The organism is Bacillus sp. CPT56D-587-MTF, assembly GCF_058792335.1.
Window position 1 is genome coordinate 1,406,974 of sequence record NZ_JBYTEF010000001.1, and the last position, 57,671, is coordinate 1,464,644.

The following is a 57,671-nucleotide window of genomic DNA, read 5'->3' on the forward strand; positions in this document are numbered from 1 at the left end:
TAAAAGTTAAAGAGTTAGTGAAGGGTGGTCAAACTTCTTTAGAAGAAGTAGTGAAAGGAATGATCCATTATAGTTCGAATGCGAATGCATCATATTTATTAGACAAGCTTGGAGCAACGCGGATAAATGAAAGTTTGAAAGAGTTAGGCTTAAATAGTCACGATGAATTTTATCCAACGTATACAGGGGCATTATATATGAGGGGCTATGTTGAAAAAGAACTGCATATTCCTCAAAATAAAGCATTGGACAAGCTACGTAATATGTCTAATGATGAATATGTTAAGCATGTATGGCAAATACATGAATGGATGAAAGACGAGAAAGAATGGACAAAACGCGAGATATCTTTAAAAGCCGATATGGACTTTCAGCGTATTTGGTCAGATCGGTTTATAGGTGCAAATGCGAAGGATTACATGAGTTTACTGGAAAAGATAAATAGCAGAAATTATTTTACACCACAAATGCAAGGTGAGATTGAGAATATATTTAAAGGAACCGTAGGAGAGGGTATGTTCGAATTTGCTGGACAGAAAGGTGGTTCTACTGCATTTGTATTAACAAATAGTTTCTATGGTACTGATAAAAAAGGGAATAAGATTGAGATTGTCTTTATGATGAACAATTTGAGTGAAAAAGCATTTGAAAAGCTTCTAAGTAATATGGATTACTTTATTCGAGATATTGTCATAAGTGAGGAATTCAGAAATAAATTATAATGAAATAATTTTATTATGTAAACAAAGGGGCACTTATGAAAAGTGCTTTTTTGTAATACAGGATTTTCCAATCTTATTATTGAATATAAATTGAAAATAAGAAAGGAGGTTGAAAAATGACAACAATATATTTCGTTCGCCATGCCCATTCTACATATACAAAAGAAGAACGGGAACGACCTTTATCTGAAAAAGGGCACTGTGATGCAGAGAATGTCACACATTTATTAAAAGATAAACATATTGATGTTGTTATTTCTAGTCCGTACAAAAGAGCAATCCAAACTGTACAAGGAATTGCGAATACATATAAATTATCAATACAAACAGAAGAAGATTTGCGTGAAAGATTATTGAGTACAGAGCCAGTATCAAATTTTAATGATGCTATGCAGAATGTGTGGGAAGATTGGAGTTTTGCATACGAAGGCGGAGAATCGAATGATATCGCACAAAGGCGCGCTGTAATATGTATGCAAAATATATTAAAACAATATGAAGGTAAGAATATTGTAATAGGTACGCATGGAAATATTATGGTATTACTCATGAATTATTTTAATTCGAAATATGATTTTGAGTTTTGGAAAACACTTCATATGCCTGATGTGTATAAATTAAATTTTGATAAAAATCGTTTCATTTCTGCTGAAAGAATAGAGAAAACAGGTCATCGGTTAAATATTTTGTAAAAGTTTATCAAAAAAAGAGGAAAGAGAGAAGTTATTGTAGAAGTATGACTTTGTAACATAAAAAATATATGTTAAAGGAGGCTGTTTACATGTTTGAGAAAGAGAAAGAAGGGCTTATTGAAGTTCAAAACGTATATGAAATTGCACCAGAAGATGGAACAATCATTGGTATGGCAACGGAAGAAGAAATGGAAATTGCTGCTGAACTAGAGTTACAGTACTATGCCCATTCTCGTTTGTTAGAAGCAAATATTCAGTTAGACGGTTCCTCCTACAAAGAGTTACTTCAGGAGTTCCAGGAGTACGAAAGAAAATCAATGAGCTTTTGGCGAGCGATACATAAACGTTTAGCTGTACCATGGGCGTGGGTACTACGTATTGATGTTGCGAATGGCCCTATATATGTAAGTAATGGAAGTTCATATTACGAAGAAATCGATGATGAAGAAGATTATGAATAGATAAGTAAGGAAGCAGCTTTAGTTGCTTCCTTTTTTTATTTGTAAGAAATGAATCGCCTCAATAATAATATCTGGTCGATCATTTTCTATACCGTGACTAGCATGTTCGGCAAGAATATATTGGCTGTTAGTTGAGAGGTGTAATTGTTCGTGAATTAGTTCTTGCCACATTGCTTCAAGTTGTGTTGCTTCCTCTTTTGGCATGCCACCATTAGTCAATTGAGTAATAGAATATTGAGGATCTCTACCGATAACGATTAATGGTATTTCTAATGTTTTACATATCTCTTTTAGTGAGAGAGCACAGTTTTTCCACTCCGATAGTTCAGAAGCTGTCGCTTTATATAATGAAGGCGAGGTAGAGAATTCAATTTGCTGTTTTGATTGATCGGTGAGAATAGGTTTTAGTTCGTTATAAAGTGTGTCTACATCCATTTTTGAATACATATTATATTTTTGAAACCAAACATCATCAGAATCAGTTTGATCAGAAATTGGTAAATGAAGTTCATCTAAACGGTGTAAGTTCATCGAAGTAGAATCAACTAAAATAAGTGCTTGCAGCTTATCTTCATGTAACATCGCAAAATGTTGTGCACATAATCCTCCATAGGAATGACCGATTAGAATAAATGGTTCTTGAATAGCTAGTTTGTTTAGTAACATATGTAGCTCTTTTGTAACTTGCCTTATTGTACGCGGCTGATTGCCTAAATCACTTTTTCCGTAACCTGGGCGATGGTATGAAACAACTGTAAAGTGCTCTGAAAGCTTTTCTATAATAGGAAACCAATCATAAAATGAGCAAGTCATTCCGGTTTGAATGACTACAGTTTGTTTACCATCTCCTTTTATATGTACTTCTATATTTTGCCCCATTATTTCTACAAATTTATGAATGTTAATTCCTCCTAAGCTTGAAATAATTTTTGACAAGCAAAAACGATACACCAAACACCTATACCAAGTAGGACAGATGTACTAAGTGTAAATGAATTTTTTAAACCAATATAGACAATAAATAATAGTAGTGCTGATGCGGGGAATCCATATAATACCCCTAAAGCAAATTGACTCAATTCTTGTTTATTTCCGCCTTCGAATGAAATCCAAAATAAACTAAGTAAACTCACGAGAGGAAGGGCAGCAATAAAGCCACCTATCGTACTGTAATGTTTAGCGACTTCAGTGATAACGCCGATAATAAGTGCCGAAACGATTATTTTAACGAGGAAATGCATATTTTGCCTCCTTCGCTAATAAGGAAAATGCTTTTTCAATTAATTGTTGTTCTTCTGTTGATAACTGTGATTCTAATATTTTTATCTTTTCTTTATCTAGTAAAGTATGTTTTTCTAATACTTCAATTCCTTCAATTGTTAATGTAAGGTTTACCACTCTTTCATCTTTTTTATTTCTCTCTTTAACGATGAAACCCTTTTGAATAAGGCGTTTTATATGTTCAGATGCTGTGTTATGAGAAAGACTAAGCTCAGTAGCGACTTTTCCAATTGTTATATCTTTCTCACGAGAAACGATTTGTAAAATACGAATTGCTTGGTGGGAAAGGTTGTCCTCGTATTCGTATCGTAAGTGATAATAAATGCTCTCCCAATGTTGATTAATGTTGTACATAATAATAAATCTCCTTTTTATATCGTATAGTAAGATATATTCGTGATTTCAGAAATAAAACCCTTTTATTTGGATAAAAAATGTTGAAAAAGTTTATTTTTATTGAAATATAAGGTAATCTATGTGTAAAGGTATACATTTAGCAAGAGAGAGGATGATAGCTGTGAATACATTCAAATGGATTAGTCATGAACAGATGTATGTAGATGAAATACATGTTGAAAAATGTGGTCCTCTTTCAGTCGGCGTATATGGGGGAAATCAAGAGAGTGATGCATATGAACGAGGAGATGCGGTGCTGGCTTGGTGGGATCCAGAATTACAATTTGAATTTGTTATGATTTTTGATACACATCACAAAACAAAAAATATAGATTATATAATAGAAGCGATTTCGGAAAGAAAAGAAAAACTAAAAGAGTTATTCTCATATCCAATACATTTAGCTTTCCATCATACACATATGTACTTATTAGCGTTATTTACAGATGAGTTATTTATTAAAAAGTGTGATCAAGATGATGAGGAACTCGCTTGCTTAATTTGTTTACGAAAAGGCGAATTTTTATATTGGTTATCAGTTGGTGATTGTTTCGCGTATTTATTCCATTCTGAGAAAACGAAAAATGGAAAAGGGCGATTAAATAAACGGAAGAATTACGAATATATTGGCAGGAAAAATATTTTTGCAGCAAATACACCTTGCTTTACGTCAGGGGTAAGAGGATTAGAAAAAGGAATGAATCACATTGTAATGGCAACGGACGGTATTTTAGAGTGTGACAAACGAAGGTTTGATGATGATCAATCTTTAGTAGAAATATTACACGACGGAAATAGCTTGCAGATTGAGCCCGTATTAACAAATGTACTGCAGTGGAAAGGTAGAGACTGTGCCACGATTATTGGATGGTCTATTGATACTGATAATAAACAATGTGCTAATTAGTATAAAAGGAGTTCAAGGTTTTTATCCTTGAACTCCTTTTTGTTAAGCAATATGGATGTGATATGTTTTTAACCATTCATTTACTTGTAGCATATACTCCATGGCACTTCTTGCTTCAAAATTGTTAATCTCTTTATTACTTTGATCAGCAATTGAAAGTAAGATGGAATGGTTAATAAGTGAGAAAATAGGATTGTTTTTATTGCTACACATATCAAGTGTTAAATTACGGATTGTTTGTAAGTAGTGTGGATCTTGTGAAGTTGGATAAGCGCTTTTTCTTCTATTACGTACATCGTCAGGTAAAGCTGGTTGTAGTGCTCTACGTAAAATGCCTTTTTCAATATTATCAATACTTTTTATGTTGAAAGGAACATTCCATAAATATTCAACTAATCTATAATCGCAAAACGGTACACGAACTTCAAATCCAACAGCCATACTCATACGATCTTTACGGTCAAGTAAGAAAGGAAGGAATCGTGTTAAAAATAAATAAAACATTTGGCGTTGTTTCGCGGATTTTTTACTTTCCCCTTCAAGAGTAGGTACTTCAAGTATCGCTTCTTGGAATCGTGTATCAATATAGTTTTCTAGATTACATTGGTTACTTACTTCATTTAGTAGAAGAGGAGATGTATTTTTCCAATTTGTTAGCCAAGGAAACTTATCTACATATAGTAATTCTTCTTGATGAAACCAAGGGTATCCACCGAATACTTCATCAGCCGATTCACCGGATAAAGCTACGGTCGCATCTTTTTTCATTTCGCAAAATAGTAAATATAGTGAAGTTTCCATTTCACCAGCACTCGGTAAATCTTTCGCATGAAGGGGAACGAATAAGTGATTTGCTAATTCTTCAGCATTCACAATAATATCATGATGCGCTGTCCCTACATGTTCAGAAACGCGTTTTACCCAAGGAGCGTCTAAACCAGTGCGAGCAAATGTCAGCTCGAAATCTTTTGCACTATTTACAAAGTCAACGGAATACGTATGAAGTGTTTTATTTTCCGCAGCAAATTCTTTACCCGCAAGTGCAGTAATACCGCTAGAGTCTAATCCGCCTGATAACATACAAACGAGAGGAACATCGGCAATTAATTGTCTTTTTACTGTATCTTGTAAAATAGATAAAATATGCGAAGATGTATCTTCTATAGAGTCTGTATGGAACTTACTTTCTAAATTCCAATACTTCGTAACTACTTTTTTATGACGTGTAAATGTTATAGAATGTCCAGCACGTACTTCTTGAATATGTTTAAAGACGCCACATCCTGGAGTGCGAAATAAGCCTAATCCAAATATTTCATTTATTCCACCCGCATCAAGTTCAGCAGGGACAGATGGATGCGCTAATAATGCTTTAATTTCAGAGCCGAAAATAATACTGTCATTTCTTTCTGTGTAAAAGAGTGGTTTTACACCTAAATGATCTCGTGCTAAAAACAATTGTTGCTTCTGATCATCCCATAAGGCAAAAGCGAAAATTCCGTTTAAATATCGCACGCAGTCTTCTTTCCATTCTAAATAAGCATGTAGTAATACTTCTGTATCTGAATGGGTTTCAAATGCATGCCCACATTTTTGAAGCTGCTCTTTAAGTTCACGGAAATTATAAATTTCTCCATTATAGGTAAGAGCATACGTATAATCACCAGCACGGAATGTCTTCGGCTGTGTCCCGCCTTCTGGATCAATTACAATTAAACGCCGGTGTGCAAAGGCCGCATGAGGTGAAAACCAAAATCCTTCAGCATCTGGACCACGATGCTCAATACTATTTGCCATCTTTTTTAAAATAACATGTTGATTTGAAAGGTCTTCCTTCCAATCTACCCAACCTGTAATTCCACACATACACATCTCATCTCCTAAATTAAAATAGTAGATTAACGAAATAAAATGTACACTAAGTTAAAAAGTGACTATATAAATAGTGTACTACATGAATTAAATTACAGACTTGAGAAAATTTTCTTTGAACGCATAGTTATGTGAGACAATGGCTAAGGGAAAGTATTCCATTACATACAAAAAATAAAAAGATGAGAGAAAAAATTTTCTCAGACGTTATATAGGGTGTAAAAGCTTTTACAAAACAATAAGGGGAATCGCTACATGAAATCAAATGAGAAAAATTATATAAAAAGATTACAGCGGCAAAAAGAAGATGCGCTAGAATTTGTTGTCGATACATATTTACCACTCATAAAGGGAATCACGCATAAAGTTCTTTTTCCAGTTCAAAATGATGGATTGATAGAGGAATGTGTAAATGATATTTTCCTATCTATTTGGAATAATGCAAATAAGTTTCATGGAGAGCCGAGTGATTTTAAAAAGTGGATTGCAGCGATTGCAAAGTTTAAAGCAATTGATTATTACCGGAAATCTACTAAAACAGTAGAAATCATTTCAGATGAGCTTCATATCAGTACAGAAAAATCAGCAGAAGACGAATTAATCGTTATGGAAGATAGGGAAGAATTATTGAAGCTCATTAATCAATTAGAACCGCTAGATCAAAAGGTGTTCATTATGAAATATTTACTTGGTATGAAGACAGAGGAAATAGGTGACAAGTTAGGATTAACTCGGGCAGCAATTGATAATCGAGTGTACCGTGGGAAAAAGAAACTACAACAAAATGCTACGAATATTAGTTTTGGAGGTAGTGCAATATGAAAGACATTTATGAACTATTAAATGATATTGATATAGACGAAAAAGAACTAGAAGAAATTGAGGCTTCTGAAATTGAAAAGGAAAAAGTAAAACGAAATGTAAAACAATCGATACGTACGAAGAAAAAGATGAAAAGTTGGAAAAAAGGTGTGGCTGCTGCATCTATTTTAGTAGGATTATCAGTTGCAACACTCGGTATCGGATTTCCTACATATGCGGGGGGATTGCCAATTGTAGGGGACATATTCCGATTTTTAGATAATGGTAGAACAGGGTTATATGAAAATTATAAAGAGTTTTCGACTGAGTTGAATATGACAAGGGAGAGTAATGGGGTTAAGGTTACAATTAATGATGCTGTGTTCGATGGTAGAACAATCACAATCACATACTCTATTGAGAGTGATAAAGATTTAGGTGAGAAGCCAAATATATTTGGATATCCGCAGGTGATGGGGTTTAATGGCGGGGGAGGAAGCTCTCAAGTAACAAAAGTTGGAGAGAAAAAGTACGTAGGTATGACTACGATGAGTGGTAATAGTAGTAAAAGGTTAGATGTTGCAAACGTTTGGTGGAATATGGAAGAGATTGAGTTGGATTATAAAGGTAATTCAATTAAGGGGAATTGGAACTTCGCACTTAGTTTAAAAGCAATGGAGAGTAAAGAAGTAAAGGTTAATAGGGTTTCTGAAAATGAATTAATAAAAGTAAATATAGACAAAATGGAAGTAACTCCGATGTCATTTATCGTTTTTTTCAATCAGGAAGAATCTAAAGTATTAAGAAGTATATGGGATAGCGCTGATGTGGAATTAGAAATAAAAGATGATTTAGGAAATAAATATGCTGGTGAAGGAAATGGCGGAACTAGTACAGTAGCCGAACCGCACAAAAGTAGTTGGAGTTCTACATTCCAAAAGTTAAACGAAAATGCAACAAAGCTTATCGTTACACCTCGTGTACACTTGCGAGTTCATACACCTGAAAATCATGGTGGAGTAGAGTATGTGAATGGAAAAGAGAAGAAAATAGAAGTGCCGAAAAAAGAAGCGAAGAGTAAAGATATTGTGTTAGATGATATCGTCATTGATTTAAAGAAATAAAAAAAAGACTGCCTAAAACATTAGGCAGTCTTTTTTTCGTTAAGGAGTAGTAACAAGTAATGCATGCGGATGCTGCGTTTTATATTCATCTTTCCACGGAATATTTAGTTGTTCCCACGATTCGCCGCTATCATTGGATTGAAAGACGCCATTGTTATTTAACGTGTAGAACGTATGTGGTTCGGCTTCGTTTGTAGCAAACATCGAAATGACTGTACCGATTGCAGATGGTAGTCCTTGTTGTACTTGCTGGAAAGGAGTATCTTTCGTTTTTCGATAAATATAAGATTCATAAGGGATACGGTGATGAGCGAGATCAGCACTTGGTGCGGCAGAAACGAGAATCGTATCACAATCAGCTGGATCAATTGCCATGCTGTATAAATAATGATGTTCAAGTCCTTCACTACATGAGATCCAGCTGTTTCCATTGTTATAACTTTCAAGATATGCACGATCAGGTCCGCCCATAAATCCGTCACCACATGATGCATAAAGACGATTTGGTGCTTCAGGGTGCATAAGTAATTGATGAGCATCGATAGGAGCACCGAATTTTTTATCAATCCATGTATGCCCTTTATCATTACTTTGAATAACAGCACCAGCTTCGATTGAAACGTGTATTGTATTAGGGTTGTTTGGATCAACTGTAATCCAGCGTACGTGATGGGTAAAAGGTCTAGGCGGGAAAGCCCACGTATAAGAAGATAATAATGATTTCATATTTTTAAGTTCAGTCCACGTTTCACCACCATTTTCAGAGCGAAATAAAGCGCTCGGTTCTGTGCCGACATAAACGACCCCATATCCGTTCACTTGTTCATTTGAGCTTATTGTTATGGAAGTGATAGAGGAGTGCAAAATACCATCTTCTTTAGGGAAATCAAAGTAACGATAAGAATCTCCAATGGGTCTCCATGAATCCCCGCTATCGTCGCTTAACCATAGACCTCGTCCAAATGTTCCGCAATATACACGGTTTGGGCGGAACGGATCAACAGCAATACAGGTAGGTTGCATATTTTGTAAGTGGTAAGTCGTTTCATAGTTATCATATTGTTCTTTCACTACAACAAGTTCACGTTCCATACAGAGAAATAAACGTTTCATTTTAGTAACCTCCTTAAAAAGTCTTTCATTAGTAAACAATATGAAAATAAAAAAGAAGTAGTCTTGTTTTTATTTGAGAAAAAGGGATTGTCTAAAAAGTAGCGAAGTGTGTATACAGAGGAAGCGGGCGTTTACAATCAGTCGATTCGGGATAAAGATGGGGAGTTTGTTTCATACTAACATACAGATATTGTACTTAAAGGAGTATAAGTATGGGACATTTGCATGATCATGGTCATTCAAAAAATAAAAAGGCATTACTAATTGCCTTCCTACTAACAACAAGTTTTATGATTGCAGAAGTTGTTGGTGGCTTTGTAACAAATAGCTTAGCACTACTATCTGACGCGGGGCATATGCTAAGTGATGCAGTATCTTTAGCTTTAAGTTTACTTGCGTTTAAGCTCGGAGAAAAAACAGCAACAACTGCGAAAACATACGGGTATAAGCGAGTCGAAATGTTAGCAGCATTATGTAACGGTGTCGTTCTTATTGTCATTTCGGTATACATTTTTATTGAAGCAATCCGTCGTTTTAAAGAACCAGTTGAGATTGCTAGTAATGGGATGCTCATTATTAGTGGATGGCGTGTAACACGTGATACGGTTCATATATTAATGGAAGGTGCACCACAGCACATAAATGTTGAAGAGGTAAAAAGTACGTTATTAAATATTCCGATTGTCAAAGAAGTTCATGATTTGCACATATGGTCTGTCACATCAGATTTTCAAGTATTAACATGTCATCTTATTATTAAAGGGAATGAAACGCAAAGTGTATTAAAAGAGGCTACGTATGTATTAAAGGAGAAATTTCATGTAGAACATGTCACCATTCAAGTAGAAATAGATGGTGAATTTCATCACGATGAGACAACTTGCAAAGTATGAAAGAAAAAGGATAAGAAAAAGTGTCATAACATTTTTCGCACGGCATACATATATATAATGTGGCCACAAATACTTTGCAAGGTAAATATTTCATGAAATTACTTTACTTATAAAGAGTCATCTTTTATAATCAAAAGTGGTAATTGATAAAGATTATCATTTTCAATGATCGTAGAAAGGAGTTTTTTTAAAGATGAGTAGTCAACTCCGTTTTGCTGTTGAAAATCGTAAGAGGCATTTAATTGATGAGTTAATTGGAGCAGGTGTGTTTAAGATTCGCGACCGACAATTATACGAGCTGTCTTTAGAGGAATTGGAAAAAGAGTACGAAGATATGGAAGATTATGCAAATGTTCAGGCATAGCTATATAGATTAGTCAAAGGAGAGCTGGTTACGATTTTGTGTAACCAGCTCTCCTTTTATTTCGTAGAAATTATTTTTTGTATTTCTTTCATGGGACGGAGCCAGTTTTGGGTCATTATTTGTTCCATTTGTTTTTCGTCCTGCTTCTGTAATGCTTGAATGATAGAGTGATGTTCTTCAATAGATTGACTTGCTGGAACAAAATTTTGGAAAAACAAATATTCAAGACGTAAAACGTGAAGTTGCATATTTTCTAGAAAGGGTTCAATATATTGGTTTTTAGCAATAGAAGAAATTGTATTGTGGAATTGTATATCTAATTTTAAAGCTTGTTTTGCGTTTTTTTTCTCTATAGAGTGCTGAAAATGATCATTTATTTCAGAAAGTATTTGAATATCAGCGTCTGTAATGTTTTGAAGAGCTTGCTTTCCTATAATAGAGTGAAGACCAGCCATCGTTTCATAAATGATAGATACGTCGTCTAACTTAATAGGAGCAATTTTTGTTTTTTGCCCTGGTACCATTTCCACTAATCCAGAAAGCTCTAATATTTGAAGTGCTTCTCTTACAGGTGTTCTGCTTACTCCTAGTGCCTCAGCCAATTCCCCATCATTAATTTTTTCATTGGGCTTCAGTACACCTTCAATAATCCAATTTTGTAGTTGATTTAAAACGAGTGATTTTGCTGAAATTCTTCCTGGTTTTTTATAATTTTGAGGGACAGGCATAGTGAATTCAATCCTTTCATTGTATATTTTCCTTTTTTGCATGAACAAGCTTTAATTTTTGTTTCCCTTCATCCGGCTTTTGGCTTAAGATGAGCACCATTACAATGACACAAAAAGCGCCTAATAACTGAAAAGATTGAAATGGCACGTGCAATATAAGTACAGAAGAAATAATAGCTGCGAGTGGTTCTGTGCAACCAAATAATGTTGTTTCTTTCGGAGTCAGGTATCGTATGCTGTCTAAGTATAAATAAAAGGCAATAAGTGTCCCGAAAATGACGACAAATGTGATGAGCGGTAGGGTACTTAGTTTTACATATTTCATAGTTGATAATAAAATGAATTCGTTTGTAGAAATAAAGTGTACAATCGTTACACCAATACCCCCAATAATCATGCCCCATCCAACGATAACGGAGGAAGACCATTTTTCTAACAATTCCTTTGAATATAAACTATAAAAAGCGAGAGATAATCCAGATAAAATACCCCAAATAATAGCTGGTGTAGAAACAGCCAAGTTATGAACAGACCCGTTTGTTAGTAAGAGAAAAGTGCCTGCTAATGAAAGGGTAATTGAAATGAAATCAATTTTTGATGGACGAACGTTCCATTTGAAAAGTAAGTATACAGTGATGAATATAGGAGCTAAATATTGTAATAATGTTGCCACGGCAGCATTTCCCTCTTTAATTGAAGCGAAATACGTATACTGTACAGCAAGCATACCGAATAGACCAAACAAAATCATTTTAATAGCATCAGATTTTTGTTTCCAAATGCCAAATATCTCTTTTTTTCTCGTTCCGAATGAGGAAATAATGAGCAAAATAATTCCAGATATAAGTAAACGGATCGTAACTAACCATTCGGTTGAAACATTGTCATATTGAAAAAGCTGTTGTGCAGCTGTACCAGACAAGCCCCATAAACAAGCACCGATTATGACCATTATAATTCCTTTTAATCGATTTGAATCCATATGATTTAAAATTCTCCTTTCTAAAAATATAAATTGAATACAATATGCAATATATCACAGAATAACTCGTTAATAAACTGAAATTTCTAATTTTATTTTTTATGTATAGTAAAATATTGTAGAGGAGGGGGAGTATATGTTAGCTGGATTTTTAGTTTGTTTATTTGTTGGGTTACTTATCATTTTTTTAGGGTATCAAATACATGTGAAAAAGAGGTTGTTTTTGTTAGCAGGATATCAAGAAGAAACGTTTGTTGGAGATAAAAATAAATTAGCGAAGCTTTCAGGAGCATTTTCTTATATAGTTGGAGTTGCTACTATAATATTACCGCTTGGCTTAGAAAAAATAGGGGATGTAGTTGGTATCGTATATGTTATATTAATTGTTTTAGGTACAATTGTATTTATAATTAAAGCAAACCTACTAAATAAGAGTGCTATAAAGTAAAAAGGCTTCATTCTACTGAAGCCTTTTATTAATTATTATGAAGTATAAGTAAAAGCCGGAATAGGATCAATAAATGTATTCCACTTTTGTCCCATTTCCTTTTCTGTTAATAGACAATCATCTAATGATTGTTCAATCACAGAACGATTCATATCAATACCGATAAATACGAGCTCAGTTATTCGATCTCCATATCGCTCGTCCCAGTTTTTTAATACTTCTGGTTCTTCTGCAATCATTTGATTTCTTTCAGTTTCAGGTAATGCGGCTATCCATTCACCGGCTCCTTGAATTGTAATAGAGGAACCTGCTTGAGATAGAAGCCCTATCATATTATTACGAGATGCCAGCCAGAAGAATCCTTTCGCTCTTACAACATCTAAAGGCCATTTTTCTAGCCAATTCATAAGGCGCTCGGGATGGAAAGGATATTTGCGGCGGTAAACAAAGGAATTGATACCGTATTCTTCCGTTTCCGGTGTATGATAGTCACTATTTAATTCTTGTATCCAGCCGGCCGATTGACCGGCTTCTTCATAATTAAATAGATTTGTGTTTAAAATTTCTTGTAATGGTACTTTGCTAAACGAAGATTCAAGAACTTTTGCATTAGGATTTAATTTTTTTAGTAAATGATGAAGCTCTATCACATCTTCTTTTTCTAGCAAATCTATCTTATTAAGAATAATTACGTTTGCAAATTCAATTTGATCTATTAATAAATCAATAACTTCCCGGGTATCATTCTCATCGATTGCTTGTTTTCGGTCTAATAAACTTTCTCCATCTGCAAAATCATCCCAAAATCTGTTTGCATCTACAACTGTAACCATCGTATCGAGGCGACAATTTTTCGTTAAATCAATGTTAAGAACTTCGTCTGTATAAGTAAACGTTTGAGCAACTGGAATAGGCTCACTTATACCAGAAGATTCAATAATAATATAGTCAATATCACCATTTTCCACAAGACGATTCACTTCTATCATTAAATCTTCTCGTAGTGTACAACAAATACAGCCATTTTGAATTTCTACTAGTTTTTCCTCCGTACGTGAAAAACCACCCTTTTTTATAAGAGATGCATCAATGTTTACTTCGCTCATATCATTAACGATAACAGCTACTTTTAAGTTATTCTTATTAGTCAAAATGTGATGTAGTAAGGTAGTTTTTCCAAATCCTAAAAAACCACTTAATACAGTGATAGGTACTTTTTTCATGAAATGATCTCTCCTTTAAATCGTAATGATTACGTTTTATATTAAACGATAGGAAAAGAAAAAGCAAGAATAAATCATAATGATTACGATTTAAGAATAGAAATAGACTATAAAATTTGTGCTGTAGTATGGAGCATTTGGACAAGCACATGTTTACATATAAATAAAATGGAGGCGAGAAGCTTGGTCTTTAATAGAGTTTCAAAAGAATTAGTAGGCATAGCTCTTATCGCTATGTTTCTCTTTTTATTATTTTTTGTAGATTTTACAAGTCTAGCAAATTTGCACAAAAATATGCCACAGGAATGGTTGAATGTGAATACAGTATTTTTAAGTATCATTTTTGAAGCAATACCCTTTATTTTATTAGGGGTAATTGTTTCTTCATGTATTCAAGTGTTTGTGACGGAAGATATGATTCAAAAAGTACTGCCGAAATCTCCGATTGTTGCAATGATTCCGGCAGTATTTGTGGGAGTTCTTTTTCCAATGTGTGAATGTGTCATTATACCAATTGTAAGAAGGCTCATTCAAAAGGGGTTGCCACTTCATGTAGGCATTGTTATTTTACTGAGTGCACCCATTATGAATCCAGTTGTTCTTTTATCTACTGTATATGCGTTTCCAAAAAATGATTACGTTGTATATGCACGCTTTGGGATAACAATTTTAGTTGCTCTATTCATAGGTCTAATTGTGTATTATTGCTATCGCGAAAGAAATGTTTTAAAAGATGTAGAGGTTTCAGTTCAAACAAGCAATAAAAAGAGTTGGAAAGATGTTATGAATCACATTGTAGATGAGTTTTTTGATACTGGTAAGTATTTATTGATTGGTGCTTTTTTAGCAAGTGTATTTCAAACGTTTTTTGATCGGAATGTACTGGATGCAGTAGCACATAACGAAGTAATTGCCCCCTTTATTATGATGGGATTTGGTTATGTTTTATCAATTTGCTCTGCAGCCGATGCTTTTATAGCGGCATCTTTTGGACATGTTTTCTCGGTAAAGGCACTTCTCGCATTTCTTGTGTTTGGGCCTATGCTTGATATGAAAAATACGTTAATGCTATTTGCATATTTTCAAAAGAGATTTGTATTCTTTTTGATAGGAATTGTCATTATATCTGTGTATACCATCCTGCAAATCATAATGTTATAGGAGGTGAGAAAGAATGGGGAAAGAGGAGCAGAAGGCATATCATTGCTATATTCGTGGCATTATTTTAATTGGTTTAGCAATGCTCTTATTTAAACTACTTGTAACAGGGAATATTTATAATTTTATCGCTCCAAAAATGATCAAATTTACGTATATAGCTTTTGTAGTAATTTTAATTTTTGGTATTGTACAGGTTTGGAGAGATGGAAGAGAAAAACAGCATGATTGTAATTGTTGTAAACATCATACAACATCAAAATCAGGGATAAAAAGTTTCTTTGTATATGTTTTATTTGTCGTTCCGATAGTTAGTGCTTTTCTCTTTGGAAGTGTAACAATTGATGGAAGTTTAGCAGGAAAAAGGGGTATGAATCAAAGTGTACAGTCGAGAAGTCTAGAAAGAAACGAAAAAGAGGGGAAACAGGTTAAGTTTGATGGGCGAGAAGTATCAGTTGATCCAGAAGAAACATCAAATTTAGCAACGACTTATAAAACGGAAGAGCAAGTAGTAAAAAGTATGTTAGGACAGCGTAAACTACAAGTAAAGGATAAGGATTATGTTCAAACAATGAATGTAATTGGTCAAAATGTCAATTGGTTTAAAGGGAAAGAAATTACATTCTTAGGGTTTATATATAAGGATAAAGATGTGACGGGTAATAAAGCAGTAGTGGCTCGATATGGTATAACTTGTTGTATTGCGGATGCATCAGTCTGGGGGATGATTGTTACCGGGAAAAATATTGAAAAAATTCCAGAAGAAACATGGGTGAAAATAACAGGATTATTAGATGAAACGACATATAAAGGAACAGTCTTTCCACTTGTAAAAGTAAACAAAATCGAGAAAATTAATAAGCCAACTGACCCATATGTATATGATGCTTTACCTCAATAGAAAAGAATAAATTCTTCATATTTTCATGAAATAGAATCATAATCATGGCAATAAAAAAATAAAGATAAGAGTAATTTGGTTTGTTAAAAATATGTGCAGAAGGAGTTATGCGATGAACTGGGTTACTCATAAACCATCATTTGAATTTGAAACATTTAGTCCTATTATTCGGTCACAATCTGCGTGGAGTGGACATTTAGATTTTGCATATGACTTAGTACGATTTGAAAAACCGGAAACTTTAGTTGAGTTAGGTACACATCTAGGTGCTTCTTTCTTCAGTTTTTGTCAAGGAGTAAAAGATGGAGGGTTATCGACTAAATGCTTTGCAGTAGATACTTGGGCTGGAGATGGGCATACAGGTCCATATGGAGAAGGGGTTTTTCAAATAGTAGAAAAAGTAGTGAGCGATAACTACCTTAATATAGGAAATTTAATTCGATCTACTTTTGATGATGCTGTAGACCGGTTTCAAGATGAAACGATAAATCTTTTGCATATTGATGGCTATCATACGTATGAAGCTGTTTCTCACGATTATAATACATGGCTACCGAAAGTCGCGAAAAACGGTATTGTATTATTTCATGATATTGAAGTTAGAAGTGGTGATTTCGGCGTGTATAAGTTTTGGGATGAGGTAAAAGCGAAGTGCCCTCATTTTCAATTTGCGCATTCATATGGACTGGGAGTGTTATTTCCGAAGGGTTGTAGTGATAAGTTTGAGGAAATACTTAAAAATAAAGAAGAAATACAAAATATGTATAAATAAAGATAGGGCATACATCATTTTAAGGATGTGTGCCCTATTTTTTGCGTAGAAAATAATGGTGTGAATTAAAAAGTTAAGATAGTTGTAAAAAGTTTTGTTGCAGCAAATATTAAAAAAGTTAGTATGGGATTGTTCCTTGTAAATAAAGTGAAGCTTTAATATGTTCATATCGATTCGGAATTTTACAGTAGTTAATTTCTTACCTAAGTGCTTTGCACTTACTGAATTTTAAGGCGGAGGTCTTATTGGCCGAAAATATCGGGATAAATAAAAATACAACATTTTTTATATTTTTCATTGCGAAAAACGTAATCTACTTTTACAATAGAAAGGGTTGTGAATATATTATACTGGAAAAATAAATCGAAATAATATGAAAATTTTGTTTTGTCTTCGCTAATTGTATATTACATACATGTAAGACGACATACGTCATGTTATCGACTTGTAAGGAGAGAAAAAAATGAAAAGTGTAAGATTACCATCGATGCTAGAAATCATAGTTCTTTTATTACTATTTCTTGCTGTTGTCTTTTCCTTCCAAACGATTTTTGATCTCCCAATTCAATTAGCGCTATTTATTTCATGGTTTTTAGTAATTGCGCTTGGATTAAGATTAGGATTTCGTTATCAAGAATTGCAAGATGCAATTACGAAAGGGATTTCTAACGGATTAGAAGCAATACTGATTTTAGTTGCAGTAGGTGCTTTAATTGGAACGTGGATTGCTGGTGGGGTAGTACCAACATTAATCTATTATGGATTAGAATTTATTCACCCTAGCATATTCCTATTAGCAACATTAATTATTTGTTCTATAACTTCTATCGCAACAGGAACGTCTTGGGGAACAGTGGGAACAGCAGGTATTGCTATGATGGCGATTGGTGAAGGACTTGGTTTACCACTTCCGCTTGTTGCGGGTGCAGTTCTTTCAGGAGCTTATTTCGGCGATAAATTATCACCACTTTCTGATAGCACAGTTCTTGCAGCTTCTATGGCGAAAGTAGATGTTATTGCTCACGTTCGAGCTATGCTCGTATTAGATGTTCCGGCTTATATTATTACTAGTATTATGTTTACTGTAGCTGGTTGGATGTATGGCGGTGATAATGTAGATTTGAATCGAGTAGAATTTTTAAAAGAAGCTTTATTAAAGCAATTTGATATTAAAATATGGATGCTTGTTCCGGCGGTCATTGTTATCGTTCTATTAGCGATGAAGAAACCGTCTATGCCAACAATTGCAATGGGAGCTTTAATTGGTGCAATTTGGGCAACTCTTTTCCAAGGGATGAACTTTGGAGAGGCGATTGGAACAGCTTATAACGGATTCTCAATTCAATCTGGTGTTGAGTTTGTTGACAAGTTATTAAACCGTGGTGGAATTAACGGCATGCTTGGCTCAGTAGCCGTTATTATTTTCGGTTTAGGATTTGGTGGATTACTTGAAAAACTAGGTGTTTTAAAAGTAATCGTATCAAAATTTGAGAAGAAATTAAATTCTGCAGGTAATGTAACATTGTCTACATTAATCGTGGCATTCTTAGCTAATATATTTGGTTGTGCGATGTATGTATCACTAATTTTAACACCAAAAATTATGGAAGATAGCTATGATAAATTAAAAATAGACCGTCGTGTATTAGCGCGTAACTCAGAAGTAGGTGGAACGTTAACTTCAGGTATGGTTCCATGGTCTGATAATGGTATTTTTATGGCTGGTATTTTAGGTGTAGCAACGTTCTCATACGTTCCGTTTATGTGGTTAAGCTTCGTATCGTTAATTTTAGCAGTTATTTACGGATATACAGGCAAATTCATCTGGTATGTAGATGATGCAGATAAAGGAAAGCAAGCATCATAAAATAAAAATCACCTTCTACAATATGTAGAAGGTGATTTTTTTATTTTTTAATAGCATTTGCTGAAGTTATTTCATTCTCATATTTAGCAATTTTTTGTTGTATCTTTTTTAAGTTTTTTTCAGTGTCTTGCATGAGCTGTAAGACATTGGTCTCCTGTTGTTTCATTAATGCTAACCTTTGAAGGATGGTAGATTCTCCTTCCATAGACCAGTCGATAAATTGTTTTATTTTTTGAATTGGCATACTGGTGTTTTTTAAACACAAAATCATTTCTAAATATTTCAGTGCTTCTTCATCAAAAACTCGATCTCCTTTTTCGTTTCTTTGCAGAAAAGGAAACAGTCCTTGTTTATCGTAATAACGTATTTGAGAAATAGTTAAATGTTGCATTTTGGCGACTTGCCCAATTGTATAATACATATCATTCATCCTTTTATTACCAAGGTATAATGCCATCTTTGTTAAGTATTTTACCATTATAGTTTGTTTCACTTAATGCATATTTAATAATAATTTTAGCACTTTCAGTGGTTGTATGGCCACCAGGGGAATTTCCATTAAGATCCGTAGTTGTAAAACCAGGAGTTACCCCAAATACTTCTGGACCGTTAGTGGCAAATTCTTTACTAAAAGCTAATGTTAAAGCATTAATAGCTGTTTTGGAAGAATTATATCCTAGTGTATTAATTGGATGTGTTTCACCATTAGCAAACATTGTTAGTGAGGCCATGTCAGTTGTTACATTTATGATTTTACTGTTGCTTGAATTCTTTAATAATGGTAAAAAGGCTTGCATCATTTGGAAAGTTCCAAAAAAATTAACTTCAAATCCTTGGCGTAAAGTTTCAATATTTAATTCACTAGGTAGTGTATTGAAGTCTAGCGCTATGCCTGCGTTATTAATTAATAAATGTAAGTGGTCAGTCATTTCGTAAATTTTCTTTATTGCTTCTTGAATGGATTGTGAATTTGAAATATCTACTTGAATATAGGAAACGTTTGAAACATTTAAAGATTCTACGGCTTGTTGTCCAAGTTGTTCATTACGAGCACCTAAAAATACGTGATAATCTTTTTCTGCTAATTGACGAACAAGTTCATATCCAATTCCTTTATTTGCACCTGTTATAAAAGCATATTTTTTCATATTGAATTCCTCCAGTAGTGTTATAGTAGGTTACAATGGAAAGGATACAGCCTAAACTTAAGTTTAGGTCAAGAGGAATTTTTTAAAATAAATATAGAATATCTATATATAAGAGTGAGAATTCTTATCATTTAAGAGAAAGTCTGTTATTATAAGAGATGTAGGTATTATATTTTCAAGGGAATGAAAACATGGAGTACAGAATTGAAAGAGATACATTAGGAGAAATAAAAGTTCCAGCTGATAAATTATGGGCAGCACAAACACAACGTAGTAAAGAAAACTTTCCAATTGGAACAGAGCAAATGCCACTTGAAATTGTAAAAGCATTTGCAATTTTAAAGAAGAGTGCAGCGCTTAGCAATCAAAAATTAGGAAAGCTATCAGAAGAAAAAGCAGAAGCAATTGTAGAAGCTGCGGATGAAGTGATTGCAGGGAAATGGAATGAACATTTTCCGCTTGTCGTATGGCAAACAGGTAGTGGTACACAGTCAAACATGAATGTGAATGAAGTAATTGCAAATCGTGGGAATCAAATTTTGAAAGAGAAGGGATCTGACGTACATATTCATCCGAATGATGATGTGAACATGTCACAAAGTTCAAATGATACATTTCCAACGGCGCTTCATGTAGCTTGTGTAATCGCAGTAGAAAATCACGTATTACCAGCAATTACGAAATTAAAAGAAACTTTAGCAGAAAAAGTAACTGCATTTGAACATATTATAAAAATTGGTCGTACACATTTACAAGATGCAACGCCGTTAACTTTAGGGCAAGAAATTAGCGGATGGCACCGTATGCTTGAAAAAACAGAGCGTATGATTGCAGAGAGCAATACATATATGAAAGAGTTAGCAATTGGTGGAACTGCGGTTGGAACAGGTATCAATGCTCATCCTAAATTTGGTGAGATGGTATCAGAGGAAATTAGTCAATTTACAGGTAAACAATTTGTTTCTGCACCAAATAAGTTCCATGCATTAACGAGCCATGATGAAGTTGTATATACTCACGGTGCATTAAAAGCATTAGCTGCGGATTTAATGAAAATCGCTAACGATGTACGTTGGCTTGCAAGTGGTCCACGTAGTGGTCTTGGAGAAATTATTATTCCAGCAAATGAACCGGGAAGCTCTATTATGCCAGGGAAAGTAAATCCAACGCAAAGTGAAGCATTAACGATGGTTGTAGCGCAAGTGATGGGGAATGATGCAACAATCGGATTTGCTGCGAGCCAAGGTAACTTTGAGTTAAATGTATTTAAACCTGTTATTGCTTATAACTTCTTACAATCAGCTCACTTATTAGCGGATGCAATTGTTTCGTTTAATGACAATTGTGCAGTTGGTATTGAAGCAGATGAAGAAGTAATTAATGAAAATGTGAATCGTTCACTAATGCTTGTAACAGCGCTAAACCCACATATCGGATATGAAAATGCAGCGAAAATTGCGAAGCATGCTCATAAAGAAGGGTTAACTTTAAAAGAAGCAGCATTGCAATCTGGGCTACTAACAGAAGAGCAATTTGATGAAATTGTAGATCCAAAGAAAATGATTGCTCCAAAAGAGTAATAGAGAAAGCCAAGGTTCTTAGTATAGAATCTTGGCTTTTTTGATGTTCATTTTTATGTTTCATCTACTTGCAATACTACAAGCTTCAAAATATATTATTTGTTAGCAGGCGTATTCATTACTTTCATCTGTGGGCAGTTCTCTTTTAAGAGTGAAATGAATTTTTCTTCTTCTAGTGGTACGAAAGTGGTCACTGAGTCAAATAAATTGTAATGGATTTCTAATTGTTGTCTAGTCCATTTTTTTGAATGAAGTTTTTTACCAGAGTATTTAACGTGACGAATATCTTCAAATGGAATTTCAGTATGAAAAATGAAACCGTGTTTTACAACAAGAGATGATTCCGTTATGTTGTAGTGAGAGAAATAGAATGAAGAAAGATTCACGATATTTAATAGCATCATGAGAGTGAAAAAAATAGAATTTTCATTTTGGAAGAATAACGAAACGAAAAAAATAATTATAAATAATGTAATGAAAATGACGTGGAATGGATTTTTTTTCGCTTTAAATTTCAAGTTAGTCACCTCGGTATACTTGTTCTTTAACTAAATTAAATCATAACATTGTGATAAAACGTGTGAATATGCAGAATTGCATATTCGCGCGTTTTATTATTCATGTAAAATTTCTTGATGGGATAAATTCAAAAGAAGTTTTGTAATAGTGGAGTGGCATAAAGTGACTTACAAGAATAGAAAGATAGCGTTAGTCATAATTAGTTGTATGATCATTATGAGTAGTTGTGCTAATAAATTTGTTGAAGATAGAAATCGAAAGCATACATTTGTACAAGCAAGTAAGGTTTTAGTAGAGACTGTAAATAGAATATATAAAAAGTAAAGGATGTTTTCTTATACGAAAACATCTTTTTTCTAGTTAAAATTGAATACTGAAGTTTTGGAATGAGTGAATACCAGTTCCATATTCACTAATCGCATATGTATTCTGTGCAATTTGTTTAACGGTAAACTAAGGGTCTTAAAGAATATTTATGTTCTATTTCACATCCTATAAAATGAATTTGTATAAACATATTCGCTTTTCGTTGTATTAAACCCTTTTGTTAGATGTTTTTATAAAAGTTTATAAAATGGGCAAACGAAACGTTGAAATGTTTGTTTGTGTTGTGATAAGATGATGAAGTGATAATAAACGATATATTGATTTGTTTGGTTTTAAATAAACATTTTGAAGGAGTGTTTAGTATGAGCGATATTTCAGAGAAGTTTTGGGATGCGTCAATAGAGGAATTAAAGAAAGGGTATGTGTTTGATGAAGAAAAAGAGGAGTACATTTGCTTAGCTTGTGGTGAAACATTTATTAAAGGTGTTATTTATCAAGATAACCAAATTTTGTATGAAGCAGAGAAGTTCGTCCAATTGCATATTCAAAATGAGCATACGTCTATGTTTGATTATTTGTTAAATATGGATAAGAAATTTACTGGTTTAACGGATTTACAAAAGAAAATGGTTCAGTTTTTCCATATGGGACTGAATGATAAAGAAATTGTAAAAGAGATGGATGGCGGAAGTACATCAACAATTCGTAATCATCGATTTACACTGCGAGAGAAAATGAAGCAAGCAAAAGTATTTTTAGCGCTAATGGAATTATCAGAAGAAAAATCAAAAGTACAAACGAAATTTGTGCCAATTCATAGAACAGCAACGATGGTGGATGATCGATACAATATTACGGAAGAAGAAAATGATGAAGTATTAAAAGCTCATTTTACAGAAGGATTAGATGGACCTCTCTCTAAATTTCCGAAGAAACAAAAGCGTAAATTAATTATATTGCGCCATTTAGTGAAGAAGTTTGATAGTAATAAAAAGTATACTGAAAAAGAAGTAAATACAGTGATAGAAAATGTATACCCTGATTTTGTAACTTTAAGAAGATATTTAATCGAATATGGATTTTTAGATCGAACAGCCGATGGAAGTCAATATTGGGTGAAGTTATAATCATACGAAAAGAAAATGAATAGAAGCACAGTATTATAACAACTATACAAAGAGATAGAGATTGAAAATAGATGTTTAATAAAAGGAGAAATGAAATTTGAAACCACCTGCAGATAACAATAAAGAAGGTGCGGAGTCACATAAGTTGGAAAGTGAGAGTAAACCGATTTGGAAATCGATGTCGATGTTTTTAGTACCGTTATTATTAAGTAATGTACTACAATCAGTTGGACAATTATTTGGTATGGTAGTAGTAGGAAGATGGCTTGGAGTTAATGATTTAGCGGCTATATCAGCATTCTTCCCATTATTTTTCTTGCTCGTTTCATTTGTAATTGGTATCGGTTCAGGAAGCTCTATTTTAATTGGTCAGGCGTTTGGTGCTAAAAACGAAGATCGTTTAAAAGCTATCGTTGGTACGACGTTGACGTTTACCTTTATTATTGGAGTTGTGTTGGCGATAATAGGCAGTATTTTTGCGATGGATATTATGCGTCTAATGGGAACGCCAGAAAATATTATTGAAATAAGTGTACATTATGCACGGATTTTATTTATATCGATGCCAGTATTATTTTTATATTTCGCATATACAACATTTATGAGAGGTACAGGAGATTCTAAAACGCCATTTTACTTTTTAATTGTAAGTACAGCGCTAAATATGATCTTATTACCGATTCTTATTTTTGGATGGTTAGGAGCTCCGAAATTAGATGTGTATGGAGCGGCCTATGCATCTGTTATATCTACAGTTATTACGTTTATTGTCATGCTTGTGTATTTAAAGAAGAAAAATCACCCATTACAACTAGATGGAACGGTTAGAAAATACCTTCGAATGGATGGGGAGTTATTAAAGCTATTACTAAGGCTCGGTATTCCAGCGAGTATTAATATGATATTAGTTTCATTATCTGAAATTGCCGTAATCGCATTTGTAAATCGTTACGGTTCGGATGCAACAGCTGCTTACGGCGTTGTGAATCAAGTTGCAAGTTATGTACAAATGCCAGCAGTTAGCCTTGGTATTACAGTTTCCATTTTTGCGGCACAATCGATTGGTGCGAATCAATTTGATCGATTACAGAAAGTTGTGAAGGCCGGAATTATTATGAACTACGTCATCGGTGGTGTGTTAATATCTCTTATTTACGTATTCTCAAGAGACATTTTATCACTATTTTTAACGAGTCAAACTACAATTGAAATTGCTCATAGCTTAGTTATGATTACATTATGGAGTTATTTAATTTTCGGTCATGCACAAATTATTAGTGCGACAATGCGAGCGAGCGGTACAGTACTTTGGCCAACTGTTATTGGAGTTGTTTCAATTTGGCTTGTAGAAGTACCCGTAGCATATTATCTTTCTTACCATACAAGTCTTGGAATAGAAGGCATTTGGATCGGGTATCCAGCAGCATTTATTGTCAGCTTAATATTACAGTATGCATATTATAAGCTTTCATGGCAAAAGAAACGAATTACACGATTAGTTAGTTAAATAGAAAAATGTCCCTAAGTTATTAGACTTAGGGACATTTTTTCGTAAGTTCAGGTTTATAAATAGCTTTTTAAAGTTATATCAAAATGTTGTCTAATGAGTGTTTTATCACTCATATAAAACTCCCACGCTTTTTCCGGTTCACCGATAATCTCAAAGGATTCCTCTGTAATATATAAAGCGCAATTATCCTCCAGTGCAATTCCTTCTATATTCCCTTGATGATTTTGTAAAAAGGAATGGAAGGCGTTCATTCTGTTTAATTGATTATAATGTGGACAAAATCTTTTATTAACAATACCCCATCCGTTACTCTCTATATAACCAGAACCTTCATAATCTGATCGGATACTAGACGTGAACCAACACATAGCACCAGCGCTATAACCAGCAATAAGTGTTCCTTGCTGCAGAGCCAATAATAATTTTTCATCGAGTCTATGTTCTTTCCATTGCGTAAGCATGTGAATATAGTTCCCGCCACCTAAATAAATTAAATCGGCTGAATGAATCATCTCGTCTATTTCATACTTTGAAGGTGAATCTGTTGTAGTACGTAAAATTTGTACTTCACAATGTAATTGTTTTTCAAAAGTGTCTAAAAATAATTTTATATAGCTTTCATCATCATGACTAGCCGTTGGAATAAACAATATTTTTGGGTACTGTTTATTTGTTAATTCTATAAGGCGTTCATTAATAGGCAAGTGATTTGAATCTTGTAAATCACCGCCACCAATGACAGCTAATTTCATAGTAAAGCACCACCTAATTATTTTTGTTATATAAAAATTCGATAGAAGAGAGTTACATTCCTTCCGTAATGTAATCAATAATTAGAAAATGTAGCTTAAGTATATCGGAATAGTAAAAAAACTACTGACTATATATACCAATGCATTAGAAACCATACATTGATATATAATATTTCATACTAATGTTTCAAAATATGGAAAAAATATGTTTAAATAGATATAATGACGCATTGATTCATATTGAATTTATACTTATATTTTAAAAGGGTATCGGAAATAATAGCGATTTTTTAAAACAGTTTTTACTTTTAATAGGAAGTTGTATTACAATATGTTAAAAATATTTCAATATATTTATTTAATATGAAATACAAAGAAGGAGAGTGAAAAAAGTGGATTTTCGATTTGAATTTACAACGAAGCTGAAAGAATACTTAGACGATGAGAAGGATGAAAAAATAATAAAAGATGGACACAGAGATGTAATTTTTCACTATTTATATGCGTTAGAGACTGAAATTGGCGTTGTTAAAAATCCTAATTTTACTTTTTTTGCATCAGGAAGACGTTCACATATAGTGTTAGAAAACGTTGAATTTAAAACAGAAGTAAATGTAAAAAGTAATATAATTGAAATTACAAAAATAGTGGATAATGTAGCTATTCCGTTAGATACTATCGTAGCGAAAGATCGGGAATTATTTGCACTTGGACGTAATGAGAAGTTTAGTGTACAAATATTAGAGCAGTATCTTTTTGATACATTTGGAGAAAAATTAGGTTTAAAATGAATGGAATAGCCTATGTATTTATGGGTAGTTAATTTTCATATATATCATTTACGTTTGACCTTTCATTTAATTTATACTACAATTCGTAGTGTGAAAGGAGTTGTACAATGTTTACTCAAAACTATAAGTTAAATGAGCGCGGGTTAAATCATTTCTTTGGACCGCTTGAAGCGAAAATTATGGAGATTGTTTGGTCTAGCGATGGTATTACTATTAAAGAAGTGCAGCAGAAATTAAGTGAAGAATCACCTGTGAATTTTAACACTGTTATGACAGTTATGAACAGGTTAGTAGAGAAATTACACTTAGAAAAACAGACTGTGAAAAGAAGTGGTATATATCGTGCTGTACAAACAAAAGAAGAATTCTTATCCAATCAAACGAAGAAAATGACACAGGAATTGATGGGGGAATTTGGAGATTTAGTTGTAAATCATATGTTAGATGAGTTAGAGCAGGCTGATCCGACTTTAATAAAAAAGTTAGAAGACAAATTGAGTCAGTTAAAAAGAGAGGATTAATGAAATGAAATGGCAAATGCGTAAAATCGTATTGTTAGCAGTAATTGTTAGTATCCTCTTTTTCAGTATGTTAGTGTATTACGTTACATATCCATTTCTGTTTCAAAATAAGATGTTCCTTCTTTCAAATTTTTGCTTGTTCCAGTTAGAAAAACATATGAAAGAATTATCGCTGATTCATATTATAATCGCTGGATTATTACTACTTACTGTATTAATCGTGTGCAAAAGAATTTGGCGACAATTTTTCTATAGTAAAAAATTACAAAAAGTACTTATCCCTTTCGTCCGAAAAAGAAAACAAATATATATATTGCCGACTACGGAAGTTGCGGCATTTACAATTGGGCTATTTCGTCCGAAAGTTGTCATGTCGGAAGGGTTGCTTCAAACATTTTCAGATGAAGAAATTGATGCGATTATTTTCCATGAAGAATATCATCAAAAGAATTGGGATCCGCTAAAATTATTTTGTTTTACGCTATTAGCAGAAGGAATGATGTACATACCGATATTAAAAGGGTTGTTACAGCGATATCATACGTATCAGGAGCTAGCTGCTGATAAATATGCGATGCAAAAAATGGAATCTTCATTTGAGTTAGGTAGCGCGTTATTAAAATTAATTAAAATAAAGACAATGGAAAATCGATGTGTTACAGCTTCATTTGCAAAAACAGCAATAAATTTACGAATCGAGCAAGTGTTAAATGAAAAGGTTGTTAAGCTTACTATTCCGTTACATACGAATTCGGTATATGTAACAGTAGGTTTATTCTGTATGTCGGTTGTACTTATTGTCGGAGAGTGCATATAGCCTCTTTTTTTAAGAATAAACACTACTCGTTGTAGTGTTTAAGGGGGAATAAAATGAATGCAGCAGATTTAACAATTTGGCTTGTGGCTGGGGCGGGAGTATTGTCATTTATATCACCGTGCTCTTTACCGCTATATCCATCTTATTTATCTTATATTACCGGTGTGTCTATCCAAGATTTAAAAGAAAATCGTGGGATTATGCAAAAATCAGCGATTATACATACAGTATTTTTTATGATCGGATTTTCGGTTATATTTTACGCGTTAGGTTTATCGGTAAGCTGGATTGGAATAACATTTTCATCTAACCAAAAATTGATTCAACAAATTGGTGGGATTTTTATTGTTTTAATGGGGCTATTTATGACGGGCTTGTTTCAGCCTAAGTGGCTTATGGCAGAGAAAAAGGTGCAGTATAGAAGTAAATCGACTGGATATATTCGCTCGATTTTAGTCGGTATGACATATGCAGCAGGTTGGACGCCATGTGTTGGACCGATATTTTCAGCTGTACTCATGCTTGGCGCGACGAATCCTGAAGGGGCGCTTCTTTATATTACAGCGTATACTCTTGGGTTTGCGGTTCCATTTTTCGTGATGGCATTCTTTATTGGGAAGGTAAAATGGATTGTTACATATGCCAATGTCATGATGAAAATTGGCGGTGGAATGATGATTGTAACAGGTATTTTATTGTATACAAATCAAATGACGAAAATTACAGCATTCTTTATTCGTCTATTCGGTGGATTTACAGGTTTTTAAAAATGAGGAGGAAGAAAAGTGAAGAAACTAATTGCTATTATACTAGTAGGTGCTCTCGCTTGGGCGGGGGTTAACTTTTATAATTCAAAGAAAGAAGAGAAGGAAAGAAAAGCGAAACAAGCAGAGTTACAGGAGAAAGAAGTATTACCACAAGTCGGTTTTAAAGCACCTAGCATCACATTAAAAGGATTAGACGGAAAGTTACAGTCGTTAAATGATGCCAAGGGAAAACCGTATATTATTAATTTTTGGGCATCATGGTGTGGGCCGTGTGAAATGGAGGCACCTGACTTAGTTCATATGTATGATAAATATAAAAAGGATGTTGAAATTTTTGCGGTGAATGCAACTGTTAGTGACCCAGTACAAGAAGCAAGCGCATTTGCTAATCGTTATGGTTTTGAGTTTCCTGTTCTACTAGATATGGACGGAGTAGCTGGACTAGATTATAAAGTATTCTCTTTACCGACGACATTTTTTGTTAATAAAGATGGAATTATAGTAGATCATGTACGAGGTGTATTACCACCAGATCAATTAGAAAAGAAATTTAAGAAATTGATTGAGAATTAAAAGGAGATTTGGTGACGATGGAGTGGATTGTGAGGTTACAACCCATATCTCTTATAATTGGAAGTCTATTTGGTTTTATGTTGATGAAACGAAAGATGAAGTATCAAAATGTATCATATGAAAAAATGATGGATGCCGTAACAAATGCTTTTCTTATCATCGTATTTGTATGGAAGTTTGCACCAGCAATTTTAAATCCTGTATGGGCTTTTGGGGCGCCGGTGCAAGCAATATTAGCTATTGGAAGTATGCAACATATTGTAGTAGGATGCGTAATTGCGAGTGTATACATTTTTTGGAAAAGTAAAAAGGAACAATTTTTGCTTCGTATTTTACTTGATGTACTCCCTTTTGGATTGTGTGTGTGCATTATCTTTTATTTTCTATTCCATCATGAAGTAGGTGTACAAACGACACTACCATGGGGAATGAATATATATGAATCTAAATTTTTATATCATCCTATTTTCGTATATGAGATCATCCTTGCTCTTTGTATAATGGGCTTGTTATGGATGAAAAATGAAAGGCTCGGAAATGGAAAGAATATAAGTGTTTTTCTAATTATTGAGGGGTTTGCTCATATTATTATTTCGCTTGTTAGTGAACAAAATTCGGTTCTGTTTGGTCTATCAGCAGAGCAAATAATGAGCTTTTGTATTATTAGTTTAGGGATTTTGTTGGTGCCGAAAAAATAAAAGATAGCCATGTACAGAGAGTATCTGTATGGCTATCTTTTATAAGCATATTTCTTCATCATATGCTAAATCATTATATTGTAGAAATCTAAAAACCCCTTTATTAGGGGTTTTTAGGTTTCTATAGGTCTGCATGTGTTTCTTGTTTATCTGTATCCCATTTTGGAAGTTGTTTTGCTTGTTGACTTTCAGTAAAATTATTAAATCCAAAAGCAAGTATGCATGTAAAGGTTAAAATAGCTAAACTAATCTTTTTCATTATCTTAGTGCCTCCTTAGTTAATAATTTTTGTTTTGCTTCGTAAGTTTTGAAAAAATATTTTTGAGATTTCTCTATTTTATTCACTTTATGAAATTCTACTGCTAATAATTCGTAATATTCTTGTACATAATCGTATAATTCTTTACTGTTAAAATATGTAGTGCCTGCAATGATTGCGTTTTCTAAGTCGTCTAGAATACCAGTGTGTTGTGTTTTTAAGATAGTGAAATGGTGTTTATATTCTTGATTATTTAATTCATTACAAATTTCTAAGCCTTTTTGAACCCAATCGTTTGCAAGTTCTTTTTCATTTAAACTAAAATGTTCTTTGGCTTGTAGAAAATTGGCTTTTAGGTGTTTAGGTAATTTGTTTGTAACTATTGTAAGATGTCTAATAGCAAGGGTTGATAGATTTTGAGAAGAGTAGAGCCAACCTAAGTTATTTCGAACTTTTAAGATTAGTGTATCGTCTTTCAGCTTTTGTAAAATATTGATTGCTGAATTATAGTTCTCTTCGGCTTGTTCGAATTGTTTTAAATAAACAGAACATGAGCCTAAAATGTTTTCGCATAGAGCTATTTTAATTTCATAACGTGGATATTTTGAGAAAATCTCTTTAGCTTGATTTGCATAATTGATTGCTGTAAGTGGTTTGTTTGTATGGTGATTAAATATAGCAAATTTATATTTATATTCAGCTTCTTCTAGTTCGCCTGGTACATGTTTTAAAAGGGATTCAGCTTTTTCGTATTCTTTTTTTGCTTCATCATAATTTCCAATAATGGTAGCATGTTCAGCTTTAAAAAAGTGATAATAATTAAGTAATAAAGTCTTCAGTTATTGGATTGTCTAAACGAACAATTTGACTAAAAGTATCATACTTAATGTTTGTCCAATCGGTTAGGACCTTATATTTAAAGTTTAGTAGGGAGTAGTAAAGCGATAGAGTTTGATCAGCTTCAATTTTATTAATCTGTTTCTCTATTTTTTCTTTTAATTGTTTCGCTTCAATTAATTGCTCCGCTACCATTACTTGATATAAAATGTTTAATTCGTTGACAATCTGTTCATGCCCTTTTAATAACACACTCATTATATATTCCCCCATTCGATAAAAGTATCCTAATTTAATTATTTCTATAATAGCAAAATAGAAGAAGTATAAGAGTGATTTTATCATATTTTTCAACAAAATTCTGAAAAATTAATTAATTTTTACATATTTCTTATTTTTATGTGAATATTACAAGTGCCTCTGGTAGTGGTGGGATGAATCTGACTCATGATACGTTAGCATCAATGGGAGGGATAGTTTTACTTGTAAATATGTTTTTAGGAGGATTGTTCGGATTGGGTCCAACTGTTAAGTTTTTAACAAAAATTTCACTTTCTTATTTAATAAAAACAGGATAATCCTCACTTTATAAGAATCATCCTGTTTTTATTGATATATTAAAAAATCGGCGGAGTAACAGAAAATAGGACTATCGCGTTTTTTTCAAAATGATTCACCCATTTATGCTTTAAATAAGCAGGTATTTTTACACTGTCGCCAGTTTCTAATACGTATTCTTCCTCATTTAAATATAATGTGATTTTCCCATCTAAGACAAATGCTAATTCTTCTCCTTTATGTTCTAGTACATTTTCTGATGAAGCTGTATTAGGCGGGACGGTCATAATTGCTGTTGCTAAATTTCCAGTGAAATCAGGTGAAAGCATTTCATATGATAAATTATCAATAATCATTTTCTTTCGTTTATGGGAACGTACAATTAAATCGTCTGTATTTGTATCTTCAAGTAAAAAGCTAAATGTTGGCACATCAAGAGCTTTAGCAAGCACTTTTAATGTTTGGATAGAAGGGTTAGCGGACCCGCGCTCAATTTGACTTAACATTGATGGTGTAATATCGGCCATCTTTGCTAGTTCTTTACTAGTTAAACCTTTTTCTTTTCTTTGTTTTTCAATTTTTTTACCAATATCTATATTTTCCATAATGAAAATCTCCTTAATGATTATTAAATTATATTTAAATGAATTAAATTAAAATTAACTTAATGGGATTATTTGTGTTAAACTATATTAAAATTAATTTAATTATAATTTATTGTATGGTGAGCTACAAGGATATAAGGAGGAAACAAAATGAAAGAAATAGGGGCATTACAAGCAGAATATCCATTAGTGAATAAGCTTATTGCAACAGAAGAAGTATTTTGGATAAATCCAAACATAGAAAAGTATGAAACAGCAATAAAAGATTCACCACTTAATGAAGAGGATGTAAAAGATGCGGAAGAGAGATTAAAGCGTTTTGCACCATATATTGCGAAAGTTTTTCCTGAAACGAAAGGGGCGAACGGCATAATCGAATCACCTTTAGTGAAAATACCTTCTATGAAAGAAGCTTTAGAGAGAAAATATGAGCAACCTATTTTAGGAGAATTATTATTAAAATGTGATAGTCATCTTCCAATATCAGGATCAATTAAAGCTAGGGGCGGCATTTATGAAGTGTTGAAACATGCTGAGCAACTAGCATTGCAGCACGGAATGGTAACAGAAGAAGATAATTATTCCGTTTTAGATAGTGATACATGTAGAGAGTTTTTCTCGAAATATTCAATTGCAGTAGGTTCTACAGGGAATTTAGGACTTAGCATAGGGATTATGAGTGCGAATCTAGGTTTTAATGTAACTGTTCATATGTCAGCAGACGCAAAAGAATGGAAGAAAGATTTATTAAGAAGTAAAGGTGTAAACGTTATTGAATATGAAGATGATTATAGCAAAGCAGTAGAAGAAGGAAGAAGACAAGCGGATGCGGATCCTAGCTGTTATTTTGTAGACGATGAAAACTCGCATGATTTATTTTTAGGATACGCAGTAGCAGCATCACGATTACAAAAGCAATTAGAAGAGTTAGAGGTTGTAGTAGATGAAAATCATCCTTTATTTGTTTATCTTCCGTGCGGAGTAGGAGGAGGACCTGGCGGAGTAGCATTCGGTTTAAAGTTATTGTATAAAGATAATGTTCATTGTTACTTTGCAGAGCCAACACATTCTCCTTGTATGTTACTCGGCTTAATGACAGGCCTTCATGACAAAATTTCCGTTCAAGATATCGGAATTGATAATGTAACAGATGCGGATGGACTTGCGGTAGGAAGGCCATCTGGATTTGTCGGTAAAACGATGGAACCATTTTTGAGTGGGAATTACACAGTAAGCGATGAAGAGTTATATAGATTGTTAAAAGAGCTAGCTGATACGGAGAATATTTATTTAGAGCCTTCTGCACTAGCAGGTATGATAGGGCCAGTGAAAGTATGTAAAGAAGATGAGTATTTACAAAAGCTACAGTTAACAGAGAAGGTGAAAAAAGGTACTCATATTGTGTGGGGAACGGGTGGAAGTATGGTTCCAAACGATACAATGGATGAATATTATAGGAAAGGTTTGGAATTAACGATATAAGAAAAATGAGGCTAGTTGTAGCCTCATTTTTTCATGTACATAAAAATCTTTGTTATTTTCACAATAGTTCTTTATAGTATATATAAAGGATAACTAATATTGAATAAATACAACAAAAAGCTTTATTTTACATAATAAGAGGATGTGTATACGATGTCATTACAGACTAAATATATAGCGGGTATTTCACTTGGGGTTATGGGTGTCGGCTTTGCGGCTTCTATCCCTTTTCAAGGAACGATAGCTGGAGAGATTATACAAGGGGGATTTGAAGCTGGGTTAGTTGGCGGGCTTGCAGATTGGTTCGCAGTTACAGCATTATTCCGTCACCCGATGGGAATACCAATTCCGCATACAGCTTTGTTACCTAAAAATCGTAAACGAGTAACGAAAGGGCTCATCAATACGTTAGAAAATGAATGGCTGACGAAAGAAAGTATTACGAATAAAGTAAAAGAGATGCAGTTAGCACAAATGGTACTGCAAATTGCTGAGAGAGAAATGCAGTCTGATGCTGTGAAAAAGGGGATTGTAACGATTGCAGAGAAAGCAATTGTTACAATAGATACAGAAAAGTTAGCTGTTATTATTGAAAAAGAATTAAAAACATATTTGCATACAATTAATACAAGTAACATCTTACAAGTGCTTGTTGATCAATTAGTTGTGCAAGAATATGATGAGAAGACACTTGATTACATTTTAGTAAAAGTGAAAGATTGGACAGCGCAAGATGAAGCACGCTACCAGCTTGGAAGTTTAGGTATGAAGGCGATGGAAAATATAAAAGTAGATGGATTCTTACAGTTTACATTGAAATCGTTTATGAATATTGTAGATGAAGATAAAATTGGCGGCATTTTGCAGAAGTTTATTATTAGCAATATTAACAGCTTACAAGATGCAGATAATAGCACGAGACAACTTATATTAGCGAAAATTCGTCAAGAAATTATAAATGTAAAAGAAAATGAAGCGTTACTACAAGAATTAGAAAATTGGAAAGAAAAATGGATTGCCAATTGGAATGCTACTGACAAAATAAAAGAGATGCTAGAGCAAGTACAACAAAGAGCAGTTGCTTTTGTAAATAATGAAGAATTTGCTGATAAATATGTTATTCCATTTTTACAAAAACAAATGAACAAAATAAAAGAAGATGAACAAACTGTTCAAAAAATAGAGGAGTGGTTACAAAAGCAAGTTGTTACACTTGTGGAAAAAAACCATTCGAAAATCGGTAAGCTTGTACAAGAAAATCTTGATAAGTTAGATGATAAAACGTTAATCGAAATGATTGAAAATAATGTCGGTAAAGATTTGCAGTGGATCCGAGTGAACGGGGCGGTTTGCGGATTTATGATTGGATTAGTGTTAGAAGGAATTAAAGCGATTATATGAGAAAAACCTTCCGCAATTGCGGAAGGTTTTTTATTTTTCGAGAACACTCATATTCAAATTATAAGCTTTCTCAATATTTAACTTGTACGTGCCATTTCCAGTTTTAATCGAATTTTTATACCAATGTTCTTGGTTGTTTAATTCTGGATGTTCTTCTGAAGAAGTATTTTCGTTTTTCGTTAAATCTTCTACTTGTTCCCAAGGTGTGCTTCCGTGTGTTTCTTTTTGATTTGTTACTGCTGTTAAAGATACATCACTTTCTTTTGCAAGATGGACAGACACTCTTGAGCTTTCCTGTACAAACCAATTATTTTGTAATTGACCTGGATAAAGAGATAGTTCGTTATTTGAAGCACGGATTTCCACATTTTTATTTTGTGGAAGAACAAGCGTTGGTTTCACCTGTGGTGCTGAATTAAATAACGTATGCTGAACAGGTAATGATTTTAAAGTGATATACATCGTTTCTCCAGCCGTTTGAACTGAAAGGAAATCATCTCGTTTTAAATTGAGTTTTTCATTTGCTTTCGTTGTCATTTCATAAGTTCCCAAAAGATGAATTTGATTTGTATTATTTCCCTCTATCGTTAGAGGTTGATGTCCTGCATCTACTACGATTTTTTTGATAGATTCAGGTATATCAAATTGTCCGTCTGGAATATTACTCGTTTGCCTCGTTGTGTTAATAGAGTGACGAACTTCTTCTAGTAATCCAGTTGATAATAAACAGTAAAAAGCAATTCCGACGCTTCCTAAAACACCGATAAAGAAAATACTAAAAATATCATATTTAATAAATGATTGTTCCTTCTTAGAAAATAGAAGGTATAGTAAAACTTCAGCTCCAAGTATGATAAGTAAAACTGGCCACCATGCAGTTAGTGTATCTAATACTTGAATTCCTTTTACGACTGAAAATAGTAAAAAGCACCCTAACGATATAATAGAAAGCCCCATTGAGAATGTTCCAACACGCCAAGTCCTCATTCGCTTGTCCCACCTTTGTTTTCTTTATTTCCAAGTAACAATTTAAAGCCGCCGCCAATTAAAAGGAGCGCAACGATAGATGTCTGGAAATAGCGATAATATAGTTCACTAAGATGGATATTAAATATAGTTACAAAATAATCATTCAAAATAGGAAGGACTGTTTGATTTAATAAATAATAACCACCGAGTGTAATTAATCCGATACCGATCCATCTTTGATGATTTATAAAATAATCGATAATGGGTTCGTCTTGTACTCGTTCTTTTCCGTATTTTGCTGTTTGCTGTAACGCATCAAAAAAGCTATAGAACCAAATGATTGGTACTAAAAATAAAAACGCAGAAAGTCTTAATAAGTCGAGTAAATAAATAGATAGTAAAAAGGCTGCCATAAGCTGAAGACCACGGCGTTGTAAACCTAAATACATATGACCTGCTCCAGGGAACATCGCTAAAATAGAAGCAAATGTTTTACTTTTCTTTCCTTGCTCTCGATGTTCTTCAAAATCTTCGAAAATAGTACGGTCAATTAATTGCTCGTCGCGTTCTTTTTTCTGTAGTTGCTGAACAACGTCAAAGAAATTATAAATCCATAAAACAGGTAACGTAATAAGAAAGATAAGGAAACTTCCTTGAGATGTTAATAATGTTACAAATATAATCATGCTGCCTAAGCCAGCGCAAGCGACTAAAAATGTAAGACCGCGTTGCATAAGTCCTAATTGGAAATGGCCAAGTCCAGGGATGATGGATAGGAGAATGATATAAAATCGTTCGCTCTCTTTAGAGGAATTTATCAATTCTCCAGCTTCTTGTTTTTTCGTTTGTTTTATAATGGTGATAACTAAATCTAGTAAGTTAATTACCCATAGAACAGCTAGTAAAAATAGAGAAAGAAAAGCAATATCACGTTCTCTTACTACTATGGTACAAAATACTGCAAAGGAGAATAGAAATAAAGATCCTCCGCTATATAAAATAAACCGTCCTAGCTTTTTTAAGTATAAATGTCCAAGCCCAGGAATTAGCCCTAATACAAGTGCTAAAAAGGGGTTTTTATTCATGCTTTAAACCTCCGTCCTTTTTTGATGTATCTACCGATTTGTTTACAATTTGTTGTGAGATAGAAGACTCGTTATGTTTTGAAGATTTCTCGAAATTTGATGTCGCTGTAAAAATATATTGGAATAAACCACTTACCATAAAAATAATTGTAGCTGCAGTCGCAATTATGTAGTGAATAATTGTGCGCTTTAGTGAGTTTGTTTTTATATTTTCATTAGGTTGTAGCGTTTCAAAATTAATTTGCGTCATAACTTCGTTCGTAAATGAATCATCATTTATCATTGGAAGGTTTTCATGTTGTTCATCAATACTTTCCATATAAAGTGTTAAACAATGATCACATTCGTAAAGATGTTCTTCCATAGATTCACGTTTATTGTTTTCTATAAAATCTAATGTATAATTGCGCCAATCTTCTTTTGAATAATGCATCATAGAAACTCTTCCTCCTTCCAATGTTTTTTAATCCATTTTCGTGCCCGATACAGTTTCATTTCGACTGTTTTTACTTCGATGTTTTCCTGTAAAGCAATTTCTTGATAACTTTTTTCTTCTAAGTAATGTGCGAGAACGACGTCACGGTAATTTTCGGGAAGTTCTCTCAGTTTTTGAGCAATGAGTAATTTCTGCTCTTTCGTCAATAATAAAGCCTCAATATTATGAGAGGACTTTATATTTTCCTCAGCTTCTTTACATAAGGAGAGTTCTTCACTTTCTCTAGCTTTCTTCCTCTTATAATCAATAGCGTGATTGGTGGCAATACGCGCCATCCACGTTTTTAATCCGCGAAATTGATAATTTGAGAGAGGTGTGAATTTTTACGAATACTTCTTGTGTAACATCTTTCGCATCTTCTTCATGTCTTAAAATAGAAAAGATAACTTGAAAAATATAATGACGATATGTTTGTACAAGGATACGAAAAGCATGCTCGCTTCCTTGCTGTGCTTTTTCAATTAATTGTTTTTCCTCAATGGGTCTCTCCCTCCTTTTTGACGCATTCTATTATATAGACGTAAAGAATGATAAGTCACCCTACACATATTGTAAAAAAAGAATAATATATTTTTTGCAGGAGAGCTAGATGAAAAAAGGTGTGAAAAAATGGTAAAGAGAAGTATATAATGAGCAAGTAGGAAATGTTACACGGAGAAAGGATGTGAATGTTAGTAGGGGAAGGGCCATACTAACAAACATGAAAATTAAAATATTAATAGCGGATGATAACTCTTTTATTAGAGAGGGCATGAAAATTATTTTAAATACATACGAAGAGTTCGAAGTAGTAGATACTGTAAATGATGGGGAAGAAGCTGTAGCATATTGTAAAAAGCATGAAGTTGATATTGCTCTTTTAGATGTTCGCATGCCAAATATGAACGGGGTAGAGGCGACGAAGTTCATTTGTGAAGAGACGAAAACAAAACCGCTTATTTTAACGACGTTTGATGATGATGAATATATTTTGGATGCAGTAAAAAACGGAGCGAAAGGTTATTTGTTAAAAAATAACGATCCGGAGCGTATTCGTGATGCGATAAAAGGAGTATATAACGGTCAAACTGTTATGCAAGATGTTGTCCTCGATAAAATTAAGTCTAATTTAATGGAAAGTAAAGAGGAAGAATGTAAAATTGATAAGAGCCTTTTCACAGAAAGGGAGCTTAGTATTATCGCATTAATTGCAAAAGGTTTCTCGAATAAAGAAATTTCGAAACAGCTTTTTATATCTGAAGGAACAATTGCAAATTATATTACGTCAGTTTTAGGGAAAACTGGACTTGAACATCGCACACAAATTGCGATTTATTACTTAACAGGGAAAGTAGATTAGTGATATGGAATTTTGGCTAACTGTAAGTAAATTAATTGTCTTTTTATATATTGTGTTTAGTTATATTTACGCAAATGTAGTAAATTTACCTTGGGTTATATTTACTTTACTTATTTACCTCTCTGTAAACGTAATGATTTCTATATTTAAAAAAGATACGTATAAAAAATTATTAATCTGTATGTCAATTGGCATAATTATGTTATTTACATGGAGGGTTCATCCATTTTTTATTTTGTTTTTACCTTTGAACTTATACGAAATTACATTCCATTACATAGAAAAGAATTGGCCACGCTTTGTTGTTATGATGCTCCCAATTACGATTGCAGATGAAAGTATTCGAATGACTTATGGATTAATTGTTGCATTTTCTTTTCTCGTTTTAACTATAGCAGATCGATATATATCGCGTGTAGTAAAGCTTGAATCGCAAAATGATAAGATGCGAAAAGATATGCAACGACTTACGAAAAGCTTACATGAAAATAAAGAGTACATAAGACAATCTGAATACACATTTAAGCTAGAAGAGAGAAATCGGTTATCGCAAGAAATTCATGATAAAATTGGTCACTCGATGACGGGTGCACTTATTCAAATGGAAGCAGCAAAAAGGTTAATGGAAATAGATAAAGAAAAATCTGCGGAGTTATTACAAAATGCAATTCACATTTCAAAAGATGGAATTGAAAGTATTCGCATTACATTAAAAAATATGAAGCCTCCAACTGAGCAAATTGGCATTCATCGTATGAAATTATTCATAGAGGAATTTGCCGGTAAGAATGATGTGAATATTCCTTTTGTATACAAAGGGAACTTAGATATGATTTCTCCCATTCAGTGGAAAATTATCGGTGAGAATGTTACAGAAGCACTAACAAATGCAATGAAATATGCTGATGCGACAGTTATTTCTATAGATATTCATGTACTTAACAAGATGGTTAAGGTGCAAGTGAAGGATAACGGAAAAGGGGTAGCTCTTGTTAAAAAAGGTCTCGGTATTATGGGGATGGAGGAGCGAACGGCGTCTGTAAACGGAAAAATTATTGTAGATGGGACAAGTGGTTTTTCAGTAACGATGTTGTTGCCAATATAAAGAGAATGGTACGAGGATGAACCATCTCATATGAAAAAAGTGAATATTCTCATGTGAAAAGAATGAACTTCTGCACTGAGCAGGTTCATTCTTTTTGTTTATACTAAAAGCAGAGAAACCGAAATAGGGGTGAAAATGATGAATACATTAGAAATTAAAAATTTAACGAAAAAATTTGGTGATTTCATCGCAGTTGATAATATGTCTTTATCTATTAAAGAAGGAGAAATATTTGGCTTTTTAGGATCAAATGGTGCTGGTAAGAGTACAACGATAAATATGATTGCTGGTTTGTTAAGAAGTAATGAAGGTGAGATTAGCATACTAGGAAAAAATATAAAGAAACATAATCGATTTGCGAAAATGAATATCGGTATTGTTCCGCAAGATATTGCGATTTATGAAGAGTTAACTGCCTATGAAAATGTGAAATTCTTTGCTGGATTGTACGGGTTACGAGGAGCCGAATTAAAAGCTAGGGTAGAGGAAGCTCTTAAATTTGTAGGACTTAGTGATAAACAGAAAAGCTATCCGAAGAACTTTTCTGGTGGGATGAAGCGAAGACTGAATATCGCTTGTGCAATTGCTCATAGACCGAAGTTAATTATTATGGATGAGCCGACAGTTGGAATTGATCCACAGTCAAGAAACTACATTTTGCAGTCAGTACGTAAATTAAATGAAATGGGAAGTACAATTATTTATACGAGTCACTACATGGAAGAGGTAGAAGAGATTTGTACGAAAATAGCGATAGTAGATCACGGTAAAGTAATTGCAGAAGGTACGAAAGAACAGTTAAAAGCAATTATTACTGACACGAAAGATATTTGGATTGAAGTGAAATCGGTAGAGAATTTAGATGTAGAAAAATTAAAAGAGATAAACGGTGTGAAAGCAGTTCAAATTGAAGAAAACGTAATTAAAGTGAATTCTGATGCGGGATTAAATAATTTAAATAAAATCATTCAACACTGTATCAATCATGATATTGAAATTCGTTCATTAGAGGAGCAGGCTCCCAACTTAGAAACAGTATTTCTTACCTTAACCGGAAGAAACTTACGAGATAAATAAAAGGTAAATGAAGAAAAGGTAAAGGGAGGTTCATCAATTGAACATCTTCAATATTGCAATTATGCACATTAAAAGAGAATTTAGAGACGTAAGAACTTTAGTTTTTATGTTAGCATTTCCGATTGTACTTATGCTTGTGTTAGGAACAGCGTTAAGTAATGCATTTAATAGCGATAGTCATACTATTAAAGATATACAAGTGATATACAAAGATGAAGCAAATGGTACGTTTTCTCAATCATTTGAAGCATTTGCAAAAGAAGTAAGTAAATCTGGTATTCACTTTAAGAAAGTTTCTGAAGAGGTAGATGGAAAAGAAAAAGTAAAACAAAACAAATACGCTGCGTATGTAGAATTGAATAAGGACGGGGTAAAGTTTTACGGAAGTGATAGAAGTAGTATTGAAAGTAGCATAGTTGAAGGAATGATGACTACATTTGTTGATAAGTACAATGTAGTAGTTGAGATTGAGAAAGTAGACCCTAGTAAAATTAGCACAATAATTCCGAATGGAGAACGTAATGAGTATATTAAAGAAACGGCATTACAAGCGACTAAAAAACCAGGTTCTATGGATTACTATGCAATTGTAATGACAACGATGGTTGCTTTGTATGGTGCGATGGGAGCAAGTAATTTAATTAGAGGCGAACGAATACGTAAAACAGGAGATCGTCTCATTGCTGCACCTATAACGAAAGCGGAAATTTTTATCGGGAAAATATTGGGTAATATGGTGGCGAATGCACTGTGCATACTACTTGTCGTTTTATTTAGTAAATTTGTTTTTCAAGCTAACTGGGGCGATCATCTTGGAGTTGTCTTACTTATTTTACTAACAGAAGTCCTTTTAGCAACTAGCTTCGGCCTCGGCATCGGATATATTACAAAAACAGGTGAAGCATCTAGAGCAATTATTTTAGTTATCGTACAACTAGCTTCTATTTTTGGCGGGGCATACTTCGTAGTAGAAGAAAATTTCGTTACGAATTTATCACCATTAACGTGGGCAAACACTGCCGTTATGAAAATTATTTATGCAAATGATGTAGGGGCGGCACTACCAGTCATCTCTTTAAATATCGGAATCTCAGCACTCTTTTTATTCATATCGATTATCGCATTACGCAGACGGGAGGGGCTATAGTATGAAAGATATTTTATGGCTTATGCAAAAAACATTATCAGTCCTTTTGAAAAATAAAAAAGGGTTACTCATTATTATTAGCTTGCCGATAATAGGAACGTTAATCTCCTTTTCAATATATGGAAATGCGGGGCAAGGGACGTTAAATATCGGAGTTATAAATAAAGAAAATGAGTCGATAGCAAATGATACGGTGAAATTTTTAGAAGAAATCAATCATGTAAAAGTAAGTAAAGTGAAAGAATCTGAAGTAGAAGATAAACTCACTTCAAAAAAACTTGATGGAGTGATTACGTTACAGTCTGGTTTTTCAGAAAGTGTCCGAGAAGGAAAACCAAGCAATATTGAAATTTCATCGATTAAAGGTGATCAAGTAACAGCGTTTATTAAGTCATATTTGTACAATTATATTGATAATGTAGCAGCGATAAGTAAAGTAGCAGGAACAGATCAAAGTGCATTTGATACGATGTACGCAGGATATCAAAAAAGTTCATTTAAAGTGAAGACTGAGACGTTAGAAGATACTTCGAAAAATAAAGATATGACGAACCAAACGATGGGTTATCTTATTATGTTTATGTTATTTTCAGCAGTGAACTTATCAGGCTATATTTTAAAAGAAAAAGAGAATAGAACGTACTTTAGATTATTATCCACGCCGATAGATGGAAAGAAATTTATATTATCTAACGTCGGGGTAAATATGATTATATTAACAGTACAAATTATGATTACAATCCTATTCTTAACGAATGTTTTTCATACGAATATCAATATGCCCTTCATCGTTATGGTTGGTGTACTGATGATATTTGCTTTAATAGCGATTGGAATGTCGTTAGTAATTGTTGCTTTTTCAAAAAACTCATCATCGGCAAATGCGATGCAAAACATGGTCATTGTACCAACATGCTTACTAGCGGGTTGTTATTTCCCATATGACATTATGCCAAGTGCAGTACAAAAAGTAGCTAATTTTCTTCCGCAGCGCTGGTTGTTAGACACAGTATCGAAACTACAACAAGGAATACCATTCTCGGAGTTGTATTTAAACATTTTAATTTTATTCGCTTTCGCAATTGCATTCTTCTTAATTGCTATTTATAAGTTTGGAAGAAATAATGATGCGAGAAATTTTGTTTAATGTGAAAAGGATGTGACGTTAAGTCACATCCTTTTTTGTATGAAGCATGAAATCTAAATTTGAATGACAAAATAGAAAGGTGGAAAGAAAATGATCGGAAGGAAATCAAAATGATTAAAAAAATATTGCGAGTTACTTCTATTGTTATTGCTATTTTCGTTTTTATTTTAATTTGGGTTCATATTGACGTTACACTCGGAAGAAAAATGGAAGCCGGGAAAAACATGCCGACAGAGTATGCGCCTCATTATAGTGACTTTCAATTATATGTAGAAGGGAAGTCTTTTTATAAACAATTATTTACTGATATAAGTGAAGCGAAAAGCTCCATTTACACGTATTTCTTCATTTTGTCGGATGATAAAAGTAGCCATACTTTTTTAAACTTATTAAAAGAGAAGGCAAAAGAAGGAGTAAACGTCTATTTATCCGTTGATCGCATTAATGATTTATCATTTGAAAGAAAGATGAAAAATGAATTGCAGGAAAATGGTGTGCATTTTACATATAGTAGAAAACCTGAATTACCATTCGGCTTTTATTCTCTTCATCATCGTAATCATCGCCGTATTACGACGATTGATGGGGAGATTGGCTATACAGGCGGATTTAATATAGGAGATGAGTACTTAGGGAAAGATAAGCGATTTGGATATTGGCGTGATTATCATGTACGACTTAAAGGAGAAGGAGCAAAAGATTTAGAACAGCAATTCGCTTTAGACTGGAAACGAGATACGAAAGAAGAGATAAAGAGAAGTACGAATAAAGCTAGTAAAGGGAATACATTACATACTATGACTAGTTACAATGGGCATTACGTTGCTGAAAAATATATAGAGCTCATAAAACAAGCTCAGCACTCCATTGTAATTGCAACACCGTATTTTATAGCGAAAAATAAAGAATCTATGAATGCTTTAATCGCGGCGCAAAAGCGTGGTGTTACAGTAAAAATACTTTGGTCATATAAACCGGATCTACCTCTTATAAAAGAAGCGGCGTATCCATACATACGTCAAGCTGTTAATAATGGGATTACTGTATATGGTTATAAAAAAGGAATGTTCCATGGTAAATTAATGCTTATTGATAATGAATTAACCGTTATTGGTACAACAAACTTTACTTCGCGTAGCTTCAATATAAATGATGAAATGAATTTTTATATTTATGGTGGTCCTATTGTAGGACAAGTTAATAAGGCGTTAACAGAGGATTTTCATGATTCGAAAGAAATGACGAAAGAGTTTTTTGAAAAGTTATCTTTTTGGGAGCGTTGTAAGGAGAAAGTGGCGGGATTGGTTGACTTCTATTTGTGATGATGAATTAGGAAAGGGTGCCTACAAAAGGCACCCTTTTTTGGTGGGAAATCATTATTTTTCATGCACCAGCATCGTAACATCATCATTAATCAACGTCCCCACATGTTCGCCTAAACATATTTTCTTCATGACACCAGGCTCATCAAAGTTAAAGACGTGTGCTGGTAAATTGTAGTCCCGGGCAAGCAGTAATGCCGCTTGATCCATGACTTGTATATTTTGTCTAACGACATCATTATAGTTTAGTTTGCTGTACATTTTTGCTGATTTATTATGCTTTGGATCACTTGTAAAGACGCCATCGACCCCTTGTTTTGCGACTAATATGGCATCACTATTCATCTCGATGGCTCTTTGTACACTTGGATAATCTGTCGTCACGAACGGTTGGCCGTTTCCGCCTCCAAAGATAACGATATAACCGTTATCTAAATGGTGGACTGCACGCAAGCGAATGTATGGTTCAGCTACTGCATTAAATGGAATGGAAGTCATAACGCGTACTTCTCTATTTGTTTTACTTGTTAAAACACCGCGAAGCATTAAGCTGTTAATGATTGTACCTAACGTACCGATATTATCAGCTTCTACTCGATCGATTCCCCATTCTTCAGCTAGATGCCCCCTAAAAATGTTACCGCCACCGATGACGATGGATACTTCTATACCTAAATCAACAATGGATAAAATTTCGTTTGCGATATGTTCTAATCGTTTGGAGTTAAAGCTATTTCCGGTTTGATCGGCAAGTGCACCGCCGCTTAATTTAATTAAAACACGTTTATATGGTCTCATAACAATTCCCCCTATATAGATCGCAGTCAACTCCCCCCACTGAGATAAAGCCTTTCAGTGGGGGCTTGAGTTCGAACACTAGGTCTTTTCGTCTATCGCTAGACAGTTTGACGCTCTAGCATTCATGCTACCTTATGGTAACACCCCGAGTCTGTTTTTGGTTGGTACTGACAACGAACGATTGTTTTCCCACTTGCATCACCCTTTCGAAAAAGAGCAGTTCTCCCTTATGGAAGAAGCCACCACTCAGATGAATCCGGCGTGTGCTACAAGCCCCGACAAGTCGCGTACACATGGATGGTTGACGCACCCACTAAGCTATGCACAAAGCAATAGCCTTACGTTTTTGCACTTCTAATAGAATCGGCGTTTTCACTTTGAGATTGCCATCCAATTCTACAACTCCTGACTTTTTCAATGTATTCAGCGCACCATTAATATCAGCATGGATACATGTTCCTGCTTTACTTTGATACAGACCACGCGTAATTCGTTTGCCGCTAAAGCGATATTGCGTCTTATCATCCTTAGACCAAACTGGAACCGGATCCTTATCAAGAAAACTAGCTTTTGAAGTATAGCTTTCTTCTTGTTTGAAAAAGCGAATGCCTTCTTTTACACATTTATTCTCAATCGCTGCAATCAATTTCTGAAATGGGATTTGAACAAACTTTTGATTATTCTTTTTCCCCATATGAGAGTTTTGTTTCCAACCAGCGTTATACCCTACAACAATCGTATCTATATCGAATTCTTTCACTTTTTTGAACAACAGACCTACTGTTTGTGCAATATAACCGTTTATTTGTCTTTCTCGTTTATGCCAAAGTGCGGCCATTTTATTCGTTACAATACGTTTTGAAATTCCATTGTCCATATTTTTCTGCCCTAGATTACATATCATTTTGTTGAAGTATTGATTTATGGATTTTAGTTTTTTCCCATCCATTAAGAAGGCATCACCTGTATTGGTTACGCAACTTAACAATCTGTCTACACCTAAATCGCAACTCAAAGCGTTACTAGTGGTCGTAGGTGGTTTCTTCATTTGAGAAACGTGCATTTCATATGTATAATGCACCTCAAAGAACCGACCTTTTTGCTTTGGTACAATCTCAATGTAGGAGATGTTTTTATTTCTTAAGTTTTTTGGCATACGTATTTTAATAGAACCGAATTTTTTTCTGAATGCAACATTCATCGGAATCATCCAATACCCGTTCTCATCCACTTTTGGCACTTGATAGATTTCAATAATTCGTTTGTCAGTGGAACGAGAATAATTCGGAAACTTAGGACGCCCTGTGAACTGCTCAGTTTTTTTCTTCCACTGTTCCAACGCTTTAAAAAAGCTCTTCACTTCTGTAAACAAGGCTCTACGAATCGCTTGAACCGAATTTGATTGAATGCCCCAGTAATTCATATCGGCTTGCATGGCAGTATCCACTTCTCTTATAGTAGCCATTTTATTATGATTCAAGTAACTTTGTTTAATCGTGTACAATCCAACATTTCGCAATGCTTTTGAACTATGTGACATGCGTTGCAGTAAGCGGAATTCTTTAGCAGTCAAGCAAGCTCGCCCAATATTTTGTTTTTGAGTGAATCGTTGTATGATTTCTCTTTTCTTTTGTTTACGTAATACTTTCACTGCTTTCTTTCTGGCCATTGTTTTCACCGTCTTTCTTAGAGGACTCATTAAAAATTTTTTAACAAATCCATATTTGGAACGAAATGAAACAACATGCGAACATGTTCTTCATCGTAATTCCTTTTGACTCAAGTAGGTGAATGATAAGCATTATCCAATTTCGTTGTCTTACAATCTATTCCCTCCTCTCCTTATCTACGCAGATTATATCGTAAGACAAAAAAACAAACATTCGCACTCAAAAAATTATTATGAGCGAAACAAAAGAGTTCAGCCTACCTTCTGACGGCAATTCATCTCCACCTGAATTGTTGAGTTTCACCCGTAACACAAATCGGAGGGAGTCTTCTTGCCGAAAAGGATAAAAAAAGGAACAAAGGCAAATGCCCTTGTTCCTTTTTAAGAAAATGAAAAAGAAAAGAAGAAGATAAGACGAATTGTTTTGTATAGTTTTTCATATCATCCACTCCTTTTCATTTTGAGTTGTTTTAAGTATATATCTTTTTGATTATACGAAACAATCTGATTACTTATCAAGTTTATTTTATCGTTTTTTAACAAAATGGTGTCAATGAAAAAAAGAAGAAAAATATTTGAATTTTTTGTGACGAACTTGTAGGTTTTTGTATGATTTTGTAGGTTAGCTTATAAGATGTGTGAGTAGCTTTTATAAATTCAAATTGAAAGCGTTCGCATGAAGGGGATGAACATAAATGAAAAAATTCGGATTGGCAACACAAATTTTTGTCGCGCTTGTTTTAGGGATTGTAGTAGGGGCAGTCTTTTATGGCAATAAAACGGCGATTTCTTATATCACACCAATTGGGGATATATTTATTCACTTAATTAAAATGATTGTAGTACCAATTGTTATTTCAGCATTAATTGTTGCGGTAGCCGGTGTAGGCGATATGAAGAAGCTTGGGAAATTAGGCGGGAAGACAATTCTTTATTTCGAAATCATTACAACGATCGCTATTTTAATGGGGTTACTCGCGGCGAATATATTCCAGCCAGGTACTGGCGTTGATATGAATAACTTACAGCAAAGTGACATTTCTTCTTATAAACAAACAGCAGATGCTACAGAGAAGCAAGGATTCGCTGAGACGATTGTTCATATCGTACCGAAAAACGTATTTGAATCGATTGCACAAGGTGACTTATTACCGATTATTTTCTTCTCAGTATTATTCGGTTTAGGAGTCGCAGCAATTGGAGAAAAAGGAAAGCCTGTTTTTAACTTCTTTGAAGGTGTACTCGAAGCGATGTTTTGGGTTACAAATCAAGTGATGAAATTTGCACCATTTGGTGTATTCGCATTAATTGCGGTTACGGTTGCAAAATTTGGTGTAGCAACACTACTTCCTTTAGGAAAACTAGTGCTAGCTGTATACGTAACTGTTATACTATTCGTTGTGATTGTATTAGGTATTAATGCAAGAATGGTTGGCGTAAACATTTTTACATTAATGAAAATTTTAAAAGAAGAACTTATTCTTTCATTTACGACAGCAAGTTCAGAAGCTGTTTTACCTAATATAATGAGAAAGATGGAAGAGTTCGGTTGTCCAAAGGCAGTTGCCTCTTTCGTAATTCCGACAGGTTATACATTTAACTTGACTGGATCGGCTATTTATCAAGCGTTAGCGGCATTATTTGTTGCACAAATGTACGGTGTGCACATGTCACTGACAGAGCAAATAACGTTATTATTCGTTCTCATGTTAACATCCAAAGGTATGGCGGGAGTTCCAGGTGCATCGTTCGTTGTTGTATTAGCAACGTTAGGTTCAATGGGGTTACCACTAGAAGGTATCGCGTTAATTGCGGGAATTGACCGCATTTTAGATATGATTCGCTCATCTGTCAATGTATTAGGAAATGCATTAGCGGCCATTGTTATGTCGAAGTGGGAAGGCGAATTCGATAATGAGAAAGCAAAACAATATGTAGAAACAGTCAAAGAAACAAAAGCAGCATAAGAAATCGTTAAGGAGTGAATAATCATGGCAACATTAACTGAAGTTAAAAATGGTGTTCGAATTGAAAAAGACTTTTTAGGTGAAAAAGAAGTACCAAACTATGCATACTACGGCGTACAAACAATGCGTGCAGTTGAAAACTTCCCAATTACAGGATACAAAATCCATGAAGGTTTAATTAGAGCGTTCGCAGTTGTAAAAAAAGCTGCAGCGCTTGCGAATACAGATGTAGGAAGATTGGAATTGAACAAGGGCGGCGCGATCGCAGAAGCTGCTCAAGAAATTCTTGATGGAAAATGGCATGATCATTTCATCGTAGATCCAATCCAAGGCGGAGCAGGTACTTCAATGAACATGAATGCAAATGAAGTCATTGCCAATCGTGCGCTTGAATTATTAGGAATGGAAAAGGGAGACTATCATTATATTAGTCCAAATAGTCATGTAAACATGGCGCAATCAACAAACGATGCATTCCCAACGGCGATTCATATCGCAACATTAAACGCATTAGAAGGTTTATTACAAACGATGGGTTATATGCACGATGTATTTGAATTAAAAGCAGAACAGTTCGATCATGTGATTAAAATGGGTCGTACGCATTTACAAGACGCTGTGCCAATTCGTCTTGGACAAGAATTTAAAGCGTACTCTCGTGTACTTGAACGTGATATGAAACGAATTCAGCAATCACGTCAACACTTATATGAAGTGAACATGGGAGCAACTGCAGTTGGTACAGGCTTAAATGCAGACCCAGAATATATTGAAGCAGTTGTAAAACATTTAGCTGCAATTAGTGAACTACCACTAGTTGGTGCAGAAGACTTAGTAGATGCAACGCAAAATACAGATGCATACACAGAAGTATCTGCAGCACTTAAAGTATGTATGATGAATATGTCTAAAATTGCGAATGACCTTCGCTTAATGGCATCAGGTCCACGTGTTGGTTTAGCAGAAATTATGTTACCAGCTCGTCAGCCAGGTTCATCTATTATGCCAGGGAAAGTAAACCCTGTTATGCCAGAAGTTATTAACCAAATTGCGTTCCAAGTAATTGGTAATGACCATACAATTTGCCTTGCTTCAGAAGCAGGACAATTAGAATTAAACGTGATGGAACCAGTACTTGTTTTCAACTTACTGCAATCGATTAGCATTATGAATAACGGTTTCCGTGCCTTTACAGATAATTGCTTAAAAGGAATTGAAGCGAATGAAGATCGCTTAAAAGAGTATGTTGAGAAAAGTGTAGGAATTATTACAGCCGTGAACCCTCATATCGGTTATGAAGCAGCAGCTCGCGTTGCGAAAGAAGCAATTGCAACAGGGCAATCCGTTCGAGAACTTTGTGTGAAAAATGGTGTACTGTCACAAGAAGACTTAGAATTAATTCTAGATCCATTCGAAATGACACACCCAGGGATTGCAGGAGCAACTCTTTTAAAGAAAAATTAAAAGAAGAGGGGGGACAAGCCCCTCTTTTTTGTTTACAATATAGAAATGCTATATATGAATAGAGGTAGGGATGTTATGAGCAAGTTTACAGTAGCTTCTAATGGTGCATTAGAAACAACATTAAGAGGAGCAGAAGTATTATCAACACCACTTTTAAATAAAGGGGTAGCTTTCACACAAAATGAAAGAGAAGAGTTAGGTTTAAAAGGGTTATTACCGCCAGCGGTTTTAACGTTAGAAGAACAGGCACGCCGAGCATACGAACAATTTAGTTCTCAGCCGGATGATTTATTAAAGAATGTATACTTAACTGCGTTACATGATCGAAATGAAGTATTATTTTATCGTATATTAACAGATCATTTACGTGAAATGTTACCGATTGTATATACACCAACTGTCGGTGTAGCAATTCAAAGATATAGTCATGAATATCGTAAACCACGTGGCGTTTATTTATCAATTAACGATTCATCAGGTATCGAAGAAGCATTTACCAATATCGGTGCAACAGCTGAGAACATTGATTTAGTCGTTGTAACAGATGGAGAAGGCATATTAGGAATTGGTGACTGGGGCGTTGGTGGTATTAACATCGCAATCGGAAAATTAGCTGTTTACACTGCTGCAGTTGGAATCGATCCTAGTCGTGTATTACCAGTAATTTTAGATGTAGGTACAAACCGTGAGGAGCTATTAAACAATCCATTTTATATTGGAAATCGTCACCCTCGTATAACAGGTGAAGCTTACGATGAATTTATTGATACGTTTGTACAAGCGGTAAACAAACAATTCCCGAAAGCACTTTTACATTGGGAAGACTTTAGCTCTCGTAACGCACGAAAAATTTTAGATAAATATCGTCATGATGTTTGTACATTTAATGATGATATTCAAGGTACAGGTGCAGTTTCACTTGCGGCAGTATTATCGGCAGTGAAAGCTTCTGGTGTACCGCTAAGTGAACACCGCGTTGTTGTATTTGGTGCTGGTACGGCTGGAATCGGTATCGCAGATCAAGTTAGAGATGCGATGGTCCGCGTAGGCGTATCTGAAGAAGAATCATATAAGCGTTTCTGGTGTATTGATCGTAACGGGTTAGTTACAGATAATATGGAAGATCTTCTTGATTTCCAAATTCCGTACGCAAGAAAAGAAGCAGAAGTAAGTGAGTGGAAAGAAAATGATGTGATCGGACTTGCTGAAGTTGTGAAACATGTAAAACCGACAATTTTAATTGGTACATCTACTGTTGCAGGTGCATTTAAAGAAGAGATTATTAAAGAAATGGCTTCTCACGTAGAAAGACCAATCATTTTACCAATGTCGAATCCAACGCCACTGGCTGAAGCAAAACCAGCAGATTTAATCGAGTGGACAGAAGGAAGAGCGTTAGTTGCAACAGGAAGTCCATTTGAACCAGTTACATATAACGGTGTAACGTATGTGATTGGACAATCAAATAATGCACTTATTTTCCCAGGGCTTGGTCTTGGAACAATTGTAGTACGAGCAAGCGTCATGACGGATGGAATGTTCGCAGCGGCTGCTGAAGCAGTTGCAAGTATGGTAGATACAAGTCAGCCAGGAGCACCTATTTTACCAGAGGTCGAAGAATTACGTAATATCTCAGAAATGGTTGCAATTGAAGTAGCGAAAGTTGCAGTTGCAGAAGGTGTTGCAAGAGTGAACTTAAGTGATAACGATATCAAGATGGCAGTGCAAGAAGCAATGTGGAAGCCAGAGTATCGCCAAATAAAAGCGGTAGAAAAGGTTAGAATATAGAAAAAAAGCCCGTTTATAACAATAAGCGGGCTTTCACTTTTACTACTGAAAAAAAGTATAGGAAGTGTCACCTTTGAATTGGAATCAATTATGGAAGAAAGATATGTCCCTTTTAATTATATTAATGGTCGTTGTTCCGATTGCTGGGGAGCTGAACTTTCATCCCTTTAATGATACGTTTCGAGTTAGCTTCGGTACACCGCTATTCTTCTTTTTATTATTATTTTTAAGAAGAGTACCAGCAGGAGTTGCAGGTATTCTTGTTGGTATATCTGTAGTCTTATTCCGAGTATGTCTTGACTGGATCATGCAAGGTTCATTTCATATGACAGAATCATTTTATTTGCGTTATCCTGTGTTCTTCTATTATTTTATTTATGGCAGTTTTTTTTCGCTTTGTAGGGTAAATAAATTCCATCAGAAACCAATCATTATTGGATGCCTTGGAATTTCAATTGAAATTGTTGCAAGTATGTCAGAACTTGCGTTTTATCACATGTTAGTACTAGGTACAACAATAACGATTTCTGAAGTGAATAAACTTATTATTATTGCTATTTTTCGTAGTTTCTTTGCACTTGGTTTTTTAAATATGATGAATTTATATGAAACGAAATTAAAAGAATCGCAAGTTCGAAAAGAAAATGAAAATATGTTAATGCATCTTTCTAATTTATATGTGGAATCTGTTCATTTGAAAAAGACGTTACAAAATGCGGAGTTAATTACACAAGAAGCATATCAACTATATCGAAATTTACAAGTAAGCGCTGATTCAAGTAGTAAAACAGCATTGAAAATAGCGGGGGAAGTGCATGAAATAAAAAAGGATAATCAAAGGATATTTGCAGGATTATCTAAACTGTTATTAGATAAAAATGTGGCTGAATATGTAGAAGGACATGAGTTAGCAGAGATGATTGTTAGAATAAACGAGAAGTATGCTGAAATGCTAGAAAAGGATATACGTTTTTCTAAACATATAGAAGGTGAGCATGCTGCATACCACGTGTATACAGTGCTATCAATTTTTAATAACTTAGTTGCAAATGCGGTTGAAGCAATTGAAGATAAAGGTTTCGTTATTATTAAGCTATATAAAAGAAATCAGCATATATTTTTTGAAGTAATTGACGATGGACCTGGTATTGCACAAAAGTATAAGAAATTAGTATTTAAGCCAGGATTTACTTCCAAGTATGATCAAACGGGAACACCGTCAACTGGTATTGGGCTTTCTTACATAAATGAAATGGTAACAGAGCTAGGCGGAGAAGTGAAATTAGAAGACCGAGAAAATAAAAGAGGATGTAAGTTTATCGTTTGTTTACCAGAGGATAGTTTAAAGCAGGAAGGGGAATAGATTTGTTTTATTATATCGTAGACGATGATGAAGTTTTCCGTTCGATGCTTTCGCAAATTATTGAAGATGGAGATCTTGGAGAAGTAATTGGTGAGGCGGATGACGGAGCTTTTATTGAAGCGGATCAACTAAATTTTAAAAAAGTAGATATTTTATTTATTGATTTGTTGATGCCGATGAGGGACGGAATTGAAACAGTTCGTCACATTGCGTCAACTTTCACGGGGAAAATCATTATGATTTCTCAAGTGGAATCGAAGCAGCTTATAGGTGAGGCATATACACTTGGTGTAGAATATTATATTACAAAACCATTAAACAAAATCGAAGTTGTATCTGTTGTACGCAAAGTGATGGAGCGTATTAGATTGGAGCGTTCTATACATGATATTCAAAAATCATTGAATAACGTGTTTCAGTGGGAAAAGCCGCAATTGCGTACTGAACCAGTGCAAGAAGGAAAAAAGATAGGGGATTTAGGACGCTTTTTACTATCAGAACTCGGTATTGCGGGAGAGAATGGAAGTAAAGATTTACTTAGTATGCTGGAATATTTATATGGTCAAGAAAAGGCACAGACATTTGAGTTTGGCTTTCCTGCGTTAAAAGAAATTTTTCATCATATTACGATAAGGAAATTAGGGGATCTAGCTTTAGAGGCGGATATTGATAAAGAGAAAAAAGCGTCTGAACAAAGAGTACGTCGAGCTATTTATCAGTCGTTAAATCATTTGGCTTCTTTAGGATTAACAGACTTTTCAAATCCAAAATTTGAAAGCTATGCTCCAAAATTTTTCGATTTTACCGTAGTTAGAAAACGGATGACAGAAATGACGAAAGATGAACTCGCATCTTCTGGTCATACGCGAATTAATACGAAGAAGTTTATTCAAGTGTTGTATTTTGAGGCGAAGAGGTTGATGGAGATAGAGTGAAGAAGATGCTTATAAATAAGCATCTTCTTTCAGAGTGTTGGGAAACCCTTTAGGGTTCCCAACACTCTGGAATCTTTTTTGATTTTAGCGAATAAAAACAACATAAAATAATAGAATTTTAAAAAATAGCCCTCCACCTGACCCTTTTTGGTCAGGTGGAGGGCTATTTTTTTCATGTTTTGACAAGCTGCGGTGAGATAAGCTTGCATTTGGACAGACTTCAGCCCTCGAAACCGGGCATAGCGGTAGCCATGTAGTTCTTTGGCGTCTGCAAAGCTTCGCTCTATAGTGGAACAGCGTACTTTATACAACCTTTTCCCTGTAGCTGTTAGCTTGTTTTTTCTAGCAATATCCTTATATTTCTCCCACACATGATGAGTGATAACTTTTTGTTTTTGTTTCTTTGAAAAGCACACCTCACGTAACGGACAAACAGCGCAGTCTTCTGGATTCGATTTGTATTGACGGTATCCTTCACGATCAGTTGTTACATATTCTAGAATACATCCCATCGGACAAGCGAAAACATTCATTTCTTCTACATATTTAAATTGGCTTTTCGGTACTTCTTTATTCCGTTTTCCAAATCGGCGATACCCCATCACCATAAATATATTCCGTTCTGATAGTTTCTTACAGATATATCCTGTAAAATAGCCAGCATCAAGGGCAACAGCTTCTACTTTGAAGTCGAATTTATCAATCTGAGCTTGGAGGCGTGCTAAATACGGCTCGGAATCTGCCATATTTCCAGCCGTTACATAGGTATCTGTAATAATATTGTACTTCGCATCAGTCGTACGATGATCCAAGAAATGAAAACCATTTGGTTTTCCATCTCTCATTAAAAATCCACTATCTGGATCCGTTGTACTTATACGAGTTTTTTTGGTAGGGGTATCACTTTCCTTTCTAGGTTTTAATTCTTTTTTCCATGTACCTCACGATCTTCGATTACCGCAGCTTCTAGCTCGTCTATATAAAACTTTGCTTTTTCTTTTTTATATTTATGTACAAATTTATTTTTATTGGCATTGGCCTTAATATGTGTAGAATCTGTCATCAGTGCACGTCCTCCTACCATCCGGTGCTCCGTCGCTTGTCTCACAATCTCATCAAAAATTTCTTCGAAAATATTTGTATGAATAAAACGAGTACGACGATTCCAACTGATTGTAGAGTGATCCGGAATAGTATCCGATAGAGAAAACCCTAAAAACCAACGGTAGGCAATATTCGTTTTAATTTCCTTTTCCAATTGACGCTCAGAACGAATACCGTAAAAATATCCAATAAACATCATCTTAAATAAAACAATAGGATGAATGGACGGGCGTCCATTGTTTTCACAGTAATAAGGGCGTAACTTCTCTTCAATAAAATCAAAACTAATTGTCGCTTCAATTGCACGAAGGAAATGATCTTGTGGAACCAACTCTTCTACAGAAACAGATACACGCTCATCACGATGATTTTTTAAAGCACCCATCATAAAAAATCTCTCCTTTTCCTCTTTTTTATCAGTGTTGACACATAAAAAGAGGTTCAGACACAAAAACAGGCTGTGGAGAAGACTTTCTCCACAGCCTGGAAGAAGATGCTTATAAATAAGCATCTTCTTTTGTTAAATCAACATTTTATATTTTCTCGTGGAGCATGTAAAATGTTAAGTAAGAGAAAATGGTTTTATATTAAGGAAGTGTCAAAGCGATGAGTTTCACATTGAATAAATCGATTATTAAAGAAGTGTGCGGAGAGACCTCATATAAAAGAGGTGAAGCCTATTATAAATCAAATAAAGTGATAATAGATCATTACGATGAAAATAAAGAAATTTGTGAGGCGACAGTAAAAGGGAACGAGGATTTCCATGTTACAGTAGCAAAAGCCAAAAAGGGTGATGTTGTTGCAAAATGTAGTTGTCCTTCATTAGCGTCTTTTCAAACGTACTGTCAACATGTTGCAGCAGTATTAATACAAATAAACTATAATCAACAAATAGGTGGAATGAGCTCCACTAGTAGCAGAAATGATCAATTGACAAGTGGTATGTTTCAGCTGTTTGCAGACAAACCACTGAGGCCAAAAAGTAAACAACACCGTTTTGATACACGTGAAATATTAGATATTGAGTTTATATGTACACCAGTTGCTACGAGAAGTGGTGGGGCTCTTCTTGGAATTCAATTGAAACTTGCCAAAGTGTATTTCATAAATCATATTAGAGAATTTCTTTCTAAGGTGGAGAAAAGAGAGTCTTTTCATTGTTCAAATGAATTTACATATACACCAGATATACATAGTTTTAAACAAGAAACGGATGCGATTATTCAGCAGCTCATTAAAATGTATCATAACGAAAAAATGTATGAAGATACGCTAGAAGTACACGCGAAACAAGATGAAAGTATGATATTTATACCACCAGCTTCATGGAAAGATATGCTCTTTTCACTTTCTAAAGCTGAATATGTACAGCTGAAACAAAATGAACAACTGTTTCAGGGATTACAAGTTTCAAAAGGGTTGTTGCCGTTACACTTTGAATTTACGAAGGGAAATAATGGCGGATTTACACTTCATATAGATGGTTTAAATCGTGTACAAGTTATGGATATGTATAACAATGCACTTTACGATGGGAAATTATATCACTTACACATTGAAGATTGTATGCGACTTATTGAATTACAAAAGATGATGAGTCGCTCAAATAGTAATCAGTTTTATATTCCAGAAAGTAAGATGGAACATTTCGTCGCGAAAGTTGTACCAGGATTAATGAAGCTCGGAACTGTACACATTGATGAAGTAATATCGGATCGTGTTGAAACACCTTCGCTAAAAGCGAAATTGTATTTAGACCGCGTGAAAAATCGCTTATTAGCAGGTCTTGAATTTCACTATGGGAACGTTATGATTAATCCGCTAGAAGAGGATGGACAGCCGTCTGTTTTTAACCGTGATGAGAAAAAGGAAAAAGAGATTTTAGACATTATGAGTGAAAGTGCTTTTGCAAAAAC

General features: G+C 34.2%; 57 protein-coding genes and 2 pseudogenes (2 of these 59 only partly in view). 37 read left to right on the forward strand and 22 right to left on the reverse strand.

From position 1 onward, the window contains the following. The 3 genes from AC3WVZ_RS07415 to AC3WVZ_RS07425 form a co-directional block, all read left to right on the forward strand. Positions 1–722: the 3' portion of a serine hydrolase gene (locus AC3WVZ_RS07415; protein ID WP_001214670.1), read on the forward strand. It extends 370 nt beyond the left edge of the window; the window shows 722 of its 1,092 coding nt (coding positions 371–1,092); the start codon falls outside the window, past its left edge; the stop codon is at positions 720–722. Positions 723–838: 116 nt separating this feature from the next. Continuing rightward, positions 839–1,414: a histidine phosphatase family protein gene (locus AC3WVZ_RS07420; protein ID WP_000208265.1), complete on the forward strand. Its 576-nt coding sequence runs from the start codon at positions 839–841 to the stop codon at positions 1,412–1,414. An 89-nt stretch (positions 1,415–1,503) separates the two neighbouring features. Further along, positions 1,504–1,875: a hypothetical protein gene (locus tag AC3WVZ_RS07425; protein WP_000461779.1), complete on the forward strand. Its 372-nt coding sequence runs from the start codon at positions 1,504–1,506 to the stop codon at positions 1,873–1,875. A gap of 18 nt (positions 1,876–1,893) precedes the next feature. On the opposite strand, the gene AC3WVZ_RS07430 is transcribed toward AC3WVZ_RS07425, so the two are convergent. Genes AC3WVZ_RS07430 through AC3WVZ_RS07440 form a run of 3 tightly spaced genes read right to left on the reverse strand, consistent with a single transcriptional unit; the run spans position 1,894 to position 3,510 of the window. Beyond that, positions 1,894–2,826 (reverse strand): alpha/beta fold hydrolase, encoded by a 933-nt coding sequence (locus tag AC3WVZ_RS07430; RefSeq protein WP_205172271.1) that lies wholly within the window; start codon positions 2,824–2,826, stop codon positions 1,894–1,896. Continuing rightward, a complete protein-coding gene (locus AC3WVZ_RS07435) occupies positions 2,787–3,116 on the reverse strand; it encodes a DUF3147 family protein (protein ID WP_000545608.1) in 330 nt (109 codons plus the stop codon). The genes AC3WVZ_RS07430 and AC3WVZ_RS07435 overlap by 40 nt, the downstream gene beginning before the upstream one ends. Next, on the reverse strand, positions 3,100–3,510 hold the full coding sequence (locus tag AC3WVZ_RS07440) for a MarR family winged helix-turn-helix transcriptional regulator (RefSeq protein ID WP_000282376.1): 411 nt from the start codon (positions 3,508–3,510) through the stop codon (positions 3,100–3,102). Before AC3WVZ_RS07440 ends, AC3WVZ_RS07435 begins: the two co-directional genes overlap by 17 nt. Before the next feature lie 121 nt (positions 3,511–3,631). On the opposite strand from AC3WVZ_RS07440, the gene AC3WVZ_RS07445 reads away from it, so the two are divergent. Further along, positions 3,632–4,459 (forward strand): PP2C family serine/threonine-protein phosphatase, encoded by an 828-nt coding sequence (locus AC3WVZ_RS07445; RefSeq protein WP_002040904.1) that lies wholly within the window; start codon positions 3,632–3,634, stop codon positions 4,457–4,459. Between the two features lie 42 nt (positions 4,460–4,501). On the opposite strand, the gene asnB is transcribed toward AC3WVZ_RS07445, so the two are convergent. Further along, a complete protein-coding gene (gene asnB, locus AC3WVZ_RS07450; RefSeq protein WP_000333931.1) occupies positions 4,502–6,325 on the reverse strand; it encodes an asparagine synthase (glutamine-hydrolyzing) in 1,824 nt (607 codons plus the stop codon). Positions 6,326–6,586: 261 nt separating this feature from the next. Between asnB and AC3WVZ_RS07455 the strand changes: the two genes are divergently transcribed. Both AC3WVZ_RS07455 and AC3WVZ_RS07460 read left to right on the forward strand, forming a co-directional pair. Continuing rightward, positions 6,587–7,153: a sigma-70 family RNA polymerase sigma factor gene (locus tag AC3WVZ_RS07455; RefSeq protein WP_063220016.1), complete on the forward strand. Its 567-nt coding sequence runs from the start codon at positions 6,587–6,589 to the stop codon at positions 7,151–7,153. After that, complete coding sequence (locus tag AC3WVZ_RS07460) at positions 7,150–8,256, forward strand: DUF4179 domain-containing protein (protein WP_044306863.1); 1,107 nt, start codon at positions 7,150–7,152, stop codon at positions 8,254–8,256. The genes AC3WVZ_RS07455 and AC3WVZ_RS07460 overlap by 4 nt, the downstream gene beginning before the upstream one ends. Positions 8,257–8,295: 39 nt before the next feature. Here AC3WVZ_RS07460 and AC3WVZ_RS07465 read toward each other — a convergent pair whose 3' ends face one another. Beyond that, positions 8,296–9,369 carry a WD40/YVTN/BNR-like repeat-containing protein gene (locus AC3WVZ_RS07465; RefSeq protein ID WP_205172268.1) on the reverse strand — a complete coding sequence of 358 codons (1,074 nt, stop codon included), beginning with the start codon at positions 9,367–9,369 and terminating at the stop codon, positions 8,296–8,298. Positions 9,370–9,581: 212 nt separating this feature from the next. Between AC3WVZ_RS07465 and AC3WVZ_RS07470 the strand changes: the two genes are divergently transcribed. Both AC3WVZ_RS07470 and fbpA read left to right on the forward strand, forming a co-directional pair. Further along, positions 9,582–10,262, forward strand: coding sequence for a cation diffusion facilitator family transporter (locus tag AC3WVZ_RS07470; RefSeq protein WP_233936238.1), 681 nt, complete (start codon positions 9,582–9,584; stop codon positions 10,260–10,262). 193 nt (positions 10,263–10,455) lie between these two features. Beyond that, positions 10,456–10,626, forward strand: a complete 171-nt coding sequence (gene fbpA, locus AC3WVZ_RS07475) for a Fur-regulated basic protein FbpA (RefSeq protein ID WP_000098303.1) — start codon at positions 10,456–10,458, stop codon at positions 10,624–10,626. 56 nt (positions 10,627–10,682) lie between these two features. Here fbpA and AC3WVZ_RS07480 read toward each other — a convergent pair whose 3' ends face one another. Both AC3WVZ_RS07480 and AC3WVZ_RS07485 read right to left on the reverse strand, forming a co-directional pair. Beyond that, positions 10,683–11,354 carry a GntR family transcriptional regulator gene (locus AC3WVZ_RS07480; protein ID WP_002040907.1) on the reverse strand — a complete coding sequence of 224 codons (672 nt, stop codon included), beginning with the start codon at positions 11,352–11,354 and terminating at the stop codon, positions 10,683–10,685. Positions 11,355–11,370: 16 nt separating this feature from the next. Continuing rightward, positions 11,371–12,336 (reverse strand): DMT family transporter, encoded by a 966-nt coding sequence (locus AC3WVZ_RS07485; protein WP_033696015.1) that lies wholly within the window; start codon positions 12,334–12,336, stop codon positions 11,371–11,373. Positions 12,337–12,472: 136 nt separating this feature from the next. Here AC3WVZ_RS07485 and AC3WVZ_RS07490 point away from each other — a divergent pair, with 136 nt between their 5' ends. Beyond that, the gene (locus AC3WVZ_RS07490) at positions 12,473–12,784 is read left to right on the forward strand and encodes a DUF3784 domain-containing protein (RefSeq protein WP_017673981.1); all 312 of its coding nucleotides are present in this window, start codon (positions 12,473–12,475) and stop codon (positions 12,782–12,784) included. A 35-nt stretch (positions 12,785–12,819) separates the two neighbouring features. On the opposite strand, the gene AC3WVZ_RS07495 is transcribed toward AC3WVZ_RS07490, so the two are convergent. Beyond that, positions 12,820–14,007, reverse strand: a complete 1,188-nt coding sequence (locus AC3WVZ_RS07495) for a GTP-binding protein (protein WP_233936240.1) — start codon at positions 14,005–14,007, stop codon at positions 12,820–12,822. Positions 14,008–14,175: 168 nt separating this feature from the next. Here AC3WVZ_RS07495 and AC3WVZ_RS07500 point away from each other — a divergent pair, with 168 nt between their 5' ends. The 4 genes from AC3WVZ_RS07500 (at position 14,176) to nhaC (ending at position 18,705) form a co-directional block, all read left to right on the forward strand. Further along, positions 14,176–15,168 (forward strand): permease, encoded by a 993-nt coding sequence (locus AC3WVZ_RS07500; protein WP_171287437.1) that lies wholly within the window; start codon positions 14,176–14,178, stop codon positions 15,166–15,168. A 13-nt stretch (positions 15,169–15,181) separates the two neighbouring features. Next, positions 15,182–16,066 carry a TIGR03943 family putative permease subunit gene (locus tag AC3WVZ_RS07505; protein WP_000513979.1) on the forward strand — a complete coding sequence of 295 codons (885 nt, stop codon included), beginning with the start codon at positions 15,182–15,184 and terminating at the stop codon, positions 16,064–16,066. A gap of 112 nt (positions 16,067–16,178) precedes the next feature. Then, positions 16,179–16,838 (forward strand): class I SAM-dependent methyltransferase, encoded by a 660-nt coding sequence (locus tag AC3WVZ_RS07510; protein WP_001104669.1) that lies wholly within the window; start codon positions 16,179–16,181, stop codon positions 16,836–16,838. Positions 16,839–17,301: 463 nt separating this feature from the next. Beyond that, complete coding sequence (gene nhaC, locus AC3WVZ_RS07515; protein ID WP_000843992.1) at positions 17,302–18,705, forward strand: Na+/H+ antiporter NhaC; 1,404 nt, start codon at positions 17,302–17,304, stop codon at positions 18,703–18,705. Between the two features lie 40 nt (positions 18,706–18,745). On the opposite strand, the gene AC3WVZ_RS07520 is transcribed toward nhaC, so the two are convergent. Beyond that, positions 18,746–19,126 (reverse strand): MerR family transcriptional regulator, encoded by a 381-nt coding sequence (locus tag AC3WVZ_RS07520; RefSeq protein ID WP_000291863.1) that lies wholly within the window; start codon positions 19,124–19,126, stop codon positions 18,746–18,748. 16 nt (positions 19,127–19,142) lie between these two features. Then, positions 19,143–19,853, reverse strand: a complete 711-nt coding sequence (locus tag AC3WVZ_RS07525) for an SDR family NAD(P)-dependent oxidoreductase (RefSeq protein ID WP_000759544.1) — start codon at positions 19,851–19,853, stop codon at positions 19,143–19,145. Positions 19,854–20,044: 191 nt separating this feature from the next. Between AC3WVZ_RS07525 and fumC the strand changes: the two genes are divergently transcribed. Next, positions 20,045–21,433: a class II fumarate hydratase gene (fumC, locus tag AC3WVZ_RS07530; RefSeq protein ID WP_000456608.1), complete on the forward strand. Its 1,389-nt coding sequence runs from the start codon at positions 20,045–20,047 to the stop codon at positions 21,431–21,433. Positions 21,434–21,528: 95 nt separating this feature from the next. Here the strand turns inward: fumC and AC3WVZ_RS07535 are convergent, their stop codons facing one another. Further along, complete coding sequence (locus AC3WVZ_RS07535; protein ID WP_000669069.1) at positions 21,529–21,951, reverse strand: PH domain-containing protein; 423 nt, start codon at positions 21,949–21,951, stop codon at positions 21,529–21,531. A gap of 690 nt (positions 21,952–22,641) precedes the next feature. On the opposite strand from AC3WVZ_RS07535, the gene AC3WVZ_RS07540 reads away from it, so the two are divergent. Both AC3WVZ_RS07540 and AC3WVZ_RS07545 read left to right on the forward strand, forming a co-directional pair. Continuing rightward, positions 22,642–23,406, forward strand: a complete 765-nt coding sequence (locus tag AC3WVZ_RS07540) for a DUF2087 domain-containing protein (RefSeq protein ID WP_001280271.1) — start codon at positions 22,642–22,644, stop codon at positions 23,404–23,406. Between the two features lie 97 nt (positions 23,407–23,503). Next, positions 23,504–24,913: an MATE family efflux transporter gene (locus AC3WVZ_RS07545; protein ID WP_000804124.1), complete on the forward strand. Its 1,410-nt coding sequence runs from the start codon at positions 23,504–23,506 to the stop codon at positions 24,911–24,913. 56 nt (positions 24,914–24,969) lie between these two features. Here the strand turns inward: AC3WVZ_RS07545 and AC3WVZ_RS07550 are convergent, their stop codons facing one another. Further along, on the reverse strand, positions 24,970–25,668 hold the full coding sequence (locus AC3WVZ_RS07550; RefSeq protein WP_000762116.1) for a peptidase E: 699 nt from the start codon (positions 25,666–25,668) through the stop codon (positions 24,970–24,972). A gap of 392 nt (positions 25,669–26,060) precedes the next feature. Here AC3WVZ_RS07550 and AC3WVZ_RS07555 point away from each other — a divergent pair, with 392 nt between their 5' ends. From AC3WVZ_RS07555 to AC3WVZ_RS07580, 6 genes are all read left to right on the forward strand, one after another. Further along, positions 26,061–26,459 carry a DUF3942 family protein gene (locus AC3WVZ_RS07555; RefSeq protein WP_000347525.1) on the forward strand — a complete coding sequence of 133 codons (399 nt, stop codon included), beginning with the start codon at positions 26,061–26,063 and terminating at the stop codon, positions 26,457–26,459. Positions 26,460–26,566: 107 nt separating this feature from the next. Continuing rightward, on the forward strand, positions 26,567–26,980 hold the full coding sequence (locus AC3WVZ_RS07560; RefSeq protein WP_065224055.1) for a BlaI/MecI/CopY family transcriptional regulator: 414 nt from the start codon (positions 26,567–26,569) through the stop codon (positions 26,978–26,980). Positions 26,981–26,984: 4 nt separating this feature from the next. Continuing rightward, entirely contained in the window at positions 26,985–27,797 is an 813-nt protein-coding gene (locus AC3WVZ_RS07565; protein ID WP_233936241.1) for a M56 family metallopeptidase, read from the forward strand. Between the two features lie 53 nt (positions 27,798–27,850). After that, positions 27,851–28,564: a cytochrome c-type biogenesis protein CcdA gene (gene ccdA, locus AC3WVZ_RS07570; protein WP_000990443.1), complete on the forward strand. Its 714-nt coding sequence runs from the start codon at positions 27,851–27,853 to the stop codon at positions 28,562–28,564. Between the two features lie 18 nt (positions 28,565–28,582). Next, positions 28,583–29,137, forward strand: a complete 555-nt coding sequence (locus AC3WVZ_RS07575; RefSeq protein WP_000733176.1) for a TlpA family protein disulfide reductase — start codon at positions 28,583–28,585, stop codon at positions 29,135–29,137. A 17-nt stretch (positions 29,138–29,154) separates the two neighbouring features. Then, positions 29,155–29,835, forward strand: coding sequence for a prolipoprotein diacylglyceryl transferase family protein (locus AC3WVZ_RS07580; RefSeq protein WP_000454847.1), 681 nt, complete (start codon positions 29,155–29,157; stop codon positions 29,833–29,835). A gap of 121 nt (positions 29,836–29,956) precedes the next feature. Here the strand turns inward: AC3WVZ_RS07580 and AC3WVZ_RS07585 are convergent, their stop codons facing one another. Further along, positions 29,957–30,094, reverse strand: coding sequence for a hypothetical protein (locus tag AC3WVZ_RS07585; protein ID WP_000724012.1), 138 nt, complete (start codon positions 30,092–30,094; stop codon positions 29,957–29,959). Next, positions 30,094–31,189 (reverse strand): annotated as a pseudogene (locus tag AC3WVZ_RS07590) (response regulator aspartate phosphatase). Before AC3WVZ_RS07590 ends, AC3WVZ_RS07585 begins: the two are co-directional and overlap by 1 nt. Positions 31,190–31,332: 143 nt before the next feature. Here AC3WVZ_RS07590 and AC3WVZ_RS07595 point away from each other — a divergent pair. Beyond that, the gene (locus AC3WVZ_RS07595) at positions 31,333–31,509 is read left to right on the forward strand and encodes a hypothetical protein (RefSeq protein ID WP_002025592.1); all 177 of its coding nucleotides are present in this window, start codon (positions 31,333–31,335) and stop codon (positions 31,507–31,509) included. 39 nt (positions 31,510–31,548) lie between these two features. Here the strand turns inward: AC3WVZ_RS07595 and AC3WVZ_RS07600 are convergent, their stop codons facing one another. After that, entirely contained in the window at positions 31,549–32,094 is a 546-nt protein-coding gene (locus AC3WVZ_RS07600; RefSeq protein WP_000427637.1) for a helix-turn-helix domain-containing protein, read from the reverse strand. A 150-nt stretch (positions 32,095–32,244) separates the two neighbouring features. Between AC3WVZ_RS07600 and dsdA the strand changes: the two genes are divergently transcribed. Both dsdA and AC3WVZ_RS07610 read left to right on the forward strand, forming a co-directional pair. Then, positions 32,245–33,576, forward strand: a complete 1,332-nt coding sequence (gene dsdA / locus AC3WVZ_RS07605) for a D-serine ammonia-lyase (RefSeq protein WP_000658537.1) — start codon at positions 32,245–32,247, stop codon at positions 33,574–33,576. Positions 33,577–33,729: 153 nt separating this feature from the next. After that, a complete protein-coding gene (locus tag AC3WVZ_RS07610; RefSeq protein WP_000058301.1) occupies positions 33,730–34,977 on the forward strand; it encodes a DUF445 domain-containing protein in 1,248 nt (415 codons plus the stop codon). A gap of 30 nt (positions 34,978–35,007) precedes the next feature. On the opposite strand, the gene exsE is transcribed toward AC3WVZ_RS07610, so the two are convergent. The 4 genes from exsE to AC3WVZ_RS07630 are packed head-to-tail and all read right to left on the reverse strand — an operon-like array spanning position 35,008 to position 37,802. Continuing rightward, a complete protein-coding gene (exsE, locus tag AC3WVZ_RS07615; RefSeq protein WP_001261427.1) occupies positions 35,008–35,964 on the reverse strand; it encodes an exosporium protein ExsE in 957 nt (318 codons plus the stop codon). Then, positions 35,961–37,031: a hypothetical protein gene (locus tag AC3WVZ_RS07620; RefSeq protein ID WP_001039115.1), complete on the reverse strand. Its 1,071-nt coding sequence runs from the start codon at positions 37,029–37,031 to the stop codon at positions 35,961–35,963. The genes exsE and AC3WVZ_RS07620 overlap by 4 nt, the downstream gene beginning before the upstream one ends. Beyond that, entirely contained in the window at positions 37,024–37,467 is a 444-nt protein-coding gene (locus tag AC3WVZ_RS07625) for a hypothetical protein (protein WP_000972341.1), read from the reverse strand. The genes AC3WVZ_RS07620 and AC3WVZ_RS07625 overlap by 8 nt, the downstream gene beginning before the upstream one ends. Further along, positions 37,464–37,802, reverse strand: coding sequence for an RNA polymerase sigma factor (locus AC3WVZ_RS07630; RefSeq protein ID WP_000090825.1), 339 nt, complete (start codon positions 37,800–37,802; stop codon positions 37,464–37,466). The genes AC3WVZ_RS07625 and AC3WVZ_RS07630 overlap by 4 nt, the downstream gene beginning before the upstream one ends. 425 nt (positions 37,803–38,227) lie before the next feature. Between AC3WVZ_RS07630 and AC3WVZ_RS07635 the strand changes: the two genes are divergently transcribed. From AC3WVZ_RS07635 to AC3WVZ_RS07660, 6 genes are all read left to right on the forward strand, one after another. Then, positions 38,228–38,866: a response regulator transcription factor gene (locus AC3WVZ_RS07635; protein ID WP_000694093.1), complete on the forward strand. Its 639-nt coding sequence runs from the start codon at positions 38,228–38,230 to the stop codon at positions 38,864–38,866. A 4-nt stretch (positions 38,867–38,870) separates the two neighbouring features. Beyond that, positions 38,871–39,971, forward strand: coding sequence for a sensor histidine kinase (locus tag AC3WVZ_RS07640; protein ID WP_000397690.1), 1,101 nt, complete (start codon positions 38,871–38,873; stop codon positions 39,969–39,971). A gap of 138 nt (positions 39,972–40,109) precedes the next feature. Further along, on the forward strand, positions 40,110–41,048 hold the full coding sequence (locus AC3WVZ_RS07645; protein WP_001093804.1) for an ABC transporter ATP-binding protein: 939 nt from the start codon (positions 40,110–40,112) through the stop codon (positions 41,046–41,048). Between the two features lie 37 nt (positions 41,049–41,085). Further along, positions 41,086–42,195, forward strand: a complete 1,110-nt coding sequence (locus tag AC3WVZ_RS07650) for an ABC transporter permease (RefSeq protein WP_001020162.1) — start codon at positions 41,086–41,088, stop codon at positions 42,193–42,195. A 1-nt stretch (position 42,196) separates the two neighbouring features. After that, a complete protein-coding gene (locus AC3WVZ_RS07655) occupies positions 42,197–43,342 on the forward strand; it encodes an ABC transporter permease (protein WP_000651904.1) in 1,146 nt (381 codons plus the stop codon). A gap of 110 nt (positions 43,343–43,452) precedes the next feature. Further along, positions 43,453–44,664, forward strand: a complete 1,212-nt coding sequence (locus tag AC3WVZ_RS07660) for a phospholipase D-like domain-containing protein (protein ID WP_000591941.1) — start codon at positions 43,453–43,455, stop codon at positions 44,662–44,664. Between the two features lie 54 nt (positions 44,665–44,718). On the opposite strand, the gene pyrH is transcribed toward AC3WVZ_RS07660, so the two are convergent. Next, complete coding sequence (gene pyrH / locus AC3WVZ_RS07665) at positions 44,719–45,462, reverse strand: UMP kinase (protein WP_001248059.1); 744 nt, start codon at positions 45,460–45,462, stop codon at positions 44,719–44,721. Positions 45,463–45,775: 313 nt separating this feature from the next. Then, positions 45,776–47,131, reverse strand: coding sequence for an RNA-guided endonuclease TnpB family protein (locus AC3WVZ_RS07670; RefSeq protein WP_065212088.1), 1,356 nt, complete (start codon positions 47,129–47,131; stop codon positions 45,776–45,778). 695 nt (positions 47,132–47,826) lie between these two features. On the opposite strand from AC3WVZ_RS07670, the gene AC3WVZ_RS07675 reads away from it, so the two are divergent. The 5 genes from AC3WVZ_RS07675 (at position 47,827) to AC3WVZ_RS07695 (ending at position 54,648) form a co-directional block, all read left to right on the forward strand. After that, complete coding sequence (locus tag AC3WVZ_RS07675; protein WP_000713289.1) at positions 47,827–49,098, forward strand: cation:dicarboxylate symporter family transporter; 1,272 nt, start codon at positions 47,827–47,829, stop codon at positions 49,096–49,098. Positions 49,099–49,122: 24 nt separating this feature from the next. After that, positions 49,123–50,562: an aspartate ammonia-lyase gene (gene aspA / locus AC3WVZ_RS07680; protein WP_000224205.1), complete on the forward strand. Its 1,440-nt coding sequence runs from the start codon at positions 49,123–49,125 to the stop codon at positions 50,560–50,562. 75 nt (positions 50,563–50,637) lie between these two features. After that, positions 50,638–52,350 carry an oxaloacetate-decarboxylating malate dehydrogenase gene (gene malS / locus AC3WVZ_RS07685; RefSeq protein WP_002195357.1) on the forward strand — a complete coding sequence of 571 codons (1,713 nt, stop codon included), beginning with the start codon at positions 50,638–50,640 and terminating at the stop codon, positions 52,348–52,350. 64 nt (positions 52,351–52,414) lie between these two features. Next, positions 52,415–53,713, forward strand: coding sequence for a sensor histidine kinase (locus tag AC3WVZ_RS07690; protein WP_079004286.1), 1,299 nt, complete (start codon positions 52,415–52,417; stop codon positions 53,711–53,713). 2 nt (positions 53,714–53,715) lie between these two features. Continuing rightward, positions 53,716–54,648, forward strand: coding sequence for a response regulator (locus tag AC3WVZ_RS07695; RefSeq protein ID WP_000500302.1), 933 nt, complete (start codon positions 53,716–53,718; stop codon positions 54,646–54,648). 122 nt (positions 54,649–54,770) lie between these two features. On the opposite strand, the pseudogene AC3WVZ_RS07700 reads toward AC3WVZ_RS07695, so the two are convergent. Then, positions 54,771–56,140 (reverse strand): annotated as a pseudogene (locus AC3WVZ_RS07700) (IS1182-like element ISBth7 family transposase); the annotation flags it as partial. A gap of 218 nt (positions 56,141–56,358) precedes the next feature. Between AC3WVZ_RS07700 and AC3WVZ_RS07705 the strand changes: the two are divergent. Then, positions 56,359–57,671 carry the 5' end (the start) of a DEAD/DEAH box helicase gene (locus AC3WVZ_RS07705; protein WP_065211697.1) on the forward strand. 1,882 nt of this gene lie beyond the right edge of the window, so only the first 1,313 of its 3,195 coding nucleotides appear in the window; the start codon lies at positions 56,359–56,361; its stop codon lies off the right edge, out of view.

What these genes read in the sequence shown, in the direction of transcription:
- AC3WVZ_RS07655 (WP_000651904.1), top strand. Translation starts at nt 42,197, where the DNA reads ATGAAAGATATTTTATGGCTTATGCAAAAAACATTATCAGTCCTTTTG.
- AC3WVZ_RS07500 (WP_171287437.1), top strand. Translation starts at nt 14,176, where the DNA reads ATGGAGGCGAGAAGCTTGGTCTTTAATAGAGTTTCAAAAGAATTAGTA.
- AC3WVZ_RS07455 (WP_063220016.1), top strand. Translation starts at nt 6,587, where the DNA reads ATGAAATCAAATGAGAAAAATTATATAAAAAGATTACAGCGGCAAAAA.
- AC3WVZ_RS07420 (WP_000208265.1), top strand. Translation starts at nt 839, where the DNA reads ATGACAACAATATATTTCGTTCGCCATGCCCATTCTACATATACAAAA.
- AC3WVZ_RS07635 (WP_000694093.1), top strand. Translation starts at nt 38,228, where the DNA reads ATGAAAATTAAAATATTAATAGCGGATGATAACTCTTTTATTAGAGAG.
- dsdA (WP_000658537.1), top strand. Translation starts at nt 32,245, where the DNA reads ATGAAAGAAATAGGGGCATTACAAGCAGAATATCCATTAGTGAATAAG.
- fumC (WP_000456608.1), top strand. Translation starts at nt 20,045, where the DNA reads ATGGAGTACAGAATTGAAAGAGATACATTAGGAGAAATAAAAGTTCCA.
- AC3WVZ_RS07610 (WP_000058301.1), top strand. Translation starts at nt 33,730, where the DNA reads ATGTCATTACAGACTAAATATATAGCGGGTATTTCACTTGGGGTTATG.
- aspA (WP_000224205.1), top strand. Translation starts at nt 49,123, where the DNA reads ATGGCAACATTAACTGAAGTTAAAAATGGTGTTCGAATTGAAAAAGAC.
- AC3WVZ_RS07485 (WP_033696015.1), bottom strand. Translation starts at nt 12,336, where the DNA reads ATGGATTCAAATCGATTAAAAGGAATTATAATGGTCATAATCGGTGCT.
- AC3WVZ_RS07630 (WP_000090825.1), bottom strand. Translation starts at nt 37,802, where the DNA reads ATGGCGCGTATTGCCACCAATCACGCTATTGATTATAAGAGGAAGAAA.
- AC3WVZ_RS07505 (WP_000513979.1), top strand. Translation starts at nt 15,182, where the DNA reads ATGGGGAAAGAGGAGCAGAAGGCATATCATTGCTATATTCGTGGCATT.
- fbpA (WP_000098303.1), top strand. Translation starts at nt 10,456, where the DNA reads ATGAGTAGTCAACTCCGTTTTGCTGTTGAAAATCGTAAGAGGCATTTA.
- AC3WVZ_RS07675 (WP_000713289.1), top strand. Translation starts at nt 47,827, where the DNA reads ATGAAAAAATTCGGATTGGCAACACAAATTTTTGTCGCGCTTGTTTTA.
- asnB (WP_000333931.1), bottom strand. Translation starts at nt 6,325, where the DNA reads ATGTGTGGAATTACAGGTTGGGTAGATTGGAAGGAAGACCTTTCAAAT.
- AC3WVZ_RS07550 (WP_000762116.1), bottom strand. Translation starts at nt 25,668, where the DNA reads ATGAAATTAGCTGTCATTGGTGGCGGTGATTTACAAGATTCAAATCAC.
- AC3WVZ_RS07440 (WP_000282376.1), bottom strand. Translation starts at nt 3,510, where the DNA reads ATGTACAACATTAATCAACATTGGGAGAGCATTTATTATCACTTACGA.
- malS (WP_002195357.1), top strand. Translation starts at nt 50,638, where the DNA reads ATGAGCAAGTTTACAGTAGCTTCTAATGGTGCATTAGAAACAACATTA.
- AC3WVZ_RS07620 (WP_001039115.1), bottom strand. Translation starts at nt 37,031, where the DNA reads ATGAATAAAAACCCCTTTTTAGCACTTGTATTAGGGCTAATTCCTGGG.
- AC3WVZ_RS07525 (WP_000759544.1), bottom strand. Translation starts at nt 19,853, where the DNA reads ATGAAAAAATATGCTTTTATAACAGGTGCAAATAAAGGAATTGGATAT.
- AC3WVZ_RS07580 (WP_000454847.1), top strand. Translation starts at nt 29,155, where the DNA reads ATGGAGTGGATTGTGAGGTTACAACCCATATCTCTTATAATTGGAAGT.
- AC3WVZ_RS07435 (WP_000545608.1), bottom strand. Translation starts at nt 3,116, where the DNA reads ATGCATTTCCTCGTTAAAATAATCGTTTCGGCACTTATTATCGGCGTT.
- AC3WVZ_RS07600 (WP_000427637.1), bottom strand. Translation starts at nt 32,094, where the DNA reads ATGGAAAATATAGATATTGGTAAAAAAATTGAAAAACAAAGAAAAGAA.
- AC3WVZ_RS07445 (WP_002040904.1), top strand. Translation starts at nt 3,632, where the DNA reads ATGTGTAAAGGTATACATTTAGCAAGAGAGAGGATGATAGCTGTGAAT.
- AC3WVZ_RS07560 (WP_065224055.1), top strand. Translation starts at nt 26,567, where the DNA reads ATGTTTACTCAAAACTATAAGTTAAATGAGCGCGGGTTAAATCATTTC.
- exsE (WP_001261427.1), bottom strand. Translation starts at nt 35,964, where the DNA reads ATGAGGACTTGGCGTGTTGGAACATTCTCAATGGGGCTTTCTATTATA.
- AC3WVZ_RS07480 (WP_002040907.1), bottom strand. Translation starts at nt 11,354, where the DNA reads ATGCCTGTCCCTCAAAATTATAAAAAACCAGGAAGAATTTCAGCAAAA.
- AC3WVZ_RS07565 (WP_233936241.1), top strand. Translation starts at nt 26,985, where the DNA reads ATGAAATGGCAAATGCGTAAAATCGTATTGTTAGCAGTAATTGTTAGT.
- AC3WVZ_RS07670 (WP_065212088.1), bottom strand. Translation starts at nt 47,131, where the DNA reads ATGGCCAGAAAGAAAGCAGTGAAAGTATTACGTAAACAAAAGAAAAGA.
- AC3WVZ_RS07490 (WP_017673981.1), top strand. Translation starts at nt 12,473, where the DNA reads ATGTTAGCTGGATTTTTAGTTTGTTTATTTGTTGGGTTACTTATCATT.
- AC3WVZ_RS07425 (WP_000461779.1), top strand. Translation starts at nt 1,504, where the DNA reads ATGTTTGAGAAAGAGAAAGAAGGGCTTATTGAAGTTCAAAACGTATAT.
- AC3WVZ_RS07645 (WP_001093804.1), top strand. Translation starts at nt 40,110, where the DNA reads ATGAATACATTAGAAATTAAAAATTTAACGAAAAAATTTGGTGATTTC.
- AC3WVZ_RS07495 (WP_233936240.1), bottom strand. Translation starts at nt 14,007, where the DNA reads ATGAAAAAAGTACCTATCACTGTATTAAGTGGTTTTTTAGGATTTGGA.
- AC3WVZ_RS07625 (WP_000972341.1), bottom strand. Translation starts at nt 37,467, where the DNA reads ATGATGCATTATTCAAAAGAAGATTGGCGCAATTATACATTAGATTTT.
- AC3WVZ_RS07520 (WP_000291863.1), bottom strand. Translation starts at nt 19,126, where the DNA reads ATGTATTATACAATTGGGCAAGTCGCCAAAATGCAACATTTAACTATT.
- AC3WVZ_RS07465 (WP_205172268.1), bottom strand. Translation starts at nt 9,369, where the DNA reads ATGAAACGTTTATTTCTCTGTATGGAACGTGAACTTGTTGTAGTGAAA.
- nhaC (WP_000843992.1), top strand. Translation starts at nt 17,302, where the DNA reads ATGAAAAGTGTAAGATTACCATCGATGCTAGAAATCATAGTTCTTTTA.
- AC3WVZ_RS07470 (WP_233936238.1), top strand. Translation starts at nt 9,582, where the DNA reads ATGGGACATTTGCATGATCATGGTCATTCAAAAAATAAAAAGGCATTA.
- AC3WVZ_RS07660 (WP_000591941.1), top strand. Translation starts at nt 43,453, where the DNA reads ATGATTAAAAAAATATTGCGAGTTACTTCTATTGTTATTGCTATTTTC.
- pyrH (WP_001248059.1), bottom strand. Translation starts at nt 45,462, where the DNA reads ATGAGACCATATAAACGTGTTTTAATTAAATTAAGCGGCGGTGCACTT.
- AC3WVZ_RS07540 (WP_001280271.1), top strand. Translation starts at nt 22,642, where the DNA reads ATGAGCGATATTTCAGAGAAGTTTTGGGATGCGTCAATAGAGGAATTA.
- AC3WVZ_RS07585 (WP_000724012.1), bottom strand. Translation starts at nt 30,094, where the DNA reads ATGAAAAAGATTAGTTTAGCTATTTTAACCTTTACATGCATACTTGCT.
- AC3WVZ_RS07640 (WP_000397690.1), top strand. Translation starts at nt 38,871, where the DNA reads ATGGAATTTTGGCTAACTGTAAGTAAATTAATTGTCTTTTTATATATT.
- ccdA (WP_000990443.1), top strand. Translation starts at nt 27,851, where the DNA reads ATGAATGCAGCAGATTTAACAATTTGGCTTGTGGCTGGGGCGGGAGTA.
- AC3WVZ_RS07460 (WP_044306863.1), top strand. Translation starts at nt 7,150, where the DNA reads ATGAAAGACATTTATGAACTATTAAATGATATTGATATAGACGAAAAA.
- AC3WVZ_RS07510 (WP_001104669.1), top strand. Translation starts at nt 16,179, where the DNA reads ATGAACTGGGTTACTCATAAACCATCATTTGAATTTGAAACATTTAGT.